This window comes from Bartonella sp. P12B (assembly GCF_055796185.1).
Map to the genome: position 1 here is coordinate 1 of NZ_JBTTDI010000003.1, position 57459 is coordinate 57459.

Sequence of the window (57459 nt, forward strand, 5' to 3'; positions counted from 1 at the left end):
AAAACGCCTCTGTTATTAAGAGGTGTTTCTGCATGACAGGGAAATAAGAGAGCATGAACAGTCAAAATATCCGCATTCGCTTAAAGGCATTTGATCACAGAATTCTTGATACATCGACACGTGAAATTGTGTCGACTGCCAAGCGTACTGGTGCAAATGTGCGTGGTCCTATTCCGCTTCCAACGCGGATTGAGAAGTTTACAGTGAATCGTGGTCCGCACATCGATAAGAAGAGTCGTGAGCAGTTTGAAATGCGTACACATAAGCGTCTTCTTGATATTGTTGATCCAACACCGCAAACAGTGGATGCGCTTATGAAGCTCGATCTTTCTGCTGGTGTGGATGTAGAAATTAAGCTCTGAGGTTTGAGGACAGAAGGAACAGACCCGATGCGTTCAGGTGTAATAGCACAGAAGCTGGGCATGACCCGTATTTATAATGAAGCTGGTGAGCATGTGCCGGTAACAGTACTTCGTTTGGAGAATTGTCAAGTTATTGCTCAGCGTACAGTTGAAAAGAATGGTTATACTGCTGTTCAATTAGGTGTAGGCTTTACCAAGGTTAAAAATACTTCACAAGCTCTTCGTGGACATTTTGCTAAGGCTTCTGTTGAGCCAAAAGCAAAAATAGCGGAGTTTCGTGTAAGCCCCGATAATCTCCTTGATGTCGGTACTGAGATTACCGTGGAGCATTTTGTTCCAGGACAGAGGGTCGATGTGACTGGTACGAGTATTGGTAAAGGTTTTGCTGGTGTTATGAAACGGCATAATTTTGGTGGACATCGTGCATCGCATGGTAATTCAATCACACATCGTGCTCATGGTTCGACAGGACAGTGTCAAGATCCTGGTAAGGTTTTTAAAGGCAAGAAAATGGCTGGCCATATGGGGCAAGTTCGTGTGACGACGCAGAATATTGAGGTTGTTTCTACAGATATTGAGCGTGGTTTAATTTTGGTACGTGGTGCTGTTTCGGGATCTAAAGGTGCTTGGATTTTGATACGGGACGCTATAAAAAAACGTCTTCCTGATAATGTACCTAAGCCCGCTGGTATTCGCTGTCTTGAGAAAGAGAAAACGGAAATGGTTACTCCAGTGATGGAAACCTCTGTAACTGAGGGAGCTGAGTAATGGATCTTGTAATTAGAACCCTTGATGGAAATGAAGTTGGTAAGTTAAAGGTTTCTGAAGGTATTTTTGGTCTTGTTCCGCGTGAGGATATTTTGCAACGTGTTGTTCGTTGGCAACTTGCTCGTCGTCAACAGGGAACGCATCAATCGCAGGGACGATCTGATGTGTCACGAACAGGAGCAAAGATGTTTAAACAGAAAGGAACTGGGCGAGCTCGGCACTCATCTGCTCGTGCGCCGCAGTTTCGAGGTGGAGGTAAGGCGCATGGTCCTGTTTTTCGGAGTCATGCATATGATCTTCCTAAAAAGGTTCGTGCGCTCGGGGTGCGTCTTGCTTTGTCGGCAAAATTAAAAGCAAATAATTTAATTGTTGTTGATGATTTAAGTGTTAAGGATGCTAAAACGAGAATCCTTGTTTCTCATTTTTCTAAACTTGGATTTGATAATGCTCTTTTAGTTGGCGGCAAGGAGATTGATGTTAGTTTTTTTCGTGCAGCATCTAATATTCCTAATGTTGATATTTTGCCAATTCAAGGAATTAATGTTTATGATATTTTGCGTCGCAGCAAACTTGTTTTATCAAAAGCAGCTGTAGAGGCTCTTGAGGAGCGTTTTAGATGACAGACCTTCGCCATTACGATATAATTGTTAGTCCAGTTATTACTGAAAAGTCGACTATGATTTCTGAATATAATCAAGTTGCTTTTAATGTTGCGCCGAAAGCGACAAAGCCTGAGATTAAAGCTGCTATTGAAGCTCTTTTTAATGTTAAAGTTAAAGCGATTAATACGATAGTTCGTAAGGGCAAAGTAAAGCGTTTCAAAGGAATCGTTGGTCGGCAGAGTGATGTCAAAAAAGCGATCGTAACGTTGGCCAGTGGTCAGTCTATCGACGTTTCGACAGGTCTTTAAAGGGGCTCGGAGATAAAAACAATGGCACTTAAGCACTTTAATCCAACTACACCTGGGCAGCGTCAACTTGTTATTGTAGATCGCTCTTGTCTTTATAAAGGTAAGCCTGTAAAAACGTTGACAGAGGGACTATCGTCAAAGGGTGGACGCAATAACCGTGGTCGCGTTACTGCTCGTTTTCAAGGTGGTGGACATAAACGCAGCTATCGCTTTGTTGATTTCAAGCGTCTTAAACGGGATGTTACTGCAAAAGTTGAGCGTTTGGAATATGATCCGAATCGGACTGCTTTCATTGCGTTAATACGTTATGAGGATGGACAGCTAAGCTATGTCCTTGCACCACAGCGTCTTGGTGTTGGTGATTCTATTATAGCTGGTTCAAATGTTGATGTTAAACCAGGTAATGCGATGCCTCTTGGTAATATGCCGGTGGGTACGATTATCCATAATGTTGAAATGAAGCCGGGAAAAGGTGGTCAAATTGCACGTTCAGCTGGCACTTATGCGCAATTGGTTGGACGAGATCAAGGGATGGCTATTCTTCGTCTTAATTCTGGAGAGCAGCGTTTGGTATCTGGGAGTTGTTTTGCAACTGTTGGTGCAGTTTCAAATCCTGATCATGGGAATATTAATGATGGTAAGGCGGGGCGGTCGCGTTGGCGTGGTAGGCGTCCACATGTTCGTGGTGTTGCTATGAATCCTGTTGATCATCCACATGGTGGTGGTGAGGGTCGTACATCGGGGGGGCGTCATCCGGTGTCTCCTTGGGGTAAGCCTACAAAAGGTAAGCGTACCCGCTCCAACAAAGCCACTGATAAATTTATTATGCGTACGCGTCATCAGCGCAAGAAATGAGAAAGGTAGTCTGAAGTGGTTCGTTCAGTTTGGAAAGGTCCGTTTGTTGACGGCTATCTTCTTGGAAAAGCAGAAAAGGTCCGTGCAAGTGGGCGCAATGAGGTTATTAAAATATGGAGCCGTCGCTCTACTATTTTGCCGCAATTTGTTGGTTTAACTTTTGGTGTTTACAACGGTAATAAGCATATTCCTGTTTCTGTTTCTGAAGAGATGGTTGGGCATAAGTTTGGTGAGTTCGCTCCCACGAGGACTTATTATGGGCATGGTGCAGATAAAAAAGCGAAGAGGAAATAGGAATGGGAAAAGCTAAAGTTCCGCGCCAGCTTAAGGATAATGAAGCAAAGGCGGTTACGCGGACAATTCGTGTTAGTCCACAAAAGCTTAATTTGGTTGCTGCAATGATTCGTGGTAAAAGAGTTAATGTTGCGCTCGCTGATTTGACATTTTCACGGAAACGTATTGCTGAAACTGTGAAAAAAACTCTTGAATCAGCGATTGCAAATGCAGAGAATAATCACGATCTTGATATTGATTCGCTCATTGTTGCCGAATCTTATGTTGGTAAGTCGATTGTGATGAAACGTTTTCATGTTCGTGGTCGTGGACGCGCTAGTCGAATTGAACGTTCATTTTCGCATCTTACTATTATTGTTCGTGAAGTTACCGAAAAAGTGGAGGCTGCATAATGGGTCAGAAGATCAATCCAATAGGACTTCGTCTTGGAGTTAATCGGACTTGGGATTCCCGTTGGTATGCTGATAGTGGTGAGTATGGGCGTCTTCTTCATGAGGATTTAGCAATTCGTTCATATGTGCTTGAAGAGTTAAAGCAAGCGGCTGTTTCTAAGGTTGTTATTGAACGTCCTCATAAGAAATGTCGTGTGACGATTCATTCGGCACGTCCAGGCTTGATTATTGGTAAAAAAGGTGCTGATATCGAAAAGCTTCGTCGTAAGCTTTCGGAAATGACAAATGCTGAGGCTTCGTTGAATATTGTAGAAATTCGTAAGCCGGAAATTGATGCTACGATTATTGCACAGTCAATTGCTCAGCAATTAGAGCGTCGTGTTGCTTTTCGGCGCGCGATGAAGCGTGCAGTTCAATCAGCTATGCGTCTTGGGGCGGAAGGGATTCGTATCAACTGTTCTGGTCGTCTTGGTGGTGCTGAAATTGCTCGTATGGAATGGTATCGCGAAGGTCGTGTTCCACTTCATACCTTACGTTCTGATGTTGATTACGGTACGGCAGAGGCTAAGACTGCTTATGGTATTTGTGGTGTTAAGGTTTGGGTCTTTAAGGGTGAGATACTTGAACATGATCCGATGGCTTCGGAGCGTCGTGCTACGGAAGCTGATCATTCTGGTTCTTTATCGAATCGTCGCCGCGAAAATGCTTAGTTTTTGTGATTGAACTAAAATTTGGAGTAAAGAGCAATGTTGCAGCCAAAGCGCACAAAGTTCCGTAAGCAGTTCAAGGGCCGTATTCACGGTGTTTCGAAGGGTGGTACGGATTTGAATTTCGGTGCTTACGGACTGAAGGCTGTTGAGCCTGAGAGGATTACTGCCCGTCAAATTGAGGCGGCGCGTCGTGCGATTACACGTTACATGAAACGTTCTGGTCGTGTGTGGATTCGTATTTTTCCAGATCTTCCAGTTACATCTAAGCCGACTGAAGTTCGTATGGGGAAGGGTAAAGGAAGTGTTGATTATTGGGCTACTCGTGTTGCGCCTGGGCGTATCATGTTTGAGCTTGATGGGGTTCCTGAAGATGTAGCGCGTGAGGCATTAAGATTGGGTGCTGCGAAGTTACCTATTAAAACGCGTTTCATCCAGCGTATTGCTGAATAAAGAGGTAAAGCGATGAGAGCCACAGAGTTACGGGCGCAAACGCTCGACCAAATGAAAGATGAATTGGTTAAGTTGAAGAAAGAGCAGTTTAATTTGCGCTTTCAGAAAGCAACGGGTCAATTAGAAAAGACTGCACGTGTTAGGCAGGTTCGTCGTGATATCGCGCGTGTTAAAACTTTTCTTCGTCAGAAGATAAACGAAAGTAAGGTTTAAGGAAATAAGAGATGCCTAAACGCGTTTTGCAAGGTGTTGTCGTAAGCGACAAGAGCGATAAAACTGTAGTTGTTAAGGTGGAACGGCGTTATTCCCATCCACTTCTTAAGAAGACTGTTAGACAGTCTAAAAAATATAAAGCGCATGATGAGAACAATCAGTTTAAGGTTGGTGATCAAGTTTCTATTCAGGAATCTAAACCAATTTCGAAAGATAAATGTTGGATTGTTCTGAAAGGCAGTGTAGCGTAGTTCATTGGGTTTATTGTTATAAAATTTAACGGTGGATTTCTTTCTATTGGTAGTTTTTGGACAATAACTTTATTGTTATTTGGCAGGCAAATCCGGGTGTGTTAGAGACATAACCGGATATAAATGTTAAGAGAAGGTGGCCAGTCATGATTCAGATGCAAACAAACCTCGACGTTGCCGATAATTCTGGTGCTCGTCGTGTCATGTGCATCAAGGTGTTAGGCGGTTCAAAGCGAAAATATGCTTCGGTCGGCGACATTATTGTTGTTTCAGTCAAGGATGCTATTCCTCGTGGCCGTGTTAAAAAAGGTGATGTGATGAAAGCTGTGGTGGTTCGTACTGCTAAGGATATTCGTCGTGCGGATGGTAGCGTTATTCGTTTTGATAGTAATGCTGCTGTTTTAGTTGATAATAAGAAAGAGCCGATCGGTACACGTATCTTTGGACCAGTTCCTCGCGAACTTCGTGGTAGGAATCATATGAAGATCATTTCCCTCGCTCCTGAAGTGTTATAAGGAGTGGTTGTTATGCAAAAGATTCGAAAAGGTGATAAGGTCGTCGTTTTATCCGGTAAGGATAAAGGGTGTAGTGGTGAAGTAATTAAGGTGAATCCAAAGGAAAATAAAGCTTTTGTTCGTGGCGTTAATATGATTAAACGTCATCAACGTCAAACGCAAAAACAAGAGGCTGGTATTATCTCGAAGGAAGCTCCAATCCATCTGTCTAATTTGGCGATTGCTGATCCTAAAGATGGTAGACCTACCCGTGTAGGTTTTCGTATGAATGCAGATGGTAATAAGATTCGTTTTGCCAAGCGTTCGGGAGAGTTGATTAATGGCTGATGAAAAACAAGCACCGCGCATGAAGACGCATTATTTTGAAGTTGTTCGTAAAACGCTTCAAGAGAGGTTTAGTTACAAGAATGCGATGCAAATTCCGCGGGTTGATAAAGTTGTGGTTAATATGGGGATTGGTGAGGCAACTGCTGATTCTAAGAAGCCCTCTATTGCTGCTGGGGATTTGGGTTTGATAACAGGTCAAAAGGCTGTTGTTACTCGTGCACGTAACTCCATTGCGACCTTTAAGGTCCGTGAAGGAATGCCACTTGGGGCTAAAGTTACATTGCGTAAAGATCGTATGTTTGAGTTTTTGGATCGTCTTGTTACGATTGCACTTCCACGGGTTCGTGACTTTCGTGGTCTGAATCCCAAAAGCTTTGATGGTCATGGTAATTTTGCTATGGGTATTAAAGAGCACATTGTGTTTCCAGAGATCAATTATGATAAAGTTGATCAAATTTGGGGCATGGATATCATCGTTTGTACGACAGCGAAAACGGATGATGAGGCGCGTGAATTGTTGCGTGCTTTTAATTTCCCTTTTCGTTCGTAACGGCAAATGTAGCGAGGTAAGGTTATGGCCAAAGTAAGTGCCGTTGAAAAAAATAAGCATCGTGAAGTGATGGTAAAACGTTATGCTGCGCGTCGTGCGCGTTTGAAAGCGATAGTTATGGATCAGAAGCTTCCTCTTGAAGAGCGTTTTAAAGCTTCTGTTCAGTTAGCTAGGTTGCCACGTAATTCTGCTAAAGTTCGTGTTCGTAATCGTTGTGAGGTTTCAGGGCGTCCACGGGCTTATTATCGTAAATTAAAAATGTCGCGGATTGCATTGCGGGAACTTGGCTCTATAGGCCATATTCCAGGCATTGTTAAGTCTAGTTGGTAAGAGGAGTTTACTCAATGTCTCTGTCAGATCCTCTTGGTGATATGTTAACGCGTATTCGTAATGCACTTGGTCGTAAAAAAAACAAAGTGATTACGCCTGCTTCTAAGCTTCGTGCGCGCGTTCTTGATGTTCTTCATTCTGAAGGTTATATTCGTGGCTATAAGCAAATCGATTTAGGTGGTGGAAAGTCTGAAATTGAAATCGAGTTGAAGTATTTTGAAGGATTAGCTGCTATTCGTGAAGTTTCGCGTGTTTCAAAGCCTGGTCGTCGTGTATATGTTTCTGCTAAGTCACTTCCTCAAGTGGCAAATGGTCTTGGTATATCAATTTTATCAACCCCTAAGGGTGTTATGGCCGATCATGAAGCGCGTGAGCAAAATGTCGGTGGAGAGCTCCTTTGTCGTGTTTTCTAAGTAATGTTAAGAAAACAGAAAAAAAGTAGGTTAGAACAATGTCTCGTATTGGAAAAAAACCCATTTCAATTCCTTCTGGGGTTACCGCAACTGTTGAAGGGCAGTTGGTTAAGGCAAAAGGTCCGAAAGGTGAACTGAGTTATGTCGTTAATGATGAAGTTTTGGTGAAATTTGAGGAAAATGTTATAACGGTTTCACCTCGGGATCAGTCAAAAGAAGCGCGTTCTAAATGGGGGATGTCGCGGTCAATGATTGAAAATATTTTTTGTGGTGTGAAAGATGGTTTTGAAAAAAAGCTGGAGATCAATGGAGTTGGTTATCGTGCTGCTTTGCAGGGTAAAGACGTTCAGCTGTCATTAGGTTTTTCGCATGATGTGATTTATAAAGTGCCATCAGGGGTTACGGTTACGGTTCCAAAGCCTACAGAAATTGTTGTTTCTGGAATTGATAAGCAGCAAGTTGGGCAAGTCGCAGCAGAGATTCGCGAATATCGTAGGCCTGAGCCTTATAAAGGTAAAGGCGTAAAACACGCAGATGAGCGTATCTTTCGTAAAGAAGGTAAAAAGAAGTAAGGATTTTGTATTATGGTTTCATCTAAGGACATTATCCAGCGTCGTGCGCGCCGTGTTCGTCGTAGAATCAAAATGGTTTCTAGTGGGCGTTTGCGGCTTAGCGTTTATCGTTCAAATCAAAATATTTATGCTCAAATTATCGATGATTCGCGTGGGCATACCCTTGTTTCCGCATCTACTCTTGAAGGTGACTTGAAAAAGTCATTAAAAAGTGGGGGTGATAAAGATGCAGCTTTTGCTGTTGGTAAGTTGATTGCTGAACGTGCAAAACAGGCCGGTGTTAAGGAAGTTGTTTTTGATCGAGGGGCATATGTTTATCATGGTAGAGTAAAAGCCTTGGCTGAAGCTGCTCGTGAGAGTGGGTTGAACTTCTAGGGTATTTTATTGAGAAACTTAAGGAAGAAAATTTTAAGGTTTTTGGTATAAGTTCTTCTAATGTTTAGATAGAATTTTATTAGAGTGCTTCCGGAAAAGAAAAAGGAATGAGGAATGGCACAGAAAGAGCGTAGTGAGCGAGATGAGCGTGATGGTGAATTTGTCGATAGGCTTGTTCATATCAATCGTGTTGCTAAAGTTGTGAAGGGTGGTCGGCGTTTTGGTTTTGCTGCTCTTGTTGTTGTTGGTGATCAAAAAGGCCGTGTAGGTTTTGGTCATGGTAAAGCGCGTGAAGTGCCAGAGGCAGTTCGTAAAGCTACGGAAGCTGCAAAGCGTGGAATGATTTACGTTCCGCTGCGATCTGGGCGTACATTACATCATGATCTTGAAGGTCGTCATGGAGCAGGTCGGGTTTTGCTACGTTCAGCTTCTGCTGGTACCGGTATTATTGCTGGGGGACCGATGCGTGCTATTTTTGAAACTCTAGGTATGCAGGATGTTGTTGCGAAATCATTAGGATCTTCTAATCCTTATAATATGGTGCGTGCGACGTTTGATGCATTAAAACATCAAATGCATCCTAGAGATATTGCAGCTCAACGTGGTATCAAATATTCAACTTTGCAGGCACGGCGTCGGCATTTGGTTGATGCAGAAGGGTAGTTTCTGAGATTGTCAGAAAAGGAATTAGGAAATGGTTCAGAAAAAATCTCAGAGTGGTAAAACTGTGACGATAGAACAAGTTGGAAGTCCAATTCGGAATTCACAGATTCAGCGCGCAACCTTGAAGGGACTCGGGTTAAATAAAATACGGCGTCGGCGTGTTTTAGAAGATACCCTTTGTGTGCGCGGGATGATTGCTAAGGTTCGGCATCTTGTTCGTGTTGTAGATGAAGGTTAAAGGTTGCGGGAGTATAAGATATGAGACTCAATGAGCTGCGTGATCGCGAAGGCGCAACGAGAAATCGTAAACGTGTTGGGCGTGGGATTGGTTCTGGTACTGGTAAAACTGGTGGTCGTGGTGTCAAAGGACAGAAATCACGTTCGGGTGTTTCACTCAATGGTTTTGAAGGTGGGCAAATGGCTATTTATCGTCGTTTGCCAAAGCGTGGATTTAGGAATTTTTTTGCCAAAACGTATAATGAGGTTTCATTGGGACGTATTCAGTTGGCAGTTGATGCGGGTAAGTTGAATATTGAGAAGCCTGTTGATATCATTGCCTTGAAAGAGGCTGGGATTGTTCGTTGTATGAAGGGTGGGGTACGTCTTCTTTCTGATGGTGAGTTGAAAGCAAAAATTATAATTCATGTTTCTGGAGCTTCTGAAACTGCTCGTATTAAGGTTGAAAAAGCTGGTGGCCAAGTTGTTTTTCCTGAGGTTCTTTCGGCAAGCTAGCTTTGATATGGATGATGCTCTAGGAAAGCTTGTTTGCTTCAGTGAGGGTATTTTTTGAGGGTTATTGTTTTGGTTTGCATTTATTTATGTAAGGCGGTACAAATTTTAAGGGTTATGCTTCCGTGATTTAGAGAACTGAAGTGTGGATGGGAGACGTTTTATGGCATCAGCGGCAGAGCAATTTGCTTCCAATGTGAACTTTGGTACTTTTTCACGTGCAACCGAATTGAAAAAACGCATTTGGTTTACCCTTGCGGCGCTTCTTGTTTATCGCTTTGGTACTTATATTTCTCTTCCTGGTATCAATATTGATTCTTTACGGCAGACATTTGAACATCATGCCTCTGGTGTTTTGGGGTTATTTAATATGTTTGCTGGAGGCGCTGTTGGTCGTATGGCAATTTTTGCATTGGGAATTATGCCTTATATATCGGCTTCGATTATTGTACAATTATTAACTTCAGTTATTCCTTCGTTAGAAACCCTTAAAAAAGAGGGTGAACTTGGTCGTAAAATTATTAATCAGTATACGCGTTATGTAACAGTAGTCTTAGCGATTTTGCAAGCATTTGGTATCGCGGTTGCGCTCGAAACTGGTATAGGGACAGGGCTTCAAATTGTTGCTGAGCCGGGTCTTATGTTCCGTGTTTCTTCTGTTATTACCCTTGTTGGTGGAACGATGTTTCTCATGTGGCTTGGTGAGCAGATTACTTCACGTGGTGTTGGTAATGGAGTCTCTCTTATTATTTTCACAGGTATTGTTGCTAATCTTCCTTCTACTTTTGCTCAACTGTTGACCGCTCATAGTCAGGCTGATTTGTCAACTTTTTTATTAATAGGAATCGTTCTTATTGCGGTTTCTGTTATTGGAGTTATTGTTTTTGTAGAACGCGCACAACGGCGAATTCTCATTCAGTATCCAAAACGTCAGGTCGGTAATCAAATTTTTCAAGGTGATATGTCACATCTGCCTTTGAAATTGAATACTGCTGGTGTTATTCCGCCGATTTTTGCTTCATCTTTGTTGTTGTTGCCTGCAACGATTAATAACTTTTCTGATAAAATGCCTCAATGGATGCAGGCTATTTCTTATTCTCTTGGTCATGGGCAACCACTTTATATGATTGTTTATGCAATTTTGATGGCGTTTTTTTGCTTTTTTTATACAGCGATTGTATTTAATCCAAGTGATACAGCAGATCAGTTGAAAAAGCATTCTGGTTTCATTCCTGGCATTCGTCCTGGTGAGCGTACAGCTGAATATATTGATTATGTTTTGACTCGTATCACTGTTGTGGGGGCGATCTATATTATTTTGGTTTGTTTGTTGCCTGAATTTATGATATCTGCATTACAGGTTCCTTTCTATCTTGGAGGAACATCTTTGTTGATTGTTGTTACTGTTACGCTTGATACAGTTACTCAAATTCAGGGACATCTTGTTGCGCACCAATATGAAGGTTTGATTAAAAAATCAAAACTTCGTGGAGGTAGAAGGAATCGATGAGAATTATTCTTTTAGGACCTCCTGGGGCTGGGAAAGGTACGCAAGCGAAAATGTTGACCGAGGAGTATAATATTCCTCAGTTGTCAACAGGTGATATGTTGCGTGAAGTTATTGCTAAAGAGACAGAGATTGGCAAAAAAGCTAAAGATACTATGAGTTCTGGTGCTTTGATCTCCGATAGCATTGTTAATCAAATTGTATCGAATCGAATTGATGAAAGTGATTGTGTAAACGGTTTTGTTTTGGATGGCTATCCGCGAACTGTAGGGCAGGCAGAAGCATTACAAAGCATTTTGCAATCAAAAAATATGCGACTTGATGCTGTTATTGAGTTGCGTGTTGATGAGCATGCACTGATTGAGCGAATGAAGAAACGGGTTGAGCAGGCAATGGCTGCTGGTGAACAGGTTCGTCCAGATGATAATTCTGTTGCATTTACGAAGCGATTAGTGGAATATCGTGAAAAAACAATTCCTCTATCAAGATTTTATTCAGAAAGGGGATTGTTGAAGGTGATTGATGGAATGATTGATATCAGTGAAGTATCGCGCATGATTAGAGAATCTCTTCAATAATAATTTTTTTTTAGAAATAAATGAAAAGTGTTGACTTTTTTTGTAAGATCTATCAAAAGGATCTTAATTTATTTCAGTGAAATATTAGGATTCGGAGTATGTTTGTGCCGGGTCACTTTTCTGTAAAGTACATCAGGTGTTTTACGGCTAATGTCAATATAAACCAAGGAGAGTAGGCGTGGCTCGTATTGCTGGCGTCAATATCCCGACAAATAAGCGTGTAATTATTGCGCTTCAGTATATTCACGGGATTGGACCAAAATTTGCTCAAGAAATTACTAAAAAGGTTGGTATTCCCGTAGGGCGTCGTGTCCATGAGCTTTCTGATGCAGAGGTGTTGCAAATTCGTGAGGCGATAGATCAGGGCTATCAAGTTGAAGGTGATCTTCGGCGTGAAGTTGCTATGAATGTTAAGCGGTTGATGGACCTTGGTTGTTATCGTGGTTTGCGTCATCGTCGTTCTTTGCCTGTGCGCGGGCAGCGTACCCATACAAATGCGCGTACCCGTAAAGGGCCGGCTAAAGCAATTGCCGGCAAGAAGAAATAATAGTCTTTTTTTAAAAAAGGTTTGTTTTTTTACATTTTGTTTCTTGTTAGTTCATTTTAATAAGAACAAAGAAGGTGGAGCTGCTGGTGTTACGGCGGTGAGGAGATCGTTGAAAGGAAGATTATGGCCAAGGAAGCCACACGTGTTCGTCGTCGAGAGCGTAAAAATATCTCATCAGGTGTTGTTCATATCAATTCAACATTTAACAATACAATGATTACTATTACAGATGCGCAGGGAAATACTATTGCGTGGTCTTCTGCTGGTGCTCAGGGGTTTAAGGGGTCACGTAAATCTACGCCCTTTGCAGCTCAAGTTGCTGCGGAAGATTGTGCTAGAAAAGCGCAAGAGCATGGTATGCGTTCTTTGGAAGTTGAAGTTTGTGGGCCTGGGGCAGGTCGTGAGTCTGCTTTGCGTGCGTTACAGTCTGTTGGTTTTATTATTACTTCTATTCGTGATGTAACACCAATTCCTCATAATGGATGTCGTCCGCGAAAAAGACGGCGTGTTTAATTGGGTGTTGTTTTTTGTTGTCAGAGACTCCTCTGATGTTCACATTGGTCGTTACGATTGAATGGTAGCGGAACTAAAGAACGGGAATAAAAATATGATCCAGAAAAACTGGCAGGAACTGATAAAACCCAATAAGGTTGATTTTTTTGCACATGATAATCCAAATGTTGTGAGCATGGTTGCAGAGCCTCTTGAACGTGGTTTTGGTTTAACATTGGGGAATGCACTCCGTCGTGTGTTGTTGTCGTCACTTCGTGGTGCCGCAATTACTGCTGTACAGATTGATGGAGTGTTACACGAATTTTCATCAATTTCAGGTGTTCGTGAAGATGTTACAGATATTATTCTTAATATCAAAGAGATTGCATTGCGCATGGAAGAAGAGGGTCCTAAACGTGTTGTTATTTGTAAAGAGGGCCCTGGTGTTGTGAGAGCTGGAGATATCAATGCTGTTGGAGATATGAAAATTCTGAATCCGGAGCATGTTATCTGCACCCTTGATGAAGATGCTGAGATTCGTATGGAGTTTATTGTCAATACAGGGAAAGGATATGTTCCGTCTGATCGTAATTGTGCTGACGATGCGCGGATAGGTCTTATTCCTGTTGATAGTCTTTATTCACCAATTCGTAAGGTCTCTTATAAAGTAGAAAATACACGTGAAGGGCAGGTTCTGGATTATGACAAATTGACGCTTACGCTTGAAACAAATGGCGCCGTGAGTGGGGAGGATGCTGTTGCTTATGCAGCACGTATTCTTCAGGATCAGTTGTCGTTGTTTGTCAATTTTGAGGATCCGCAGAAGCAAGCCGCTGAAGAGCCTGATTCAGAGCTTGCTTTCAATCCAGCGCTTCTCAAAAAAGTGGATGAATTGGAACTATCTGTTCGCTCAGCAAATTGTCTTAAGAATGACAATATTGTCTATATTGGTGATCTTATCCAAAAAACAGAAGCTGAAATGCTTCGGACACCAAATTTTGGACGAAAATCGTTAAATGAGATTAAAGAAGTTTTGGCATGTATGGGATTACATCTTGGTATGGAAATTTCGGCATGGCCACCGGAAAACATTGATGATCTTGCTAAACGCTATGAAGATCAGTATTAAAATTTAGAATTTAAGGAGAGAACTCATGCGCCATAGTAAGTCAGGTCGCAAGTTGAACCGGACTGCCAGTCACCGTAAAGCGATGTTTGCTAATATGGCCGTTTCGCTGATTGAGCATGAGCAGATTGTGACAACGTTACCAAAGGCTAAAGAAATCCGTCCTATTGTTGAAAAACTTGTTACACTTGGTAAACGTGGAGGATTGCATGCACGTCGGCAAGCTATTGCCGCACTTCGTGATGTGGATAAAGTTGCAAAATTATTTGATACGCTTGCGCCGCGTTATGCGTTGCGCAACGGTGGGTATTTGCGTATTATGAAAGCGGGATTTCGTACCGGTGATAATGCCCCTATGGCTGTTATAGAATTTGTTGATCGTGATGTTGAGGCAAAGGGCGCTATAGACCGTGTGCGTACGGAAAGTGTTGCAAATGAAAAAGAAACTTCTTCATAAAGAGAGAGTATTTTTCTTTTTGTTAAGTTTTAAAAAGCCGCCTTTTTAGGGCGGTTTTTTGTGGATGTTTTGGAGTTAACTTGACTTAAAAATATACATGGTGAGAAGATTATAGAATGTTGAATTATTTTATAATATTTATTGTTCGTATGGTTGTTTTTCTTCTTCATTATAAATATTAATAAAAATTCTTAGCTTATGGAGGATGAGAGGGTTTCTTATCTTATTAACATTAAAGAGTGGATTGGTTTTTAAGGAGTGAGTCATGAGGTATTCTCTTTTGGCGGGTCTTTTTTTCGCTATTATGGTACAGATGTCCTTTCATTGTGCGTATGCTCAAATTCCACAAACACAAAAAGAAATTACTCTTTCATTTTCTCCTCTCGTTAAAAAGACGATTCCATCTGTTGTGAATATTTATGCAGCGCGGCAAATTAGAGCGCGTTCGCCTTTTGAAGGAGATCCCTTTTTTGAGCAATTTTTTGGTCGATTCCAAAATAATCGTCCCTTGCGTAGACAATCTTCATTGGGATCAGGGGTGATTGTTGATGCACGTGGTTTGATCATTACTAATTATCACGTTATTAAGGATGCAGATGAAATTAAAGTTGCTCTTTCTGATGGACGTGAGTTTGAAAGTAAGGTTAAGTTAAGAGATGAAGAAACAGACATTGCTATTCTTGAAATTGATGCAAAGGGAGCTCAGTTTCCTATTCTTTCTTTAGGAGATTCTGATGCCGTTGAAGTTGGCGATCTTGTCTTAGCAATTGGTAATCCTTTTGGTGTTGGTCAAACAGTTACAAGTGGTATTGTTTCAGCCCAAGCACGGACACGTGTTGGCATTTCTGATTTTGACTTTTTTATTCAAACAGATGCTGCCATTAATCCAGGAAATTCTGGTGGAGCTTTGATTGATATGAAAGGACAATTAATAGGGATTAATACGGCTATTTATTCGCGTTCAGGTGGTTCTGTAGGGATTGGTTTTGCTATTCCATCAAATCTTGTAAAAGTAATGCTTGATACTGTGAAACGTGGTGGGAAATATTTTGTGCCACCTTATATTGGTGCATCTTTTCAAAATGTTACACCTGATATTGCTGGGGGCTTAGGTTTAGAACGTCCCTATGGTGCTCTTGTTATTGAAGTTATCGAAAACGGTCCAGCGGCCAAAGCTGGTTTGAAAGTAGGCGATGTTGTTTTGAGTGTGCAAGGGATGCGCGTTGATAGTCCAGACGGTCTTGGATATCGTTTGATGACAGCTGGTGTTGGGCACAGCCTTGTTTTAGAATATTTACGAAATGGAAAATTTTTAAAAACACAAATAACCATTTCATCGATACCGGAATCTGCATTTTTAAAATCTGAAAAAATTATTGATGAGGGGCCTCTTTCTGGTGCTGAAGTCTTAGATTTAACACCGCAAAATAGTCGACGTTTTCATCTTCCAATTTCTGCAAGAGGTGTTGTCATTACCAATATTGATGAAATGAGTAATGCTGCTGGAATTTTTCGGCCCAGAGATATTTTGCGTGTTATTAATGGTCATAAAATTCAAACAGTTAGTCAGTTAAAAAAGATTCTTATGCAAGGTCGTCCGCGTGTTTGGCAATTGGAGTATGAACGTGATGGTATGTATATTCGCCAATTTATTCGCTGAGGTTTTTTTTGAATAAAGATTTTTTTACTTCGTCTTTTGATTTTCAAGTTAATAAAAATCGGCCACTTGCGGAAAAATTGCGTCCACATTCTCTCAGTGAAGTCATGGGACAAAATCACTTGATTGGAGAAAACGGGGTGCTTTCACGTATGCTAGCAGTCGGTTCGATACATTCGATGATTTTTTGGGGACCTCCAGGCACAGGGAAAACAACGGTTGCGCGCTTGTTAGCGACTGAAACAAATTTTGTTTTTGAGCAAGTTTCTGCTATTTTCACTGGTGTTTCTGAGCTCAAAAAAATTTTTGAAGTTGCTCAGACTCGTTTTATGTCTGGATGCCAAACACTTTTGTTTGTCGATGAAATTCATCGATTTAATCGTGCGCAGCAGGATAGTTTTCTTCCTGTTATGGAGGACGGGACGATTATTCTTATAGGGGCAACGACGGAAAATCCTTCCTTTGAACTTAATGCGGCCCTTCTTTCTCGTGCACGTATTTTGACATTTCTTCCACATAATAATGAAAGCTTGCACATGCTTTTGAAGCGTGCTGAAGAAGTGCAGGGGAAATCTCTTCCTTTGGATGATGATGCTAGAGATGTTTTAATTGGGATGTCTGATGGTGATGCGCGGGCAGTATTAACATTGGCAGAGGAAGTTTGGTGTCTTGCACAACCGGGAGAGATCTTTGATGCTGTCTCTTTGCAAAAAATAATTCAGCGTCGTGCTCCCATTTATGATAAAGGAAGAGAGGGGCATTATAATCTTATTTCAGCGTTGCATAAGTCAGTTCGAGGATCTGATCCTGATGCCGCCCTTTATTATTTAACACGAATGTTTGATGCCGGAGAGGATCCTCTTTATATTGGGCGAAGATTGGTTCGTATGGCTGTTGAGGATGTTGGTTTGGCAGATCCGCAAGCCCTTGTCATTTGTAATGCGGCAAAGGATGCTTATGATTATTTAGGATCACCTGAAGGAGAATTGGCTTTGGCGCAGGCATGTCTTTATGTTGCGACCGCACCAAAATCAAATGCAACATATCTCGCTTATAAAGCAGCTATGCATTGTGCGCGCAAAAATGGTTCTTTGCCTCCCCCTCAGCATATCCTTAATGCCCCTACAAAATTTATGAAGGAAGAAGGATATGGGCACGGTTATCGCTATGATCATGATGAACCAGATGCTTTTTCAGGACAAGAGTATTTTCCTGAAAAACTTGGGCGCCAGATCTATTATCAACCACGAGAACGTGGTTTCGAGCGCGAGATTGCGAAGCGCCTTGAGTGGTGGAAGCAATTGCGCAAAAAACGAGCCAATCAAAAGTGAAATTTTAGTTGAAAAATTTTTTATCGGTTTTGGGCTTACTTTACAAAAGTTATCTCATTACAATCTCCTGTTGATGGTCTCAATCATGTCTTAAGCGCTTGTTATTTTTGTAGAATAAAAAATTGTATCAAGATTTCTATACACTTAAAATTCAAATTTAAAAAATGTTTGTCTCGTTTTAATTCTCTGATTGTTTTGTATTTATGATTTCAGTTGTATGCGATGTCGTGTAATTTTGATTGATGATGGTTTTTTTATCAAGAGCGCGAAAGTGGTTAAATGCTAGGGATTTTTTTAGTGTGTATAAAGAAGGATGAGAGAGGCTTTGTATAAAGTTTATGTTGAAATTTACATTGTTTCTTTTCTCGAGGAAGGCTATAACTGTATCGAGTTTTCTCCTTTATATAGGGGGAGTAGGGGAAGTCTATTGCGTGCTCTAAGTTTAAAGAATTTAAGTTCTTTATCTTAGATGGGGTTTGTCTTGTAGATGCGGTATGGAAATGGAAATAGTCTGTGAAAATCTAAACTCTAGACTTTAGTTAACCAAAAATAACAGTGTACATTGAATATTGGATTATTATGAATTGATCAAGGATATTATCGTGGATAAAGCAAAAGCTCTCGATGCAGCTCTCTCTCAAATTGAACGTGCTTTCGGTAAAGGCTCTATTATGCGTCTTGGGCAAAAAGAACAGGTCGTTGAAATTGAGACGATTCCAACAGGTTCATTGTCCTTGGATATTGCATTGGGTGTTGGTGGATTACCGAAGGGACGTATTATTGAGATTTATGGTCCAGAAAGTTCTGGAAAAACAACATTAGCTCTTCATGCTATTGCTGAGGCTCAGAAAATTGGTGGAATTTGTGCTTTTATTGATGCGGAGCATGCTCTTGATCCTATTTATGCACGTAAGCTTGGTGTTGATTTAGAAAATTTGTTTATTTCTCAGCCAGATACTGGTGAACAGGCATTGGAAATTACAGAAACATTGGTTCGTTCTGGTGCTGTTGATGTGCTTGTTGTTGATTCCGTAGCAGCTTTAACACCACGTGCAGAAATTGATGGTGAGATGGGGGATGCTTTACCTGGGTTACAGGCACGGTTGATGAGTAAAGCATTGCGAAAATTAACAGCAGCAATTTTTCGCTCTAATTGCATGGTTGTTTTTATTAATCAAATTCGCATGAAGATTGGTGTTATGTTTGGTTCTCCAGAAACAACAACAGGTGGGAACGCCTTAAAGTTTTATGCTTCTGTTCGTTTAGATATTCGCCGTATTGGATCTATTAAAGATCGGGATGCGATTGTTGGTAATCAGACACGTGTTAAAGTGGTGAAGAATAAACTTGCACCTCCATTTAAACAGGTTGAGTTTGACATTATTTACGGTGAGGGTATTTCCAAAGTAGGTGAGTTGATTGATTTAGGTGTCAAGGTTGGTATTGTAGAGAAATCTGGCGCGTGGTTTTCTTATAATTCTCAACGATTAGGACAGGGGCGAGAAAATGCCAAGCAGTTTTTACGTGAACACGCAGAAATAGCTGCAGAAATCGAGACGGCTTTGCGTCAAAATGCTGGTTTGATTGCAATTGAATTGTTAGAAAATGTAGGATCAGAAAATATAGAAAACGATGAAACAATTTGAATGCACGTTTGTTAAATTTTTTAAGTATAAGATCGTTTATTCTTTGTTTTTTAACATTCCACTTTTTGATTAAATGGACTCTAAGGATTACGAAGAGTTTATTTAATGAGAGTGGGAGGTTTTTATAATTTTGTACTGTCCACTGCAGGTATCCATATGAATAGCGTTAATAGCATACGGTCAACTTTTCTAGATTATTTTCATCTTAATGAGCATGAAGTTCTGACCTCTAGCCCACTTGTTCCACGTAATGATCCTACACTCATGTTTACAAATGCAGGAATGGTGCAGTTTAAAAATGTTTTTACGGGACTTGAACAGCGTTCTTATAAAAAAGCCGCAACAGCACAAAAATGTGTCCGTGCCGGTGGAAAGCATAATGATCTTGACAATGTTGGTTATACGGCACGCCATCATACATTTTTTGAAATGCTGGGTAATTTTTCTTTCGGTGATTATTTCAAGGAAGAAGCTATTTTTTTATCATGGAAGCTTTTAACAAAAGAATTTTGTCTTCCAAAAGATAAGTTGTTAGTGACGGTTTATCATAGTGATGATGTGGCTGCTGAATTGTGGCGTAAAATTTCAGGACTTCCAGATGAAAAGATCGTCCGTATTGCGACGGCTGATAATTTTTGGGCAATGGGGGATCTAGGTCCTTGCGGTCCTTGTTCGGAGATTTTTTATGATCATGGTGATAAAATTTGGGGAGGGCCACCTGGAAGTGCTGACGAAGATGGTGATCGCTTTGTTGAGATTTGGAATCTTGTCTTTATGCAGTACGAGCAAGTGAGCAAGGAAGAGCGTATTGAGTTGCCTCAGCCTTCTATTGATACAGGTATGGGATTAGAGCGCATTGCTGCTGTTTTACAAGGTGTTCATGATAATTATGACATTGATCTTTTTCGTACATTAATGAGTGCTTCACAAGAGATAACAGGAGTTAAAGCAACGGGTGATTTTGTTGCCAGCCATCGTGTGATTGCGGATCATCTTCGCGCATCTGCCTTTTTGATTGCAGATGGTGTTCTTCCTTCCAATGAAGGAAGGGGGTATGTTTTACGTCGTATTATGCGTCGTGCTATGCGTCATGGGCATCTTCTTGGTGCTAAAGAGCCGTTAATGTGGCGACTTTTGCCCACGTTAATTCGTGAAATGGGGCAAGCTTATCCTGAATTGGTGCGTGCTGAATCTTTGATTTCAGAAACTTTAAGGTTAGAAGAAACGCGGTTTCGTAAAACTCTTGAACGGGGACTTGGTTTGTTGAATGAAGCAAGTACTCATCTCAAAGAAGGGGATCATTTTAATGGTGAAGTTGCCTTCAAGCTTTATGATACCTACGGTTTTCCGCTTGATTTAACACAGGATGTTTTGCGGCGGCGTGGAATAATTGTTGATATTGATGCCTTTGATAAAGCGATGGCATGTCAGAAAGCAGAAGCGCGTGCTCATTGGTCTGGTTCTGGGGAGGTTGTAACAGAAAAGATCTGGTTTTCCATTCGTGATCAGGTGGGAGCTACAGAGTTTTTGGGTTATGAAACAGAAAAAGCTGAAGGCGTTCTTACCGCTCTTGTGTGTGATGGTAAAATTGTTGATCATATTTCTTCGGGGCAGAAAGCCATTCTTGTTGCGAATCAAACACCTTTTTATGGTGAATCTGGGGGACAGATTGGTGATAGTGGTATTATTTCTGGTGAAAATTTTGTTTTTGAGGTGCATGATACTCAAAAAAAAGGTGATGGTGTTTTTATTCATATTGGAGAGATTAAATCTGGTCAGGCAAGGATCTCTGATTGTGTGGAATTAGCTGTTGATGTTGTTCGTCGTAGAAAAATTCGCGCAAATCATTCCGCTACTCATTTATTACATGAAGCTTTGCGTCAAACATTGGGATCTCATGTTACACAAAAAGGTTCTCTTGTCTTACCCGATCGGTTGCGTTTTGATTTTTCCCATCCAAAATCCGTTTCTTTAGAAGAATTGAAGGAAATAGAAGATTTAGCAAATGATGTTGTTTTGCAAAATAGTGAGGTAAAAACACGCCTTATGCTCGCGGATGATGCAATTTCTGAGGGTGCAATGGCATTATTTGGTGAAAAATATGGTGATGAAGTTCGCGTTGTTTCTATGGGTACTCAGCTTGAACAGGAAGAATCAAAAAGTCACTGGTCAATTGAGCTTTGTGGAGGGACGCATGTAGAGAGAACAGGGGATATTGGTTTGATTCATATTGTTTCTGAAAGTTCTGTAGCAGCAGGAGTGCGTCGTATTGAGGCTTTAACAGGCACAGCAGCACGCCTCCATCTTAAGCGCCAAGATGAGCGTATGCATGAGATTGCAGGCCTTTTAAAAACTTCCCCTACTGATGTGGAAGAACGGATTCAGGTTTTGCTTGATGATCGTCGTAAACTTGAAAAAGAGTTGAATGATGTACATAAGAAAATGCTGCTGAGTGGGGAGATGATACAAGGTGGTCAAGAAGATGTTAGCATCATCAATGGCATATCTTTTATGGGACATGTTATGAATAATGTTTTACCGCGGGATCTTAAGGCATTGGTGGATTCTGGAAAAAAACAGATTGGGTCTGGAGTCATTGCTTTTATTACTGTTTCAGAGGATGGTAAGGGGAGTGCTGTTGTTGGTGTTACAGATGATTTAACGGATAAGTTGAATGCTGTTAATTTAGTACGTATTGTTTCCGGTGTTCTTGGTGGTCAAGGTGGTGGTGGTCGCCCTGATATGGCGCAGGCTGGCGGTCCTGAAGGGAATAAGGCTGATGAGGCACTCGCGGCACTAAAAACCGCTCTTGAAGGATAATTTCTGATTGGTTATATTGTTTCTTAGATTCGAGATCTCTTAAAGAGAGGAGGGGGACTTACAGATTCTATGAAGCTATGGCTTTATGCAAGGGGATTACATTTTCATCGTTTTCTATTGTTGATTGATTGAATGTTAAACCGCTGGTTTCTAAGAGTTTATAGAAGCGGCCACCTTTATCGATCAATTCTTGAAAGTTTCCTTTTTCAATTAGGTGACCATTTTCTAAAAATAGCACAATATCAGCATCGCGTATTGTTGAAAGGCGATGCGCTATAATAAAAGTAGTACGATTACGGCTTATGCAATCAAGAGCCTTTTTTACATATGCTTCTGTTTCGATATCAAGAGCACTTGTTGCTTCATCTAAAATAAGAATGGGCGCATTTTTTAAAACAGCGCGTGCGATTGCTAATCTTTGCCTTTCTCCTCCTGACAATTGAGACCCTCGTTCACCAACTATTGTGTTGTAACGATCGGTTTTTTTCAGAATAAAATCATGAGCAGAAGCTATTTTTGCTGCTGCATAAAGTTCCTCATCTGTTGCTGTTGTTTTCCCTATTGAAATATTGTCATGAATACTTCGGTTAAAAAGGCAGGCATCTTGAAACACGGTTGCTAAAGATTTGCGTAAGGATTCACGATTAACAGAGCGTATATTTATTCCATCAATGGTGATATATCCAAATGTAGGGTCATATACACGTTGTAATAAATTGATTAATGTTGTTTTCCCAGCACCTGTTGGTCCTACAATTGCAACAGTTTGTCCTGTTTTAACTTCAAAGGAAATGTCGAAGATTCCCTGAGAAGAATTAGGAAATTTGTAACTAACATGATGAAATTGTATAGAGCCTTTAACATTTTGGAGAGAAGGTAAATTTTCAGGTTCGCTGATATGAAAAGTTGAGTCCTCCATTGAAAAGAATTCTTGTAGTTTTGCTTGTGAAGATACAGTTAAATTAATAAAATTACTCATTTGATCTAAACGGCTAATCATTAATTGTGCAAATCCGACAAAGGCAACAACTTCACCTACACGTAATTGGCTTTTTGCTACAAAAAAAGCTCCAAGGAGAAGAACACAAACTATTGAAATGGTTGAAGCCATTCGGTTTAAGCCACTGGCAAGAGCCCACCAATTGAGAACAGGGTTTTGTGCTTGTAGAAGATCGTTTGTATGCTGGTGCAATGCTAAGGTTTCTTCCTTTATTCGATTATAGCTTTGTACAATGGAAACGTTAGAAATTGAATCACTGATATGCTTAAAAACATTATGATGATAGCATTCTACAGCAGCTTGTCCGTTTTTTGTTTTGCGCATCACTAAACGTGCAATCAAGACATAGATAATGGCAAGTATTACCAAGACTGTTGAAAGACGCCAATTCATGTTAAAAGCTATAGGAATAAGAACGCATAATGCGACAAGAGTTGAAAGATGTTGACGCATAAAGTCAAGCCATAGGGTTGACAGAGAGTCTACAGCGCGCAAAAGTATATGAAGAGCATTAGAAGTTCCACGTTGTTGATGCCAAGTTAAAGGCATGGTGATGATACGCTCAAAAGATTCAGTTAAAACAGCTAAGCGGCGTCTATGGACTAAGCGATCAGCGCTGCGAGCAACAAGGACATAGGCGATAATATGAGAAATACCAAAACACACCCAAATTGTAAGGGTCGAGATAATAGCTGTTTTTTCTGTGATAGAGTCAATGACGCGTCCAAATAAAATAGGTTCTGCAATAGTAATAATAGCTAGCATAATATTAGCGGTACAGATTAAAATAGATGCCTTTTTTTCTTTGTTTAGATAGTTAAGAACACGAGCATATGTTTTGAATAAGGACACAGATGATTATCTCCACGAGCTATTGCAAGGTTATCGATTTTTGTACGCTAGGCTTTGAGCTAATAAAATTTGAACAGTAAGAAAATGCAATTTTGAATACTAACTGTAATATGGTGTGATAAAGCCAATCCTATGGGATATAGATTTTTGTCTTTTTAAAGAGGAGAGAAAGAGTTGATAGATAAAATTATATTGGCGAGGAAGTTTTCATGGCAGGCGTAAAAATAAAAAAAGTTGAGATAGATGAAAACGGAATGCGTGTAGATCGTTGGTTTAAAGTACATTATCCAGGTCTTGGATTTGGATATTTACAAAAATTGCTGCGTTCTGGTCAAGTACGGGTTGATGGTGGACGTGTGAAAGCCGATACGCGTCTTCTTATGGGGCAGTCTGTTCGTGTCCCGCCTTTACCTATTGGTGACAAGGAGAGTTCCCCTGTAACGGAAAAAATACTTCGTGGACAGGATGATGAAACCCTTTTGAAAAAAATGCTACTTTATGAGGATTCAAAAGTTTTTGTTTTCAACAAACCAGCTGGGTTAGCTGTACAAGGTGGCTCTGGCTTGACGCGCCATGTTGACAGTATGCTTGAGGTATGGCGCAATAAAAAAGGTGAAAAACCACGTTTGGTTCATCGGCTTGATCGTGAAACATCAGGTGTTCTGGTTGTGGCTCGATCAAGAGGGGTTGCACAGGCTTTAACAGCTGCTTTTAGAACACGAGAAACAAAAAAAACTTATTGGGCATTGGTTCGGGGAGTGCCTAAAAAAAATCAGGATAAAATTTCAACATGGATGGTTAAGGAAATTACTGCACAAGGTGATAAAATGCGTGTTTGTGAACATGGAGAACCTGATTCTAACCATGCTGTTTCCTACTATCGCGTTTTAGATACTAGGGGGCGGGCTCTTTCGTGGCTTGAAATGGAACCCTATACGGGGAGAACACATCAACTACGTGTGCATGCTGCTTATATAGATCACCCGATTATTGGCGATTCAAAATATTTTTTTTCTGATAGTAATTGGACGTTACCAGGGGGGATGCAAAACCGCCTTCACCTTCATGCACGTCGACTTCGTGTTCCTCATCCTTCAGGAGGAGTATTGGATGTTGTTGCGCCTTTACCTCCTCATATGGTACAAAGCTTTAATCTTTTGGCTTTTAATGAAATTGATGGGGATACAGAAACAGAATAAGAGAAAAATTTTTACAGTTTGTTCTTTTTGGTTTGTGTAAATTTTTTATGATTTAATAAGGTGTAATGAATTTATTATGAAGAGCTTTTTTTGATAAGATTCTTATCACTAAAGAGTTCTGTTTTTTAGTAATAAATTGCGGATATCACTTCTAAGATCTTTTTCTACAGTTTCTTTATTTTATTATAACGTCAAATATCTTTTTTTAATAGTGATATAAGTCATGTAAAATTTCAAACATCGGAGGGACAGTAGATATCATATTGTAAAAGTGCAATTAAATTAATACATTACGTGCTTTTATTTTGTTCACTTCTCCAGCAGAATCCACACTTTTATGAATAATTACCATGTATAAACAGAGCATAAAGATCAAAACATGTAGCAAATAGTATAACGCATATGAGCATTCAAATTAAAGACTTCAAAGTTGATCTATTGTTAATTCTAAGCGTATGAGTTTTTTTATAAGAAAATGCTTTCAATAGAAAGTGATCATTGGGGTGATGATCAATACCAGCTTTTCATCCTTATAAATATATATTCTTTAGAACGCAATTTTTAACCTATAATGTTATTGCTTTCTTGATGGCTTTAAACGCTTAAACATTCCTTTAAAGAGTCTATCATAAACTTATTTCTTTCCTTACTAAAGGTAACTTCTTTTAAATAAGCCGGTTCAATTTTGAGTTGGCAAAATTAACCACTCTAAATTTTGATGCGTGCTCTTTGTATAATTCTCTTTAAACATTGATGTTTAATGATATGATTTTCTTAACTTTTCTCTGCTTATTTTAAAGAGAGAGTTCTCATTTTTGAGATGTCTAAAATATGCAATAATTGTGCACTTTCACGGTCTGTAAGAAGAACATCATTTTCAGTCATAACTGATCCTTTCAATCTAAACAAATATTAACAAAACATAAGTATTTATTAACCATATTTTATTGAGATTGCAAAGTAAGTTTATTTATAAAAAACAGTAAGTTATGATGTATTTTCTCATTTGATAATTTATGAGTCTTATTGAGCAAAAATGAGAGAACGAAGAAAGAAAGTTATCCACAGATAATGAAGAAATGATGGGGTACAAAACCCCATCTTTTAAGATTGACCTGTAACGTAAGCCGCTCATTTATTCATATAAACACGGCGCTGTTCTAAATAATCAGTACGACGACAGGCACGTTCTACTTTACCCCCGACTGTATAACCTAGAATGGTTTCTGCTACCTCAAAAGGAGCATCGGTTGTTTCTGCTAACCAGTCGCGTAAACTAGAACGAAAATCATGCGGACAGGCATCAAGTCCAGTTTTTCTCATATATTGTGACATAGAATTCTCAGCAAGGGGACCACGACCGGATGCAGAGAAAAAGAAATCATTGCGAGATAGCGAACGCGCTTGTTTCAAAATTTCTAATGCTTCATTTGATAGAGGCACGCGAAACTCTGTTGTAGCATCACGCCTTCCTTTCATATTTTCAGCAGGGATGGTCCATATATCACCATCAACTTGATCTTTATGGATATGACGCAAAGGATATGTACGAACACCTGTCAGAATAAGCAAACGCAAAGCCAGTTGTGTTAGGGTTGTTTTTTCGCAAAGTGTTTTATAAAAAGCTGGTATATCTTTCCAATCCATTGCTGGTACGTTTTGCGTTTTATGGCGTTGTTTTCCTAAGAGAGCCTTTGCTTTTTCTGTTGCTTGTAAATCAACATCCAATCCCAAGGCAGCAGCATGTTTGAAACAAAGATTAAGACGCATCAATGCCGTTCGAGCTGTTCCAGCTTTTGTATGCCAAATGGGAGCAAGTGTATTGCGTATATCAGTTTGTGTAATCTCTGAAATAGGGAGACAGCCTAACTTAGGGAGAATATGAAGTTTTAAAGGTAAAAACCAATCTCCATCTTTACCATCATTTTTTAATTCAGTTTTACGGCTTTCAAAAGTATCTAAAGCAATATCTTTTAAATAATGCAGATTACGCATTGCCTCACGCTTTTGTTTATCACGTTCTTTAATGGGGTCACGACCCTCATTCAAAACAGAACGCCATTGGGTTGCTAATTCACGGGCTTTTTTTTTAAGAAATATTTCTTAAAGCACCCAAGCCCATTTCACGACGGTGTCCGTGAATGGTATATCGGTAAATCCATTGAGCACCCCCATCTTTACCCTTATGAAGTAACAAGCCAGCACCATCATTATATTTACCAGCCCCCAATGTTGTGACAGCTCTTGCATTAAGACGATTCATAAGAGGCATTTTTGCTCCTTTCTAAATGTTTTCTATCCACACGATAATCCCACTTGTTACGTGCAAGGGGATGATTTTGATTGATTCAACATAAGCAGGTTTGAAATGAGAGAATCTTAGGATATTCGGGGCTCTCATTCAACATGCAAAACAGTGAATTATTATTATAAATCAATATCTTATCTATGCAATCCAAATTTAATTTTATCACTTTTGTAAACTCTAAATTTCAAAACAGCTTTTGATATCTAACTGCGTTAGAGCATTAAAAGGCTTTCTATTTGATACGACATAACATGATGGTTTCCATTCCTTGTTGGGATGATCTGTATTGATAGATAGCTATTGAGTATTTTCTAAATTAAAAAAATTATATCAATTGATATTTTTTCAAGATCCTTTTATGCAGTCTTTATAGGCAGTTTTAAACTATGGTTTTTTAAAAGGCGGTACGGTATTATGAGGATGTTTTGATAACACCTTTAGATTTAGCTTTCCCTCTTTTTGGAGACTGTAATCTCTTTATGCGATATCAATTTAATCTTCAAAAGAAGGCATGATCTTTAAGCCAGTGTAATTTTTGTTATGATAAGTTCAAACGACAACGTTTTAACAATGCGATTTGTTGTGATAAAGGCGTATTATAAAATTTATGAACTGTTATGATGATAGCGGTTTTCTAATGCTCATATGCGGTATTATATTCGTCACATGATTTTCTTGTTGTGCTCTGTTTATACATGGCAATTGGTTATAAAAAATGGACAATTGAAACATGCGTGAAAGTGTGGATTGTGATGGGAGGAATAAACAAAATAAATATACATAAGATATTGAATTTATTGTTTTTTGTATATAGTGTAATTCTGACACGTGAAAAGATTTAAAATCAAAAAAATAATACTGTTCTTGCAACAGAGAGAGCCGTTACCTTTACGATACAGAGATTATTCATTGAAGAGGAGATTGGTGCGGTTTTGGAATATCTATTGAATGTAGTGAGCTAGATTGATTTTTAATTTGTAAAATGAGTGGTCAATATTACGATTTGAACATACACAGGAACGTGTGTGGATTTGTTTAATGGGTTTTGGTTGTTTTTAGAAAGCATCTCGGCGTTTAAAGGGGTCGTAATAAATTTCTGTCACGCGAAATTTTCCTTCAAGGCGTTTGCATTGAATGATGACATCAATCATAGAAATTAATAAACCACGGATATCATCACGTGCTAAACTAGAACCACCATCACTTTCTTTTACAAGGAGAGTCATTTGTTCAAAGGCAGAAAGTGCGGTTGATGCGTGAACAGTTGTGATTGAACCGGGGTGACCGGAATTAACATTGCGGATATAGTAAAAAGCTGTACCATCCCGAAGCTCTTGTAAAAGGATTCTATCGGGGCGCATACGTAATCCAGATTCAAGGAGTTCTTTTGCTCCTGCTTTTGCCAGCCCTTGATTGTCTTTTGAATAAAAGAGTTGCACTTTGTTTGAATGCGGAACGACCAGTTCTGGAGTGTCTTCAATGGTGAGAATTCGTTCATATTCGGGAATTTTTGCAATTAAAGCTTTGGAGAGTGTTGTTTTACCCGAACCGGTTTTTCCAGATATCAAAATATTTTGTTGGGTAATAACGGCTCTCTCTAAGAAATTACAAAAATCTTTGGCAACAAACAAATCTGTTAACTCTTTCTCCGTATCAGAAAGTTCGTTTACACGTTTAATCATTTGGTTGATGGGTGTAAAACTGACCTTCCCTGTGACGGAGAACAGATTATTTTCGTGTAAACTTTCAAGAGAAAAGGTTCGTGATGAAGGTTTACGAATTGTCATGCTGATCGTATTGGCTGCAACGGCAGGAGGCATGACAATTTGTATGCGTTCATTATTGGGAAGTGTGGCGGAGAGGACGGGATTTTCTACACTGATTTTTTGTGTGGTATAAGCCGCAACAACTTTTGCAATTCCTTCTAGTTCGCCGTAGGTTAGTTCTTTTAGGATATGGGTTTGCCAACCATTGGAGCTTTCCACGATAACTTCGCCAGGACGATTGATAACAATTTCAAATAAATTTTCATCATTCAGATATTTCTCTAATATTTTTAATTTCGTTAAAACGATTGATGCGCGTTCTGAATTTTTTGTTGTTGCCATAATTTATTTTTGCCGAATTTGAGAATGGAGGAAGAAATTTCTTGGAATAGAGCGAGGAAAAATTTTATTCCTCCTCTCTGTTATAGCTAGTTTATAAACTGATGAAAAATCCAAATCTCTTGCTACAAAGATGTTGACGACTTCTCCTTGAAATTTTTCTAGGGTAGGCGGGATGTTGATTTGATTTTCAAGAGCAACACTTGCTGTATCTTTTCCAAGATTATTTGCTCCTCCAAGATTTCCGCCGCCGAAACCTCCGCCTCCAGAGTTGTTGGTACCTGCTGCGTTGGAATTGTTTGTCAATCTGTTTGTTAAGGTTGCTGAAGCGCTGTCAATAACGGTGAGTAGGAGGGCTGAACCAAAGCGTTCCCACCAATGGGTGTTGATGTTGCCATCAAAACCGGCTCTGCCTAAACTGTCGGTTGCTGGTGAGGCAAGGGGAATGATGACACCATTTGGTGTTTTTGCTCTTGTCCAAAGGACAAAGAGGCGGGATTGCCCTTGTTTTATTCCTCCTCGGTATTCGCCTACCACTTGCGTTCCTTTATCAAGTAGAACAACGCGACCATTATCAGAGAGGATATCACGGTTAATGATACAACTTGCAAATCCTGGTTGATCACTGTTTAAGGCTGTTTCTAATATACAGGGGATTGATGTTCCCATGGCGATGATAAAGTTTCTATTGCCGATGAGACTTGCCTTTGTCTCTTCTGTTTTTGTGGGTTTTAAAAGAGCCGTAAAACTTTGTGTGTCTTTAAGACTTTCTAGGGCATTTAGTTTTTCAAGCGGGTTAAACTTTTCGAGGGTGCTAGCAAAATTATTTTTTACGAAATCCTTTAATTTAGATTGGGAATCATTGCCAAAAGCTAAAACTGGAGCGCGTCTTGCTGCATCAAGGAGGGGATCATCTTTTTTCGGTTCTGGTGTGAGTGGTTGTGGTGGTGGTAAAACAATTTGCCCTATTTTTGCTTGGGGATTTGGGGGTGCTAATTCTAAAGGGGCGAGTGAATTATGAAAGTTTTGTGTCGCTTTCTTATGCGGTTTTGCTGTGTCTTTTGTTGATGTTGGGGTCGAGAAGATATTCCAGAGGACATAGGCACAAAATCCTAAGAAGACTATAATAACAACGATTTTTGTTCCTAGGCTTTTTGAGGTATTATTTCTATTATCCCCAATCGCACCACGATCTTCAATGTGTGTCTCACCGTTATCACTCATAATGTATTCCCCTCAATTCCCGCTGTTTTAAAGATCTGATGCGATTTTGCGTTCAACAGATGGTGAAGTTGTTCCTGTTCCTGGATTTGAACCTTGTCGTTGGTAAGCTTCATTGAAAATGCATAAAACATTTTTTCCATATCTTAGCGTGAATCTGGAGCTAATTGCATGGACAATGACCATATTGCCCTTGGTGGTTTTGGGAACGAGGGATTCTGTACCGTCACTGTTTATAATATAAATAGCAGGGATTTCTTGATTGTTTGGAAATGTAAAAGTTGTTGTTTTTCCATTGTCATAAACGGATGATGGTTCAAGAGTGATGGACCCTTGAGCGGTATAAGCCCAATTGCGTGGTCCATATTGTTCATAAGTATCAAAGAGACCATCAATACGTTGTGCTTGTCTCTTTTCTTGTCGCAAGAGTGCTTCTATTCTTCTTTGTTCCGCTTCATCTTGTGGGTAGCGGAATTTGACAAGGAAATAGGTTTCATTACCAGATGCGATTTCTCCATCTTTCACCGTGAGTTCGAATTGGTAAGAACGTTTTGAGCCATCACGGCGTGTGGTGACAACTTGCAGATTGGTAATAGGTTGCACTTCACGGGCTTTGAGAAAAAGAATGTTGCCAGCTGGAGCAACTTCCCATGCTACGCTGTTGCCAATAGCGACGTGGGCTATTTCTTCATTGGCAGAAAATTCTATTTGTACGGATGAGCGTATCGAGCCAATAATTTTTGTGACATTGTAGGCGTCATAGTTGATAAAACGAATGCGATTGTCGTTTGGAGCGCGGGTGGGAAAAACACTTGCATTGCCCAAATAAGTGGGAGAAAAGGCAATAGTGCTGAGAAAAAGAAAAAGGAATTTTTTTTTCATGGATCAGTTGACCACTTCTGGATCTGTTCTATATTCACTAACAATAAAGCCAAGAGGATTTATGAGGCGATTTTGTACGGAGATGGGGGCGTTGGTGTATTCAAAGGTGAGTGTTGCAACCCAATGGGTGATGGATTCTCTATTATCATTATCACGAACGGTTTTGTAATAACGTACCTGTGCGACATCTTGATTGATGAAGGAGATTGATTTTATCGTTATTGTAGCGATGGCGTTTTTATAGAGAATTTGGGGGCTTTGTGGGTTTCGTGCTCCATACCAGGTGGCAAATCTGGTCTGTTCTTTAGAGGAAGAGAGTAGGGAGACTGTCTGGAAGTTGTTTTGTATCTCTTCGGCTTCAAAGCCTTCGCGAGAACGGACATACTTTGCGGCAAAGTAGCGCGTGATTGCTTCGTCGACATTTGTCGGTCCTTCTTTTAAGGCTTCGACAACTTCGACAATTCCTGTTGAATTGTCGACGCGGATGACGAAAGGCTCAACGGTTTTGAGGGGTGTGAGTGTTATGACCGCTAGGGAGGAGATGATGGCGACTGTCACGGCTATAGCAGCGATGGTGAGTGACGCGCGGGTGATGCGGCGTGAGGCTATCATCCGGTCTTGATCAAACAAGCGCGCTTCAGCAATATATTGCTCTAGGTCTTTTTCTTTCATGCTTTTTGCCCGCAATCTTTATAGGATTCGATTTCTTGATCGGTTAATTTTTGTGCCACAAGGGCTTTGTAAACACCCTCTTGAGGGGGTGGTTTGATGTCTGTATTGTTACTAATGATGACAGGAGTGGGGGAGGGTTTTTTCCCTTCCCAATTCCACATTGATTTGTTTAATGGTCGCTTAGAATAGCCATCGCATTTTGGTAATGACTTCAGGGTGTGTGATGAAGACATACAACCACTTAAGAGGACAAGCGATAAAATTGCCCCAATTTTTTTAAATTCCCGCATTTTTGAACTTAGACCCCTCGTAATGTTAATGTGAGTTTTTAATACTCTTCTATTTCCTTTTATTTTATTAGAGCTAATAGTGCTAGCATTTTCTGTTCCATCTTTTCCCTACGCTCTTCTGCACGCTGTTTTGCCCTTTGATATGCTCTGTAAGGAGCTGTTACTGTATCTAAACCTGCTTTTGTTAATCCTGTAAGGGAGGCGCCACCAGCCGATAAACCCGATGCAATTTCAGGTAATTTGTAAAAAATAACTAGGCCACAAATGCTAATACCAAAAAATTGAACTAAAGCCATTATCATATCTTGAGCACTTTTTGAAATGAGCCCCACTGCAACATCGACATACAAACCACCAAGTATAACGATCAATATCTGCAAAATGATAAAGTTTGCTGTTTGAGTTAACCATGCTTCTGTATATTTTCTTGTTGCTGAAAACAGATAAAGACTTATAAAAAGGGGCCCCACTGATATGACAAGAAATAAACCAATTTTAGCAAATATTGAGACGAAAAAACCAACGGCACAAAAGATAGCAGTAATTATTAAACAGGTAAGACCAGCAAGCCAGTAAACAACAAATGTAAACCCATTTTCTTTGTTTGCCGATTCAAAAACGTGTTTAGCAGCAGTTTGTATCATATTATCCCAGATATTTTTATCTGAGTGTGTTGCCCCTTGTATGATATGTGCAATGGCATTTGGCAGATTATCGAAAAAGATATCTTTGACCCACGTATTGTAGGTAGCAGCCTTTGTGGCGAGTGCAACAACGATGCCAAGTTTGAAAGTTGTTGCTATAAAGTCCCATAAGGGCGTGGAAGAACGTCCATAGATGACATTGTAACCCATAAATACAATGTATAGTATACAAGATAGTTTAACCGGACCCGCTAAAGACGATGAGAGATGTGAAATGGTGTTGTTCATTACCCTTGTAAGGGGCTCCATTAATCCATTATCTATGAAGGTAAATATGTCATAGTTTGCCATTGTCTTTCCTCACCCCTTTGCAATCTATAGGGTCCGTATTCCATACGAAATTGATTTTTTATGATTTAATTATTGTTCTGTTGTTTTTCCGATTGTTCTTTTGCTTTTTGCTTATCGTCATTGTCAGGATATTTTTCACGATATTTATTTATAAGCTCTTGTATACTCTCTTTTCTAAGTTCACTATTTGCTTCTTCTAAGTTTTCACAATTTTGGGGGGATTTTGTTTGAGAAGGTTTTCTCCACATACATTCAGGTATCCACTTTTCGCGTAAACTTTCATCTTTTTTAAATTCTTCTACGCTATGGATTTTTTCGCAACCAGCAGCGATAAGCCCAGTGCATACTAGCAATGTGGTAATGATTGTTTTTTTCATGATTAATTCCCCTTCTTTCAGTTTTACAAAGTTTGAATATAATTTTAAAGTTTAGCTACACTATCACTTTTTGTAGCAAATGATGATACATCTAGGGCAAAGACATCTTTTTGCCATAAATGTTTTTATAATTTAATTATTGTTCTATTTCTTTTCGGATTGTTCTTTCGCTTTTCGTTCTCTCTCTTGTTGTTCAGCTTCCCATTTTTCTTGATCAGCTTTTTGTCTAGCTTTAATTCTTTCAAATGCTTTATCAAGGTTCTCTTGAGCTTTACGAGCTCTCTCTTCAGCTTTTGCTTCATATTCTTTTTGAAGTTCTAAAGCAGCTAATCTTACGTTTTCACAATTTTTTGAAGTTCCTGCAAATCCACATTTAGCATCCCATTCTGACCTTAATTGTGGGTCTTTTTTAAATTCTTCTACGCTGTAGATCTTTTCACAACCAGCAGTAATAAGCCCAGTGCATAGGAGCAATGTGGTGATGATCTTCTTTTTCATGATTTACTTATTGTCCTGTTGTTTTTCAGATTCTTGTTTATCGCTGTTTGTAGAGCCAACGCCCCCCCATTCCCATTTTTTACGGGTTTCCACTTCAGCCTGTTCTGCGTTTTTACAATTCTGCGTACTGATATCCCCTGATATCAAACATTTCATTAATACCTCTTCCATCAGTTTTTTATCTTTTTTTAATTCCGCTACGCTGTAGGTTTTTTCACAACCAGCAGCGATCATTCCAGTGCATAGTAGCAATGCTGTTATAATGACTTTGTTCATGATTAATTGCTTCCCTGTTGTTTTTCGGCTTCTTTTTTCGCTTTTCGTTCAGCTTCTTTTTTAGCGTCATCTTCAGCGGATTTACGAAGGTATTCATCTATTTCTTTCTGCTTATCCTCAAGATAATGTTGCGATTTAGCATCTTGTTCAGCTTTCCACTTTTCAAGTTCAATTTTTCTTCTCTCTTCTTGCTCCGCTAGCTGTTTTTCTTCTTCAATTCGCCGCTTTTCTTGTTCAGCTTTCCGTCTTTCAAGTTCAGCTTTCCATTTTTCTTGTTCAATTTTTCTTTTTGCTTCTTCTTCTTTTCGCTGCTTTTCTCGTTCTTCTCTCTCCTTACGGTATTCCTCTTCTCTTTGTTTCTGGCGTTCTTCAGCAAGTTGGTGAGCGGCAAATCTTGCATTTTCACAATTTTTTGAGTTGCCTGTCCATCCACATTTTATTGCCCACTCTTCCATCAATTTTGGATCTTTTTTAAATTCTTCTACGCTGTAGGTCTTTTCACAACCAGCAGCAATCATTCCAGTACCTAACAGTAGTGCGGTGATGATTGTTTTTTTCATGATTTTTCCCTCTTTTTTCGTTTACTGACCACGCAGTTGTTTTGCAAAATCTTTATATCGTGCTCTAAATTCTTCGTAACCACGTTCCTCTCTGGCTTTGTCTTCTGCTTGTTGAATCATGGCGTTGGCTTGCATTTGTAAGACTTGGGTTTGAAGTTTTGCTTGTATTGCGGCTAATTGGGCTTGAATGCCTTGAATTTTACCGGCGTCTTCAGTACTGCCAAGTTCATCCAGAAGTTTTGTAATGTTTTTTTGTGTTTCACTTGCTTCTTCATAAACGGCTTGCCCTGTTGAGGCTTGTCCTATCATGCTTTGTTGTGCTTTTTTAACTTCTTGTTCATAAAAAGCATCAACGGCGGCTTTTGAACCCGCACCGCCTGATGGCTCTTTGTATAAGAGCTTTTCTTTCCATTTTTCAGCGTTTTTGCTGCCGCCACCACTGCCACCGCCGCTACCATTGATCGAATTTTCAAAATGATTGAAATCAGAAGGGAGGGCGCCATTGCTCCCTTGTTTGTTGAACATTTCTTGCAATGCCGATGTGTCAGGTTTTACATTTAAAGAACTATATAATTGTTTCATTTGATTGAGTTGGCTCTTTAATTGGTCTAGCTGTTCTTTGCCTTGTTGAATTTGTTGTTGCAATTTGTTGAGCTGTTGTGTGCCTTGTTGAAATTGCTTCATCATGTTGCTTGCAGCGGTGGGATCGAATACAATGAAGGCAAATGCATTTGTTTTTAAGCTAAGAGATATTGCGCAAAGGGCTGTTGCCAATAAAAGTTTCTTCATTGTTTTGACCTTTCTTGAAAAAGAGGAAGCCATTTTTCTGGAGATTCACCAACTTCATCCATAATGGTTTCTAGGAGTTCAATATTCTTTGTTGTGCCGCTTAAAATGGCTATTTCATCATCAAAACCCCGTAAATTCAGTTCTGCTACAACAGAACTTTGTCCTTGTTTGATGAGAAAACGCCGAGACTCTCGGCTTAATTCTGTTTGTACGAGGTTAAATTCTCTGTCTGATAATTTAAAACCTTCAACATAATCAGCGTGGTTCCCCTTTTGGTTGGGAAAATAAATCTGCGTTGGGCATTGTTCTATAATGGTGTGGGCAATGGTCGAATTGATAGCGTCTTTCGGAGATTGGGTGGCAAAAAGCATCAAACCATTCTGTTTACGGATTGTTTTTAACCTATCTTGCGCAAAGGCCTTAAAGGAATCATCTTCTAAGGCTTTCCAGAATTCATCAATGACAATGATAATGCGGCGTCCATCAATCAGAGAGAGAATTCTATGAAAAAGATACATCATTAATGGAGGACGAATTTCGTCATTGTCCAAAAAATCCGTCATGTCATAGCCAATGAATTTTGCATCAATGCCAATATCATCATCAGGATTGTCAAAAACCCATCCCAATGCATTGCCGCGACACCATCTCTCTAAACGACCTGCTATGCCTTCTCTATGGGTGGTATCAAAAAACATTTGCAGGGCGGAAATCGTGCGTTGTTCCTTAGGCAACAGGGCTAATTGGTCAACCGCTGCAGAAATATCTTGCCTTTCTGATTCACTAATCGTTTGACCTTCTGCTGAAACCAGTTTGGTAATCCATTGCCGTAAAAATACTCTGTCTGATGGATTGCTATAATCTAACCCCTTCAGCGGTGCTATCCCCGTTGGTTGACCATTCTTCAACGGCATATAAGTGCCACCACCGGCTCTCACAAAAAGTTCCGCTCCACGATCTTTATCAAAAAAGATCATATTGGGATCATGCTTTTGAAGTTGCGCTAACAGAAAATTGACAATAACAGTCTTACCAGAACCAGAGGGGCCACAAACAAATGTGTTGCCTAAATCGCCAAAATGAAAATTAAAATAAAAGGGTGAACCGGCACTGGTTTTCATCAATGCTACAGCTGGTCCCCATGCATTGCCATCTATTTTCCCAACTGGAAAAGAATGAAAAGGAGAAAGTGCCGCATAGTTGCGGCTTGTAATCGCTCCAGAGCGCGTGCGATAGGCATAATTCCCCGGCAATTGTGCCCACCAAGCAGCGGCAAGTCCAAGATCTTCTCGTGCAACAACCGCACCGCCATCTGTGAGACGAGATCGGGCTTTGGCAAGATTATCTGCTAACTCTTGCGGCGTATCAGAAAAAACGGCCAATGATAAGTGATGTTCACCCAATACAAAGCGGTTGGATTCAAGATCATCTAACGCATCATCCAATTCTAAAATTTGTGATCCGGCGCGGTCGCCAGCATTCACCATTTGATTTTGTTTGCGCCCCATAATCTGCTTGGCAATATTTTTGCTTTTAAAAATAAAAGATTGGGTAAAAATAAACTCAAAGGGAAGAGTGAGCAAACCATCTGTCATGCCTGTTTTGGTTTTTGCTGGATATTCTTTCCAACCAAACATGCCGGCAAAACGCCGTCCTGATTCATGGCGTATCTCTATGATTTCTTTCCCAAAAATAAGGCGGTCTGAATAAACAGTGGATGCTATTGTCCCCCAGGTTAGAGGCACACGTTCACGACGCCCGCCAACAAGTTGGTGAATAAATTCACTTTGTTGCGAAAAAACATTGCCTTCATATTCATAAAGGCTAAGTTTTTTAGCTCCATAGCGCTGTAAATTTTGAATAATATCCGTGGTGACGTCTTCAAGTTTGCGAACAGACTCTTGATCCACTTCCGTTTTTGTTTCTTTCGCTTTTCCTAAACGCTTGAAAAAATCAACCAATTTGTCTGCTTTGTCAACGTGCGGATTCCACAAAATAGAAAGGTAGAGATCATTACGATATAGTTCTTGAGAAACCATCCGTTCACGGTATTTATCATCTAACTGCTTGGCAAATTGTGATCTGAAAGTACCATCTGGATAGATCGTTTCACGCTTTCTGATGATATGACTGTAAATTGCTATCCGTTCATCAGCTATGTTCTTAAACAAGTTATTGAGCTGTTCGTGAAGCACATTTAAATCAGCAATATCAGCCGTTTCAAAATTAATGCCTTCAAGCTTCACAACCGTCATAAGGGCTCGAGATTCCAATGCGATGACATGTTTGTTGACATGGCGCACATAAGGAATGATGGCTTCCGGCTGCTTTTCACGCTTGCGCTCTATGCTGTTCATTTCAAGTCCTCATAAATGCGAACTAATCGCAGTGGAGAAAGACTTGCACCGCCCCACAGATGAGCGTTTCTGGCAAAAACACGTGTTTTTTGCCACGTCAAAAGAATACGAAATTTATTATGGTCGTGCTTAAGAATTTCTTTGAAGATGAAATGCCCAGTAATACCAAAGGTTACAAGAAAAATATTGCCTGTTATAATAAACAATATCAGTGTCCCCATAGCGTTTAACCCCATAGCCTCAACTGTCACGCCTGCAATCATTGCAGGGCGTGTACAGGCAAGAAACAACGTATCTTCCGTTAGCTTATCGCGTTCTTTCATGATTTTAAAATGCTTGAGTGAAAATTACTTATTGGAAAGCATTGCTACAATTTGCGGTGCACCAAAAATAATGCCAATGCCAACGCAGACAAAGAAAGCTTTACGCATTTCAATATAACCAGCAATCCACGCAAGACCAACACCAGCAACAGCAATTGTGGCAATCGATTTTGCAATGGGACCTGTTAAGGCATTCACTAATTTATCAAGAGCGCTTTGAATTGATCCGAAATCTTGCGCAAATGCTGGTTCACTGAGTGCTATAAATGCAATAAACAACATAAATAGTGTGGTTAACCATTTGTTTTGTGAATTCGAGAAGGTTGATTTTTGTAAAGAACGAGCGTCCGTAAACGGATTATTTATTTTTAGCATGGAAATGTCCCCGCGTATTAATTAAAAAAAAAGATTTCCCAATCTATTCATTAATAAATGAATCAAATATAAAATTTTTATAATTTAAAAAAACAACGAGCGCTACTGTTTTAATTTATAGTATTTTATCTTTTTTATTAAAATAAACACAAATATTTATAATATTCAAAATGATACTTTTTAAAAAATCTCTTCGTGCATCGTTTAAATATTTGATTTTCATTTATATTATTGTTTTTGGTGCTTTTTATTTTATTCAAAATTCTGAAAACTTGAACCAAAATTCTTTTGTGCAAAGCATCAAAATGATAGTGGAAAAACCATTTCAAGAACCGAATTTAAAGCCGGATTTAAAATTGACAGATCAATCTCATAGACAAGGAACGCTTTTGCATTCAGAATCATTATCAACACAATTTTATGATGAGAATGTTCCTGTCTATTCAGGTGCTATACAGGTAACAAGTGGTGTTACTTTTAAAATGATTACGCCTATAGATGAGGGCTGGAGAAAAAAGATTGTTCGAAATATCCATTTGTATAGTGTTGAATCCTGTGAAACACGGCAATTTGCTTCACGTAATGGAATTAAGTGGCCATGTGGTGCTTTTGTTACGGCATGGCTTGTGTCAAAAACAATTGATAAAGAGATCACTTGTCGGCAAGCGCGTGTTATAAAACAGGTTTATTATGCGCAGTGTTTTGTGGATGGCGTTGACCTTGCTCGCTTGGGACTTTCAGAAGGGATGATGGTTTTGACAAAAGATCAGAATCATTTTCCTTCTCCAGCGGACTATAAAAACTTACAATTTGCAGCACAAAAAGCACAAGTGGGATTGTGGTCTAGCCAGTTTGATCCACCAGAAGAGTGGAGAAGAGATAACGGCACGTATAATCCCATTGATCCTAATTAGTATGCTCAATGATCCTTTTTATCTGTCTTTTTACTGACTGAACAATAGTCCACAATTAGCCTTGTCCGGTAAAGTTGATTACATCTACTTTGTGGATTGATGGATAATTTTCGTTATGGAAAATTGTTGTTTTTATTAAGCTTACATATTTACTTAATCACTACAGCACTCTACGACAGCGTGTTGCCATTTTTATACGTCGCGTTGCTATGCTTTTTATATGGAGAGACTATTCGCTTTTCAAACTCTTTGTTCGTTCACCAAAATCATACGATCAGTCTCGCGTTTATTGAAAAAACGAACAACCCTTCGATTTTAAGGGTAAAGACACTTCTTACAGGGCATCTAAATGCGTTATTGCCTATAACTCTATAACGGATTTTTTTGTTATTCTTGCGTGAATTTGCAATCCTGATAGAAGAGGAAAGTTTCTTTTTGTACCTAAAAGAAATGCTATAGTATATTAAATAAAAAAATAACAAAAAAAGACGAAGATTCAAAGCCTAGCAGAAATTCTCCTATTTTGTGAAATGTTCAAGATCAACTTGATATTCTTTCATGAAAGCAACTTTCTCTCCTTTAAAGAATTAACCAATGATCCAATATTGATTAGGGAATCTTGGTTTCAACATTTCTCTGTTTAGGCGTTCTTTTAAGTCACTATAAATATTTTCTCCGTCATAGTGAGTTTTTGCTCATGAACTCTTTCATTATGCAAAATAAGAGTGATGCTTTCGTCATGCTTTACCTTTGATTGGTGTGATCGGTTTGTAAAGCGAATACAACAGCTAAATAGCTCGTGCGAGAGAGATCACAAAGACTTGAATTTTGGCAGAAAATATTTTTATGAAATTTTTTCTTTTTCAATAACGTGTGTTGTTGTTATATGGATCACTTCATCGGTCTTGTAATCTATCAATTTGTGCTCCATAATATATGGTTGAATAATCCGATGACTAGTACAAATTCTAGGTTTATTGAGGAACATATTTTAATATGAAGAATACAGCCCTTGTCGTAATTTAATTTCTTTCATTTGAATTTTCACATATATGATAAAAGTTCTTTTTGTGGAAAATAAATTTGATAGTTACTGAATCATTATTATTCTATCTTCACCTATTTTTATATATAGCAATACAAAAAAATATTCAATAAACAATAAAGCACACTGTTGCCACAATAACGGTGCTTTCATTCGTAATCTTATGGTTTCATTAGAGATTCAGAAGAATAGATCATGAGTGTTTTTTCTTTAGGGGGAAGAGGAGTCAATTAAATCTTATTGTGGGACATAAAATTTAGAAAAATCAGTAAATCTATTAAAAATAACGGAAGTAAAACAATATGCGTGAAATTTTGAATCATTTTGATATACCTTTGAATAAAAATCATTCTGTTGAGAAGTTTCAAAAACTTTCATGCCAACCACTATCCAAACGATTTTATAGGCAAGTGAAGATTTTGTCTGAAGAAGGAGGTTTTTCTATCTGGTTGGATGAATATCCAGTGAAAACACCAGCAAAACGTCCTTTTTTTGTACCAACAGAAGAGTTCGCTACATTAGTGGCAGAGGAATTTGAAAGCCAAAAGCAAGTTATTAATCCAGCAAAAATGCCAATGACGCGTCTTGTTAACACTGTTATTGATGGTATAGCTGATGATATGCAGGTTGTTTTTGAAGGCTTATTGCGTTTTGTTGCCTGCGATATGATCTTTTATCGTGCTCAAACACCAAAAGAGTTGGTACAGCGGCAATGTGAACAGTGGGATCCTTTATTGGATTGGGTAGAAGAAAAACTTGGTGCACGATTTCATTTGACCGAAGGGCTTATGCATATTGAACAACCACGGGAAGCTATTCAAGCGGTTAGCAATTATCTCCGTAAATTCGTTTCTCCTTATATGCTTGCCGCACTTCATATGATGACAACTTTAACAGGGTCAGCTCTTATTGCTTTTGCTGTTGTGGAGAGAAAAATTGATGCAGATCATGCTTGGAATATTGCTCATTTAGATGAAGATTGGATGATAGAACAATGGGGCGTTGATGAAGAAGCAATGGCGCGTCGTGTTGATAAGAAAGTCGAATTTAATGCTGCTGTCACAGTCATGACAACTTGTTTGTAAGAAAAAGTTTTCTTTTATTTATACGCACCATTTTTCTTAATCAGAGTATTTTGTAATTTTCTGGGGATTGACTTTTATTTTTTCCAGTCCTGGGAATGCTTCATTGGTAATGTTTAAGATTGCTTCATCATTACCACGAATAAAATACCAATGGTTGTTGTCAAGAAGTGCAATAACCTCAGTTTGAATAGCGCACTTTTTTCCAGAATTTGTTGTGGTGACAAATTCTACAGGTATAACAAAATAAGGGATACCATTATCAAGTTCTCCTTCACGTTTTTGTTTTTGGTCGATGTGAATACTCTCAATTTTATAATTTTCTGCCAACCGTTCTATTTGGCTTCTCATGATTTGTTGGAATTGTGATTTACTGAAATTTTTCTTGGCAGTTAAGCTATTGATGATTTGGGGAGGAATTGCGTTTAAGATAGCATTCGCATCAGCATTTTGAATTGCTTTGCTGTAAGCAAAAGCTGCTTTTTCAAGGTCTATAAGTCTTTGATTTGTAATTTTAGAAGCTTGAGTTGTAGAGATCATAAAGGCAATGCATAAAAAAATGGGAAAGAGGAGATAAATTCGTCGCATTAGAAACCTTATTAATTGATTTGAATGAATTCAAGTTAGACTTATAAAGGAAAAGTACAGAAGCAAAAAGCCAGTTGTGTTTTCTGATGAGGAGAATATCCACAAAAATGAAGGATGAATCCTTCATTTTTAGTCAAAAGAATAACTGATTATTCTTTAAACAGAATAATACATATCGAATTCGACAGGATGAGGCGTTGTTTCATAACGCAAAACTTCTTGCATTTTTATTTGAATGAAAGAATTAATTTGATCATCGTCAAAAACATCGCCAGCTTTCAAAAAGCTACGATCTTTATCAAGTGCTTCAAGTGCTTCGCGTAGACTTCCTGAAACTGTAGGAACTTCTTTGAGCTCTTTTAAGGGAAGATCATAAAGATCTTTATCCATAGCCTGTCCAGGATGAATTTTATTTTTGATTCCATCAAGACCAGCCATTAAGAGTGCTGCAAATGCTAAATAAGGATTTGCTGTTGGATCTGGAAAACGCACTTCTACACGTTTTGAATTTGGCGAATGACTCATTGGAATTCGGCAAGATGCAGAACGATTGCGTGCAGAATAAGCAAGAAGAACAGGCGCTTCATAACCAGGCACTAAACGCTTATAGGAGTTTGTTGATGGATTGGTAAAAGCGTTAATTGCTTTTGCGTGCTTAATGACACCACCTATAAAAAATAAGCAGGTTTCTGATAGTCCAGCATATTCATTCCCTGCAAAAATTGGTTTACCATCTTTCCAAATAGACATGTGAACATGCATGCCTGAGCCATTATCACCAAAAACTGGTTTTGGCATGAAAGTTGCTGTTTTTCCATAGCTGTTTGCTGTTTGATGAACAACATATTTAAAAATTTGCATCTTGTCGGCTTCACGAACAAGCGTATCAAAGCGAATACCTAATTCATGCTGTCCTGCTGCCACTTCGTGATGATGCTTCTCAACACGAACGCCCATATCTTTGAGTGCCGTGAGCATTTCAGAGCGCATGTCTTGGCAAGAATCGAGTGGGGGAACAGGAAGATAACCACCCTTCATTCGTGGACGATGGCCAAGATTTCCCATCTCATATTCCGTATCATCATTGGAGGGAAATTCACTTGAATCCAGTTTAAATCCAGTATTATAGGGATCCGTTTTATAGCGTACATCATCAAAGATAAAAAATTCCGCTTCTGGACCTATATTGATTGTATCGCCAATTCCTAAAGATTTCATATATACTTCAGCTCTTTTGGCGATAGAACGAGGGTCTCTACGATAAAATTCTCCAGAAACAGGATCAAGCACATCACAAAAGAGGACTAAAGTGGATTGTGCAAAAAAAGGATCAATATGTGCTGTTTCTGGATCTGGCATTAAGACCATGTCCGATTCATTAATTGTTTTCCATCCGGAAATTGAAGAACCATCAAACATAACACCATCGCTAAATGTATCTTCACTGATTTCTGCGATATCCATTGTGACGTGATGCAACTTTCCACGCGGATCGGTAAAACGTAAATCGACAAAACGAATTTCGTTATCTGTAATTTGTTTGATAATGTCTGATGCGGTTGTCATATCCAATTTCCTTATGTGGGATTGAGGTGAATAAAAAAGGTAAAATTTGTTATCATTTATTAAAGGGCATCGATTCCGGATTCGTCAGTACCTATACGAATGGCATCATCAATGGAAAAAACAAATATTTTCCCATCGCCGATATGTTTTGTTTGAGCTGCTTTACGTATTGCGTCAACGGTTTGCTCCAACTTTTCATCGGCAACAACAATTTCAATTTTTACTTTAGGTAGAAAATCAACAACATATTGGGCACCACGATAAAGTTCTGTATGTTCTTTTTGACGACCAAAACCTTTAGCTTCTGTAACTGTAATACCATGTAATCCAATTTTTTGAAGCGCTTCTTTCACTTCATCAAGTTTGAAGGGTTTTATAATGGCTTCAATTTTTTTCATGCTGAAATTATCTCCAACGTTATTTGGTCTTTTTAGACTGCATCACATTATATTGACAACTATAAGATGTCCAACAGATACTTTGTGCACAGAAAGTCAAAAATTATTTCATTTTATGTCTTGTTTGGAAAAGTTTCATTTGTGGTATAAAATGGAAGGTTGTCGTTCTTTGAAAAAAGTCTATAAAGCTTGTTAGAGAGTAAAAATAATACAATAATATAAGAGATATTTGGTTCTTTATTATGCCACATATTTTTTATAAGAGGAGCAGTGTTAGAAGGAGTCCTATAAAGGTTGGCGCAGTAAAATTTCTTTCAGAAATTTTCCCGTATAAGAAGCTTGAATCTGAATAATATCTTCAGGACGTCCAACTGCAACGATTTCACCACCACGGTCTCCACCCTCTGGTCCTAAATCAATAATCCAGTCGGCTGTTTTTATAACTTCAAGATTATGTTCAATCACGACAACTGTATTGCCTTGTTCGACGAGTTCATGCAGAACTTCGAGGAGTTTAGAAATATCATGAAAATGTAAACCCGTTGTTGGTTCATCCAAAATATACAATGTACGCCCTGTTGTTTTGCGTGAAAGTTCTTTAGCAAGTTTTACACGTTGAGCTTCACCACCAGAAAGTGTTGTAGCTTGTTGTCCTAATTTGATATAGCCAAGACCAACTTTACTGAGGGTTTTTATTTTGTTGTGAATGGTAGGAACAGCTTGAAAAAATTCTTCAGCCCTTTCGATCGTCATATCCAAAATATCAGCGATAGACTGCTCTTTGAATTTTACTTCAAGTGTTTCTCTATTATAACGTTTTCCTTGGCAGACATCGCAAGTAACGTAAACATCAGGGAGAAAGTGCATTTCAATTTTGATGACTCCATCCCCTTGACATGCTTCACACCGTCCTCCTTTGACATTAAATGAAAAACGTCCTGCTTGATAACCACGGGCTTTTGATTCTGGAAGTTCGGCAAACCATTCGCGGATTGGCGTAAATGCGCCTGTATAGGTTGCTGGATTAGAGCGTGGGGTGCGTCCAATAGGCGCTTGGTTGATATCAATGACCTTGTCAAGAAACTCTAATCCCTCAATTTTGTCATAGCTTGCGGGGCTATGATAACTTCCCATGATATGGTGTGATGCAGCTTTAAAAAGAGTTTCAATAAGGAATGTTGATTTTCCTCCGCCTGAGACACCAGTTATGCATGTGAAGGTTCCAAGAGGGATATCAGCACTAATATTTTTGAGGTTATTCCCTCGAGCTCCGATGATTTTAAGTTTTTTCGACTTTGCTATTTTACGTCGTTGAGCAGGTAGTGGAATAGCCATTTTCCCTGAAAGATATTGTCCTGTGAGAGAAGATACATTTTCTATAATTTCCTGTGGTGTACCTTGCGCTATAATTTCTCCTCCATGAACGCCTGCGGCAGGGCCCATATCAACGACATGATCTGCAGTAAGAATGGCATCTTCATCATGTTCAACAACAATAACTGTATTACCAAGATTACGCAGATGGTGCAGCATTTTCAGAAGACGTTCATTATCGCGTTGGTGTAAACCAATAGAGGGTTCATCTAAAATATAAAGGACGCCTGTAAGTCCAGATCCAATTTGGGATGCTAATCGAATACGTTGACTTTCACCCCCTGAAAGAGTGCCTGAATTTCGAGATAAGGTAAGATATTCCAGTCCTACATGATTTAAAAAAGCTAAGCGTTCACGAATTTCTTTTAAAATACGCACTGCGATGTTACGTTGTTTTTCGGTCAGATGTTGATGAATATGAGCAAACCAATCATCTGCTTTTGAAATGGAAAGTTCTGATATTTGCCCAATATGCATTCCGTGGATTTTTACAGCTAACGCTTCTGGTTTTAGACGATAGCCATGACAAGCTGGACAAGCTGAAGAAGACATATAACGTTCGATTTCTTCACGGGACCATGGAGAATCGGTTTCTTTCCATCGTCGCTCCATATTGGGGATAATCCCTTCAAAGTGTTGAATCCTTTTATATGATCCTGAATCATTTTTATAAATAAAGGAGATTTCTTTGTTTTTTGTACCATAGAGAATAGCGTGTTGTGCCTCATTTGAGAGTACACACCATTGATCCGTAAGTTTAAATCCGTAAACTTTGCCTAATGCTTCTAAGGTTTGGCTATAGTATAATGAAGATAATTTAGACCAAGGAGCAATTGCACCATCTTTTAAGGCAAGATTTTTATTTGGTATGATTTTTATCGGATCTACAGCTTTTTTGATACCAAGTCCGTCGCAAAGAGGACAAGCACCAAAAGGATTGTTGAATGAAAATAAACGTGGTTCAATTTCGGGGATAGAAAATCCAGAGATGGGACAGGAAAACTTTTCTGAAAAGATAAGCCGTTTGTGTGTTTCATTTTTCGATTTATGAGCAGATTCTTTTGAGGTTTCGTTTTGTGCTAAGGGCTGGTCAGCCATTTCAGCAACTGCAATTCCATCTGCTAGTCGTAAACAGGTTTCTATACTGTCAGCTAGGCGAGAGGTAATATCATCACGCACGACAATGCGATCTACTACGACATCTATATCATGTTTATATTTTTTATCGAGAGGAGGAATATCAGGAATTTCATAAAATTTTCCATCAACTTTAGCACGTTGAAATCCTTTTTTTAAAAGTTCTGTCAGTTCTTTTTTATATTCTCCCTTTCGTCCTCGGACGAGAGGTGCCATAATGAAAATTCGTGTACCTTCTGGTAAGGACATAATTTGATCAACCATTTGGCTTACCGTTTGGCTTTCAATAGGAAGTCCTGTAGCAGGAGAATGAGGAACGCCAATACGTGCGAAGAGAAGGCGCATGTAATCGTGGATTTCAGTGACGGTTCCTACCGTTGAGCGAGGGTTGCGACTGGTTGTTTTTTGTTCAATAGATATCGCTGGAGAAAGACCATCTATGCGGTCGACGTCTGGTTTTTGCATAACTTCCAGAAATTGACGCGCGTAGGCAGAGAGACTTTCAACATAACGCCGTTGACCTTCAGCATAAATTGTATCAAAAGCTAAAGATGATTTTCCTGACCCAGAAAGCCCAGTGATAACAATCAGTTTGTCCCGCGGAAGATCAAGATCAATATTCTTAAGATTATGCTCACGCGCGCCGCGAATGGATATGTATTTTTGATGAGTCATGTTTTATCCTTAGCATATACAAAAATTGAGCATCTAAAATAGAATAAAACTGTTTTCTGGAATTACAATGCATTTCATTGCTTAACAAAGATAAAGCAGACTTGTCTTGTGGAAAGAAAAATATAAAGAACAATTTTTTATTCTCTGAATGATGGAATAAACTATGCGTGATTGTTATCTTTTGTTATAATCATAAAATGTAACCTTTTAAGAAGGATAGCAAAGTCTACATTGAAGGTCAATTGCAGATATGCAAATGAAAAGGTGGTAATGACTGCTATACAACAAAGATTGTTTTGCAAATTAAGATTTTGGAGTTCATGCAATGGCTGGTAGCCTTAATAAAGTTATTTTGATTGGTAATCTTGGTGCAGATCCTGAAATTCGCCGTTTGAATTCTGGTGATCAAGTGGCGAATTTGCGTATTGCTACTTCAGAAAGTTGGCGTGATCGTAATACAAATGAGCGTAAGGAACGCACAGAGTGGCATAGTATCGTTATTTTTAACGAAAACCTTATCAGAATTGTGGAGCAATATTTAAAAAAAGGGAGCAAAATCTATATTGAAGGTCAGTTGCAAACACGCAAATGGCAAGATCAAAATGGCAATGATCGCTATACAACAGAGGTTGTTTTGCAAAAATATCGTGGTGAATTGCAAATGCTTGATGGGCGTGGTGCTGGTGGAGAGCAAATGCAAGGAGCAAATCAGTCGAGCGGAAATTATGGTAGTGGTAGTTTTGGTGACAGTAGCTCGGGTCAGAGGGACAATTTTGGTCAAAACAATAATCAAGCAAGAGAAGACTTTTCGCACAAATTAGATGATGATGTTCCTTTTTGAGGGCTCTCCAACAGTGTTGTTTTTTCTTCGTTTGTTTCTTTTCAGTTATTTGTTTTAGTTTTTTAAAGTTTAAAGAAGCGAGATCTTGTATCTTTTATCCGTAATTTTTAATACAAATAAATAACATGTTGAAAATTATTGTTAAATTTCTACCTTTGTTGCGGGAGAGGAATTAGCATTTTGGCGCTTTTTTCGCTATAAAAGGGTAAAGTGATTCTTTATTTGAAAGTCTTGAAGCTGTGACCGATCTTACTCCACTACAAGAACGTGATGTGCTAACCGGCATAGAGCCCATCAGCATTATTGATGAAATGCAACGCTCTTATCTCGATTATGCGATGAGCGTGATTGTTTCCCGTGCACTTCCTGATGTCCGTGATGGACTGAAGCCCGTTCATCGGCGGATTCTTCATGCTATGAATGAGATGGGGCTTTCTTTCAACAAGTCTTATCGCAAATCTGCCGGTGTTGTTGGTGAGGTTATGGGGAAATTCCATCCTCATGGTGATGCTTCGATTTATGATGCATTGGTGCGTATGGCACAGGACTTTTCTTTGCGAAATCCATTGATTGATGGGCAAGGAAATTTTGGTTCTGTTGATGGTGATCCGCCTGCAGCAATGCGTTATACAGAATGTCGTTTAGAAAAAGTTTCCGAAGAACTTTTAGCTGATATTGATAAAGATACCGTTGATTTTCAGGATAATTATGATGGGCGTGAGCGTGAACCCGTCGTTTTACCGGCGCGTTTTCCTAATCTTTTGGTTAACGGATCAGGTGGTATTGCCGTGGGAATGGCAACCAATATTCCGCCCCATAATCTTGGAGAAGTTGTTGATGGTTGTATCGCCTTGATTGATAATCCAGACATAACACTTGATGAGATCATCCAAATTATCCCTGGTCCTGATTTTCCTACCGGTGGTATTATTCTTGGCCATTCCGGTATTCGTTCAGCTTATGAAACAGGTCGCGGTTCGGTTATTATGCGTGCTAAGGTTGATATTGAAGAAATTCGCAATGGTCGGCAAGCAATTATTGTAAGTGAAATACCTTATCAGGTTAATAAAGCAACCATGATTGAAAAAATGGCTGAATTGGTGCGTGATAAACGTATCGAAGGAATTTCCGATTTGCGTGATGAGTCTGATCGTGATGGCTATCGCGTTGTTATCGAGCTTAAGAAGGATGTTGTAGCAGAGATCGTTTTGAATCAATTATATCGTTATACGCCCCTGCAAACTTCCTTTGGTTGTAATATGGTTGCGTTGAATGGAGGAAAACCTGAACAAATGACGTTGCTTGATATGCTTCGTGCATTTGTTTCTTTCCGAGAAGACGTTGTAAGTCGGCGAACAAAATATCTTTTGCGTAAAGCGCGTGAGCGTGCCCATGTTTTGGTTGGTCTTGCGCTTGCTGTTGCCAATATTGATGAAATTATAGCGCTCATTCGTAAAGCTCCTGATCCACAGACAGCGCGTACACAATTAATGGAGCGGCGCTGGCCAGCTTTTGATGTGGCACCTTTAATTAAACTTATTGATGATCCTCGTCATATTATTCATGATGATGGTACTTATAATTTATCTGAAGAACAGGCGCGTGCTATTTTAGAATTGCGTTTGCAAAGATTAACGGCACTTGGACGTGATGAAATTGCAGATGAATTGAATAAAATTGGTGTGGATATTACCGATTATCTCGATATTTTGGCATCTCGTTCACGTATCATGGGGATTGTTAAGGAGGAATTAAGAGCTCTTCGTGAGGAGTTTGCAACACCACGACGGACTATCTTTGGCTTTGGGAGCGCTGAGATGGATAGTGAAGATCTGATTGCTCCAGAAGATATGGTGGTAACAGTTAGTCATGGTGGCTATATTAAGCGTGTGCCTCTCAATACATATCGTGCGCAGCGCCGCGGTGGTAAAGGACGTTCTGGTATGTCTACCAAGGATGAGGATTTTGTAACGCGATTATTTGTTGTTAATACCCATACACCAGTTCTTTTCTTTTCATCGCGTGGAATTGTTTACAAGGAAAAAGTTTGGCGTTTACCCCTTGGTACGCCGCAATCGCGTGGGCGTGCGCTTATTAATCTGCTTCCTTTACAGCAGGGTGAGCGCATAACAACGATTATGCCTTTGCCAGAAGATGAAGCGCATTGGAGTACATTAGACATTATGTTTGCAACGACGCGTGGAACTGTCCGTCGTAATAAATTATCAGATTTTGTTCAGGTTAATCGGAATGGCAAAATTGCTATGAAGCTTGATGAAGAAGGAGATGAGATTCTTTCTGTCGAGACTTGTACAGAACATGATGATGTTGTTTTAACAACGGCTAATGGACAATGTATTCGTTTTCCAGTTGTTGATGTTCGTGTTTTTGTAGGACGTAATTCGGTGGGGGTTCGTGGTATTAATTTGGCTGATGGTGATAAGGTTATTTCGATGACGATCTTAGAGCATGTTGAGGCGACCTCGTTCGAACGTTCTGCTTACATTAAACGGGTGGTGAGTGAACGGCGTGCTGCTGGTGCCGATGCTGAAGATATTGTAACTCTTGATGAAGAAGATGAGGGAAATGAAACGGAGTTAACAGACGAGCGCTATGCAGAACTTAATGCGCGCGAACAAATGCTTTTAACAGTGAGTGAGTTTGGTTATGGAAAACGATCTTCCTCATATGAATTTCGAGTTTCTGGACGCGGTGGAAAAGGGATTCGTGCAACAGATCCTTCTAAAACAGCTGGAATTGGTAAATTAATAGCGGCTTTTCCGGTGAAAGCGCAAGATCAAATTATGTTGGTCTCAGACGGTGGGCAGCTCATTCGTGTTCCTGTGGAGGGGATTCGTATAGCTGGCCGTTCGACGAAAGGGGTCACAATCTTCAATACAGCTGAGGGTGAAAAAGTCGTATCGGTTGAACGTATTTCTGAATCTGAAGATGATGATAACCAATTAGATGGTGCAGCTGAGAAATCTCCTGATACAGTTGGTGTGAGCACAGAAAAATAGTTCTTAAGGGGGCGAAGTGAAACGATGAAAATTGCTCTTTATGCTGGTTCCTTTGATCCTCTTACAAATGGTCATCTTGATGTTTTGCGGGGCAGTTTCATTTTGGCTGATAAGGTGATTGTAGCTATAGGTGTGCAGGCTAAAAAAAAACCACTTTTTAGTTTTGAAGAGCGGGTTGATTTAATTACTGAGGTAGGGAAAGATTTGTTAAATGTAGGTCCTGATCGGTTGCAGGTTCTCTCATTTGATGCTCTTTTAATTGATAAGGCTCGAGAAATTGGTGCTTCATTTCTTATTCGCGGATTACGTGATGGTACTGACCTTGATTATGAAATGCAAATGGCGGGGATGAATGCTTTCATGGCTCCTGAATTGCAAACAGTTTTTTTGCCGGCAAGCGTTTCTGGACGCGTCATTACTTCTACATTGGTGCGTCAAGTTGCTTCTATGGGAGGCGATGTGGCGTCCTTCGTGCCTGCAAATATTGCAAAAGCTTTGCGCTTAAAATTTCAATCTTCAAAGGAATATGATTATGTATCTTAGAGTTTTTGCTCTTTTGACATGTCTTTTTTGTTTTTTTTCGTTGAGTGCTGTCGCGAGAGATTCTAACATAACCGATGATGCAAATGTTCTTATTTTATCTCTTAAAAATGGTGATGTGATTATTCGTCTGCGTCCTGATCTTGCACCTAAACACGTTTTACAAATCAAAAGGTTAACAAAGGAAGGTGCATACAATAATGTTGTCTTTCACCGTGTTATTCCAGGTTTTATGGCACAAACTGGTGATGTTCAATTTGGAAAAAAGGGGAGTGCAGACTTTGATGCTAAACGCGTTGGGAGAGGCGCCTCAAATTATCCCAATGTACCAGCAGAATTTTCAAGTCAGCCATTTAAGCGTGGGACCGTTGGAATGGCGCGTGCACAAGATCAAAATTCCGCGAATTCTCAATTCTTTATTTGTTTTGATGATGCTCCTTTTTTGAACGGTCAGTATACTGTTGTTGGAGAGGTTATAAAAGGTATGGACGTTGTTGATCAAATTAAAAAAGGCACCAGAAGTAATAATGGATCGGTAAAAAATCCTGATGTTATTAATGCTGCTACTTTACAAGCTGATAGATAAGACAAAGGAGTTTAGCCATATGTCCGAAATGAGAGATTTAGAAAATACCTTAATTCTTGAAACAACAAAGGGGAAAGTTTTTATTGGGCTTTTTGCTGATTTAGCACCTGGGCACGTTGCACGTATTAAAGAACTTGTCCGTGAAGGTGCTTATGATAATGTTATTTTTCATCGCGTTATTGATGGTTTTATGGCTCAAACGGGGGATGTACAATTTGGAAAAAAGGATGGGACAGAATTTAATTTATCACGTGCGGGTATGGGAAGTTCAGCGAAACCTAATTTGACAGCAGAGTTTTCAAATCTTTCTCATAAGCGTGGTACAGTTTCTATGGCACGTAGCCAGAATCCAAATTCTGCTAATTCACAGTTTTTTATTTGCTTTGCTGATGCTCCTTGGCTTGATCGCCAATATTCTATATGGGGACAAGTGATTGAAGGTATGGAAAATGTCGATAAAATTAAGCGTGGTGAGCCTGTTATAGAGCCTGATATAATTCTTAAAGCTACAATTGCTGCCGATACGAAATAATATAATTATATCGATTTCAATTTTAAGAGCCTTAAGTGAAGATATTCCAGTCTGATTGTTGTCTCAAATATGATAAAGATCAACTGTTACAGCTTAAATCCATAAGGGGATTCTAAGCCTATGCGTTCTCTTCGCATTAAGTTTCGTTATCTGTAAGTTTTATCGGTTTTGCTGGAGGGCTTTTTTGCTGTTGTTGGTGATAGGAGTACGTTCAAGGTTGGATAATTAATGGTCGTACTGCTGGCTTACAAGCAGAGCATGAATGACTGATTTCATTATTTTAATTATACAGAGTTCATTACTTTTTGCAGTTGTTCTATGGTTTATCTTTGTGTTTTGAATTTTATATTTTTATGTAAGTGGATTTAGGAAGGCAATGCTCTAGAATAATGCTTTGTATTGAAAATCGTTTAAAAGAAGATGAGAAGGTTTCTGTGTTGATTTCTTCTGAGTTTGTTTAATGAAGGAAGACTTAAAGTTTAAGTGTTACGATGGTGAGTTGTGATGAGTGATGAGATATTTTGTTGTTATTTGCTGCTCTTATAATGCTTAATGCTCATTTTTTACTGAATTATATCGGCATGAAAATAAGGCCGTTATTTTTTGAACAACGGCTCTAGAACTGTGGTGGGTAGAAATATAACGCGTATATTGTTGGTGTATCGAATATTATTGGGAAATGAGACTATCATTTTACCTATGATAATTGTTTGATAACAAAATTTCATTTACTCTGTTAAATTCTTTTATGCTGATTACAATATTAAGAGAATCGAAGATTAATCCATTAAGCCTATGATGATGTCCTAAGAAAAGCCATAGCTTTTCTTAGGACAATATAAGTTTGTAGAATCAAAAAGACAAGAGTGATGATAAAGACATTTCATTATAAAAAAATTGCTCAAGATGGGTGTGCACGTCGTGGTGAAATTATAACGGGTCGTGGGAATGTTCGTACACCCGCATTTATGCCCGTTGGAACGGCAGGCACTGTTAAAGCTATGTATATGGATCAGATACGTGCTCTTGGTGCAGATATCATTTTGGGCAATACTTATCATTTAATGTTGCGTCCTGGAGCAGAGCGTGTTGCTCGTTTAGGAGGCTTACATGAATTTTCACGTTGGTCTGGACCTATTCTAACCGATTCTGGCGGATTTCAAGTTATGTCGTTGGCGGGAATTCGTAAAATTACAGAACAGAAAGTTATTTTTCGTTCTTACATTAATGGCGCATACTATGAGATGAGTCCAGAGCGTTCTATCGAAATTCAAGGGCTTCTTAATTCTGATATTCAGATGCAGTTGGATCAATGTATTGCACTGCCGGCAAGTGAAAAAGAAATAGAAGCTGCTATGGAACTTTCATTGCGGTGGGCCGAGCGTTGTAAAACAGTTTTTGGTGATCAGCCAGACAAAGCACTGTTCGGTATTGTTCAGGGTGGTGATAATATGAAACTGCGTGAACGTTCTGCACAAGCGTTAAAAGAGATGGATTTGAAAGGCTATGCTATTGGGGGACTTGCTGTTGGCGAACCACAGAGTGTTATGACAGCCGTTTTGGATGTGACTTGTCCAATTTTACCAGAGGATAAACCACGTTATCTTATGGGGGTGGGAACGCCTGATGATATTTTACAAAGTGTTGCTCGTGGTATTGATATGTTTGATTGTGTTATGCCAACCCGTGCAGGACGTCATGGTTTAGCTTTTACACGTTTTGGTAGAATTAATTTGCGTAATGCGCGTTATGCAGAGGATCCACATCCTCTTGATCCACAGTCTCTTTGTCCTGCTGCATATGATTATAGCTGTGCTTATTTGCATCATTTGATTAAATCCGGTGAGTCTCTTGGTGGTATGTTATTGACTTGGAATAATCTCTTTTATTATCAGCAGCTTATGCAAGGAATTCGTGAGGCTATTGAAGAAGGATGTTATAGTGATTTTTGTGCTGAAACACGTGCTTTATGGATGCAAGGACGCTAAAGCGTTGATTGCAATGAACGCATCTGTCTTTTTTCATGTTGCTTAATCTGTTTTGTATTAAAGGCTTTTGCTAAAAATGAAGCTAAAAGTGCTTTTTAGAAATATAAAGTTGTATTGATCTAAAATAAACGTGCAGTTTATTGGTATATATTTTCTTTGTAACTGTAAAAGTAAACCGAAACTTTTACTCCGGTACGCACTACCTGATCCGGAGAAAAACAGTTTGTTTCTGTTTCTGATGACTGTTTAGATCAACAATGTTAATGAGGAGTTAGCGAACCTTTAAGGAAGTATGAAAATTGCGTTTTTATAGGGTTATTTGTATTTTTTATCCTTAAACAGTGAAGTCATAAAAACGGCCGTCTTATTAAGCAGGAAATATAAAGGTGTTTTTGTCTGAATTGAAGATTTGAAAAACACAAAAGATTAACACTTTAAAGTGTTGGCTTATTTTATTCTAATAATGATATTTTCATAACTAAAGTTTTATTTACGTTACAGAATGTTGCAGATAGTATCCAGCTAAAAAAACAAATTCTATTTATTAAAGAGATATTTTATGTCACACCAAAAGAAAAATAAAAGCATTTTTGTTTTTGTTGTGGAAGGTGTTTGAATTGTGTCATTGGAAATTTTTAAGCATAAATATAAGAAGGTCCTAAGTTCATTTATACGCTATATTACAAATTTCATGATTAAAGTATCACTCTATAGAAATGAAGAAGATGAGGAATTCTCATAGAGAAAGCATTTTTGCGTTAAGAATTGATTTGAGAACACGGTGTTTAGCAATTTTAGCTCTTGCGGTGGGGAGTTTTGCTATTGGTACTGCAGAATTTGTAGCTATGGGTTTGCAACCGGAAATGGCACGAAGCTCATCTGTTGATATTCCTACAGCGGGTCAATATATTTCTGCTTATGCATTGGGTGTTGTGATTGGGGCGCCTCTTTTAGCTGTTGCGACAGCTCAGTTATCACGCAAAGCTGTATTGATAGGATTAATGTTTTTTTATGCACTGGCAAATATTACAAGTGCTTTTTTTTCTGATTTTAGCACATTAGTAGCGTTGCGGTTTATCAGTGGTCTTCCACATGGCATCTATTTCGGTCTTGCAACTTTCGTTGCAGCTTCAATGGTGGAAATGAATGAACGGTCCAAAGCTGTCGGGTATGTTATGCTTGGTTTAACGATTGCGACTGTTTTTGGAGCACCTAGTGCAACGTGGATTGGTCAACTTGTTGGTTGGCAGAGTGCTTTTGTTCTTGTAGGTGCGATTGCTTTATTATGTTGTTTGCTTGTTTGGAAATTTTTACCTTCTGGTTTGGATCGTTCAAAAACAAGTCCTCTACGTGAACTTGGTGCATTACGGCAAAAGCAGGTTTGGTTTCTTTTGATGATGGTTTCTGTTGGAGCATCAGGATTATTTTCTGTTTTTACTTATATTAAGTCAACATTAATGCATATTGCTGGTGTTTCGCTTGATTTTGTGCCATTTATTATGCCGTTAGTTGGATTAGGTATGGTAATAGGGAATCTTTTTGGACCTAAATTTGCAGTAAAAATAGGTCTTTCACCATTGATATTTTTTTCGATGTTTTGGAGCACGTTTGTTTTTTTTCTTTTTTTCTTCTTATCACATACTCCGTTAACAGCAGCATTAGGATGTTTTTTTGTTGGTACTTCTTTTGCCGCTATGCCTTCTATACAAACAAAGATTATGGATGTCTCTCTTCATGGACAAATTTTGGCAGGAGCATTAATGCAGTCTGCTTTTAATATTGCTAATGCTCTTGGAGCAGAATCTGGAGCATGGGTTTTGAGATTGGGCTATAGTTATGAATATACCGCTATTGTTGGGGGTATTTTAACTTTATGCGGATTACTGATTTTTTGCTTCTCATGGTATATGGAAAAACATGATTAACATTTTTTCTTTTGTTTAGCTTTTTGATTGTCCTATAGGGTTTTTTAATATGCGATAAGAAACGTATAGAGCAAATGGAATACCAAGACAAAATAAAATGATGATCAGTGCTGCAAGAAGGGTTCTGGCGGCTGAAATCATCCCTACTATTCCTCCTGGATTAAAGAGACCAGCACAATTTGTAATTATTCCTGCAAGTGTTGCACTTAATGCAGCTGAAAAGAGTTGTACAGAGGTAAGGGACTCACTAGCACGTAGAGCATTCTCATTGTTTGCACATTGTAAGATTCGTGTTAACAAATGCGGCCATGCTATACCTGCACTAATCC

The 57459-nt window shown here is 39.1% G+C and carries 61 protein-coding genes and 1 pseudogene (1 of these 62 only partly in view); 41 read left to right on the forward strand and 21 right to left on the reverse strand.

All coding sequences use genetic code 11. From position 1 onward, the window contains the following. Positions 1-53 precede the first annotated feature (53 nt). From rpsJ to alaS, 31 genes are all read left to right on the forward strand, one after another. Positions 54-362 (forward strand): 30S ribosomal protein S10, encoded by a 309-nt coding sequence (rpsJ, locus tag AC0QT1_RS02655; RefSeq protein ID WP_005773267.1) that lies wholly within the window; start codon positions 54-56, stop codon positions 360-362. 27 nt (positions 363-389) lie between these two features. After that, entirely contained in the window at positions 390-1130 is a 741-nt protein-coding gene (gene rplC / locus AC0QT1_RS02660; protein WP_473201587.1) for a 50S ribosomal protein L3, read from the forward strand. Further along, positions 1130-1750, forward strand: a complete 621-nt coding sequence (rplD, locus tag AC0QT1_RS02665; protein WP_473201013.1) for a 50S ribosomal protein L4 — start codon at positions 1130-1132, stop codon at positions 1748-1750. The genes rplC and rplD overlap by 1 nt, the downstream gene beginning before the upstream one ends. After that, a complete protein-coding gene (locus tag AC0QT1_RS02670) occupies positions 1747-2040 on the forward strand; it encodes a 50S ribosomal protein L23 (protein ID WP_473201012.1) in 294 nt (97 codons plus the stop codon). The genes rplD and AC0QT1_RS02670 overlap by 4 nt, the downstream gene beginning before the upstream one ends. A gap of 21 nt (positions 2041-2061) precedes the next feature. Then, positions 2062-2895: a 50S ribosomal protein L2 gene (gene rplB / locus AC0QT1_RS02675; RefSeq protein WP_473201588.1), complete on the forward strand. Its 834-nt coding sequence runs from the start codon at positions 2062-2064 to the stop codon at positions 2893-2895. 15 nt (positions 2896-2910) lie between these two features. Continuing rightward, positions 2911-3189 carry a 30S ribosomal protein S19 gene (rpsS, locus tag AC0QT1_RS02680; RefSeq protein ID WP_004855734.1) on the forward strand — a complete coding sequence of 93 codons (279 nt, stop codon included), beginning with the start codon at positions 2911-2913 and terminating at the stop codon, positions 3187-3189. Positions 3190-3191: 2 nt separating this feature from the next. Beyond that, the gene (gene rplV, locus AC0QT1_RS02685; protein WP_473201010.1) at positions 3192-3581 is read left to right on the forward strand and encodes a 50S ribosomal protein L22; all 390 of its coding nucleotides are present in this window, start codon (positions 3192-3194) and stop codon (positions 3579-3581) included. After that, positions 3581-4291, forward strand: coding sequence for a 30S ribosomal protein S3 (gene rpsC / locus AC0QT1_RS02690; protein ID WP_473201009.1), 711 nt, complete (start codon positions 3581-3583; stop codon positions 4289-4291). The genes rplV and rpsC overlap by 1 nt, the downstream gene beginning before the upstream one ends. 36 nt (positions 4292-4327) lie before the next feature. After that, positions 4328-4741, forward strand: coding sequence for a 50S ribosomal protein L16 (rplP, locus tag AC0QT1_RS02695; RefSeq protein ID WP_004859191.1), 414 nt, complete (start codon positions 4328-4330; stop codon positions 4739-4741). Positions 4742-4753: 12 nt separating this feature from the next. After that, a complete protein-coding gene (gene rpmC, locus AC0QT1_RS02700) occupies positions 4754-4954 on the forward strand; it encodes a 50S ribosomal protein L29 (RefSeq protein ID WP_241438650.1) in 201 nt (66 codons plus the stop codon). A gap of 11 nt (positions 4955-4965) precedes the next feature. Next, positions 4966-5205, forward strand: coding sequence for a 30S ribosomal protein S17 (gene rpsQ, locus AC0QT1_RS02705; protein WP_473201008.1), 240 nt, complete (start codon positions 4966-4968; stop codon positions 5203-5205). A gap of 146 nt (positions 5206-5351) precedes the next feature. Continuing rightward, a complete protein-coding gene (gene rplN / locus AC0QT1_RS02710; protein WP_004855715.1) occupies positions 5352-5720 on the forward strand; it encodes a 50S ribosomal protein L14 in 369 nt (122 codons plus the stop codon). A 12-nt stretch (positions 5721-5732) separates the two neighbouring features. Then, entirely contained in the window at positions 5733-6047 is a 315-nt protein-coding gene (rplX, locus tag AC0QT1_RS02715) for a 50S ribosomal protein L24 (protein WP_473201007.1), read from the forward strand. Beyond that, a complete protein-coding gene (rplE, locus tag AC0QT1_RS02720; RefSeq protein WP_473201006.1) occupies positions 6040-6597 on the forward strand; it encodes a 50S ribosomal protein L5 in 558 nt (185 codons plus the stop codon). Before rplX ends, rplE begins: the two co-directional genes overlap by 8 nt. A 24-nt stretch (positions 6598-6621) precedes the next feature. Beyond that, positions 6622-6927, forward strand: coding sequence for a 30S ribosomal protein S14 (gene rpsN / locus AC0QT1_RS02725; protein WP_473201005.1), 306 nt, complete (start codon positions 6622-6624; stop codon positions 6925-6927). Between the two features lie 14 nt (positions 6928-6941). Beyond that, positions 6942-7340: a 30S ribosomal protein S8 gene (gene rpsH, locus AC0QT1_RS02730; protein WP_473201004.1), complete on the forward strand. Its 399-nt coding sequence runs from the start codon at positions 6942-6944 to the stop codon at positions 7338-7340. Between the two features lie 38 nt (positions 7341-7378). Next, on the forward strand, positions 7379-7912 hold the full coding sequence (rplF, locus tag AC0QT1_RS02735) for a 50S ribosomal protein L6 (protein ID WP_473201003.1): 534 nt from the start codon (positions 7379-7381) through the stop codon (positions 7910-7912). Positions 7913-7924: 12 nt separating this feature from the next. Further along, entirely contained in the window at positions 7925-8287 is a 363-nt protein-coding gene (rplR, locus tag AC0QT1_RS02740; protein ID WP_473201002.1) for a 50S ribosomal protein L18, read from the forward strand. Positions 8288-8401: 114 nt separating this feature from the next. Continuing rightward, a complete protein-coding gene (gene rpsE, locus AC0QT1_RS02745) occupies positions 8402-8950 on the forward strand; it encodes a 30S ribosomal protein S5 (protein WP_473201001.1) in 549 nt (182 codons plus the stop codon). Positions 8951-8981: 31 nt separating this feature from the next. Then, a complete protein-coding gene (gene rpmD, locus AC0QT1_RS02750; RefSeq protein WP_473201000.1) occupies positions 8982-9188 on the forward strand; it encodes a 50S ribosomal protein L30 in 207 nt (68 codons plus the stop codon). Between the two features lie 20 nt (positions 9189-9208). After that, positions 9209-9682 (forward strand): 50S ribosomal protein L15, encoded by a 474-nt coding sequence (gene rplO, locus AC0QT1_RS02755; RefSeq protein WP_473201589.1) that lies wholly within the window; start codon positions 9209-9211, stop codon positions 9680-9682. Between the two features lie 160 nt (positions 9683-9842). Beyond that, positions 9843-11189, forward strand: coding sequence for a preprotein translocase subunit SecY (gene secY, locus AC0QT1_RS02760; RefSeq protein ID WP_473200998.1), 1347 nt, complete (start codon positions 9843-9845; stop codon positions 11187-11189). Then, on the forward strand, positions 11186-11764 hold the full coding sequence (locus AC0QT1_RS02765; protein WP_473200997.1) for an adenylate kinase: 579 nt from the start codon (positions 11186-11188) through the stop codon (positions 11762-11764). Before secY ends, AC0QT1_RS02765 begins: the two co-directional genes overlap by 4 nt. A 178-nt stretch (positions 11765-11942) precedes the next feature. Continuing rightward, positions 11943-12311 (forward strand): 30S ribosomal protein S13, encoded by a 369-nt coding sequence (gene rpsM, locus AC0QT1_RS02770; protein ID WP_273760554.1) that lies wholly within the window; start codon positions 11943-11945, stop codon positions 12309-12311. A 123-nt stretch (positions 12312-12434) separates the two neighbouring features. Continuing rightward, on the forward strand, positions 12435-12824 hold the full coding sequence (gene rpsK, locus AC0QT1_RS02775) for a 30S ribosomal protein S11 (protein WP_241438667.1): 390 nt from the start codon (positions 12435-12437) through the stop codon (positions 12822-12824). Between the two features lie 94 nt (positions 12825-12918). Further along, on the forward strand, positions 12919-13932 hold the full coding sequence (locus AC0QT1_RS02780; protein WP_473200996.1) for a DNA-directed RNA polymerase subunit alpha: 1014 nt from the start codon (positions 12919-12921) through the stop codon (positions 13930-13932). Between the two features lie 25 nt (positions 13933-13957). Continuing rightward, a complete protein-coding gene (gene rplQ, locus AC0QT1_RS02785; protein WP_473200995.1) occupies positions 13958-14386 on the forward strand; it encodes a 50S ribosomal protein L17 in 429 nt (142 codons plus the stop codon). A gap of 265 nt (positions 14387-14651) precedes the next feature. Next, positions 14652-16046 carry a DegQ family serine endoprotease gene (locus tag AC0QT1_RS02790; protein ID WP_473200994.1) on the forward strand — a complete coding sequence of 465 codons (1395 nt, stop codon included), beginning with the start codon at positions 14652-14654 and terminating at the stop codon, positions 16044-16046. An 8-nt stretch (positions 16047-16054) separates the two neighbouring features. Continuing rightward, the gene (locus tag AC0QT1_RS02795; RefSeq protein WP_473200993.1) at positions 16055-17374 is read left to right on the forward strand and encodes a replication-associated recombination protein A; all 1320 of its coding nucleotides are present in this window, start codon (positions 16055-16057) and stop codon (positions 17372-17374) included. A gap of 602 nt (positions 17375-17976) precedes the next feature. Continuing rightward, a complete protein-coding gene (gene recA / locus AC0QT1_RS02800) occupies positions 17977-19020 on the forward strand; it encodes a recombinase RecA (protein WP_473200992.1) in 1044 nt (347 codons plus the stop codon). Positions 19021-19176: 156 nt separating this feature from the next. Beyond that, on the forward strand, positions 19177-21840 hold the full coding sequence (alaS, locus tag AC0QT1_RS02805; protein ID WP_473201590.1) for an alanine--tRNA ligase: 2664 nt from the start codon (positions 19177-19179) through the stop codon (positions 21838-21840). 67 nt (positions 21841-21907) lie between these two features. Here alaS and AC0QT1_RS02810 read toward each other — a convergent pair whose 3' ends face one another. Further along, entirely contained in the window at positions 21908-23692 is a 1785-nt protein-coding gene (locus AC0QT1_RS02810) for a glucan ABC transporter ATP-binding protein/ permease (protein WP_473200990.1), read from the reverse strand. A gap of 209 nt (positions 23693-23901) precedes the next feature. On the opposite strand from AC0QT1_RS02810, the gene AC0QT1_RS02815 reads away from it, so the two are divergent. Further along, positions 23902-24891, forward strand: a complete 990-nt coding sequence (locus AC0QT1_RS02815) for an RluA family pseudouridine synthase (RefSeq protein ID WP_473200989.1) — start codon at positions 23902-23904, stop codon at positions 24889-24891. Positions 24892-26022: 1131 nt separating this feature from the next. On the opposite strand, the pseudogene AC0QT1_RS02820 reads toward AC0QT1_RS02815, so the two are convergent. The 15 genes and pseudogenes from AC0QT1_RS02820 to AC0QT1_RS02890 form a co-directional block, all read right to left on the reverse strand. Then, a pseudogene (locus tag AC0QT1_RS02820) lies at positions 26023-27163 on the reverse strand (tyrosine-type recombinase/integrase). Positions 27164-28254: 1091 nt separating this feature from the next. Beyond that, positions 28255-29307, reverse strand: a complete 1053-nt coding sequence (gene virB11, locus AC0QT1_RS02825) for a P-type DNA transfer ATPase VirB11 (RefSeq protein ID WP_473201591.1) — start codon at positions 29305-29307, stop codon at positions 28255-28257. A gap of 3 nt (positions 29308-29310) precedes the next feature. Further along, on the reverse strand, positions 29311-30528 hold the full coding sequence (gene virB10, locus AC0QT1_RS02830; protein ID WP_473201592.1) for a type IV secretion system protein VirB10: 1218 nt from the start codon (positions 30526-30528) through the stop codon (positions 29311-29313). A 27-nt stretch (positions 30529-30555) separates the two neighbouring features. Then, on the reverse strand, positions 30556-31407 hold the full coding sequence (virB9, locus tag AC0QT1_RS02835) for a P-type conjugative transfer protein VirB9 (protein ID WP_473201593.1): 852 nt from the start codon (positions 31405-31407) through the stop codon (positions 30556-30558). Between the two features lie 3 nt (positions 31408-31410). Next, the gene (locus AC0QT1_RS02840) at positions 31411-32079 is read right to left on the reverse strand and encodes a VirB8 family type IV secretion system protein (RefSeq protein WP_473201594.1); all 669 of its coding nucleotides are present in this window, start codon (positions 32077-32079) and stop codon (positions 31411-31413) included. Continuing rightward, positions 32076-32369, reverse strand: a complete 294-nt coding sequence (locus tag AC0QT1_RS02845; protein ID WP_473201595.1) for a type IV secretion protein VblB7 — start codon at positions 32367-32369, stop codon at positions 32076-32078. The genes AC0QT1_RS02840 and AC0QT1_RS02845 overlap by 4 nt, the downstream gene beginning before the upstream one ends. 59 nt (positions 32370-32428) lie before the next feature. Then, a complete protein-coding gene (locus tag AC0QT1_RS02850) occupies positions 32429-33364 on the reverse strand; it encodes a TrbL/VirB6 family protein (RefSeq protein ID WP_473201596.1) in 936 nt (311 codons plus the stop codon). A 65-nt stretch (positions 33365-33429) separates the two neighbouring features. Then, entirely contained in the window at positions 33430-33741 is a 312-nt protein-coding gene (locus AC0QT1_RS02855; RefSeq protein WP_473201597.1) for an EexN family lipoprotein, read from the reverse strand. Positions 33742-33885: 144 nt separating this feature from the next. Then, entirely contained in the window at positions 33886-34239 is a 354-nt protein-coding gene (locus AC0QT1_RS02860) for an EexN family lipoprotein (RefSeq protein ID WP_473201598.1), read from the reverse strand. Between the two features lie 3 nt (positions 34240-34242). Then, positions 34243-34515 (reverse strand): EexN family lipoprotein, encoded by a 273-nt coding sequence (locus tag AC0QT1_RS02865; protein ID WP_473201599.1) that lies wholly within the window; start codon positions 34513-34515, stop codon positions 34243-34245. A 2-nt stretch (positions 34516-34517) separates the two neighbouring features. Further along, positions 34518-35075, reverse strand: coding sequence for an EexN family lipoprotein (locus AC0QT1_RS02870; RefSeq protein WP_473201600.1), 558 nt, complete (start codon positions 35073-35075; stop codon positions 34518-34520). 21 nt (positions 35076-35096) lie between these two features. After that, entirely contained in the window at positions 35097-35864 is a 768-nt protein-coding gene (locus tag AC0QT1_RS02875; RefSeq protein ID WP_473201601.1) for a TrbJ/VirB5 family protein, read from the reverse strand. Then, entirely contained in the window at positions 35861-38221 is a 2361-nt protein-coding gene (locus AC0QT1_RS02880; RefSeq protein WP_473201602.1) for a VirB4 family type IV secretion/conjugal transfer ATPase, read from the reverse strand. Before AC0QT1_RS02880 ends, AC0QT1_RS02875 begins: the two co-directional genes overlap by 4 nt. Then, positions 38218-38544, reverse strand: a complete 327-nt coding sequence (locus AC0QT1_RS02885) for a VirB3 family type IV secretion system protein (RefSeq protein ID WP_473201603.1) — start codon at positions 38542-38544, stop codon at positions 38218-38220. The genes AC0QT1_RS02880 and AC0QT1_RS02885 overlap by 4 nt, the downstream gene beginning before the upstream one ends. A gap of 24 nt (positions 38545-38568) precedes the next feature. Next, positions 38569-38919, reverse strand: coding sequence for a TrbC/VirB2 family protein (locus AC0QT1_RS02890; RefSeq protein WP_473200976.1), 351 nt, complete (start codon positions 38917-38919; stop codon positions 38569-38571). A gap of 170 nt (positions 38920-39089) precedes the next feature. Between AC0QT1_RS02890 and AC0QT1_RS02895 the strand changes: the two genes are divergently transcribed. Both AC0QT1_RS02895 and AC0QT1_RS02900 read left to right on the forward strand, forming a co-directional pair. Next, positions 39090-39833, forward strand: a complete 744-nt coding sequence (locus tag AC0QT1_RS02895) for a nuclease (protein WP_473200975.1) — start codon at positions 39090-39092, stop codon at positions 39831-39833. A gap of 1347 nt (positions 39834-41180) precedes the next feature. Continuing rightward, positions 41181-41963 carry an ATP12 family chaperone protein gene (locus tag AC0QT1_RS02900; RefSeq protein WP_473200974.1) on the forward strand — a complete coding sequence of 261 codons (783 nt, stop codon included), beginning with the start codon at positions 41181-41183 and terminating at the stop codon, positions 41961-41963. Positions 41964-41999: 36 nt separating this feature from the next. On the opposite strand, the gene AC0QT1_RS02905 is transcribed toward AC0QT1_RS02900, so the two are convergent. The 4 genes from AC0QT1_RS02905 to uvrA all read right to left on the reverse strand — a co-directional run bounded on the left by AC0QT1_RS02905 (position 42000) and on the right by uvrA (position 47698). Next, positions 42000-42548, reverse strand: a complete 549-nt coding sequence (locus AC0QT1_RS02905) for a hypothetical protein (protein WP_473200973.1) — start codon at positions 42546-42548, stop codon at positions 42000-42002. 156 nt (positions 42549-42704) lie between these two features. Next, positions 42705-44114: a type I glutamate--ammonia ligase gene (gene glnA, locus AC0QT1_RS02910; protein ID WP_473200972.1), complete on the reverse strand. Its 1410-nt coding sequence runs from the start codon at positions 44112-44114 to the stop codon at positions 42705-42707. Between the two features lie 59 nt (positions 44115-44173). Further along, positions 44174-44512 carry a P-II family nitrogen regulator gene (locus AC0QT1_RS02915; protein WP_473200971.1) on the reverse strand — a complete coding sequence of 113 codons (339 nt, stop codon included), beginning with the start codon at positions 44510-44512 and terminating at the stop codon, positions 44174-44176. A gap of 285 nt (positions 44513-44797) precedes the next feature. Further along, complete coding sequence (gene uvrA, locus AC0QT1_RS02920; protein WP_473201604.1) at positions 44798-47698, reverse strand: excinuclease ABC subunit UvrA; 2901 nt, start codon at positions 47696-47698, stop codon at positions 44798-44800. A gap of 325 nt (positions 47699-48023) precedes the next feature. Here uvrA and ssb point away from each other — a divergent pair, with 325 nt between their 5' ends. The 7 genes from ssb (at position 48024) to AC0QT1_RS02955 (ending at position 57130) form a co-directional block, all read left to right on the forward strand. Next, positions 48024-48539 (forward strand): single-stranded DNA-binding protein, encoded by a 516-nt coding sequence (gene ssb, locus AC0QT1_RS02925; protein WP_473200969.1) that lies wholly within the window; start codon positions 48024-48026, stop codon positions 48537-48539. Between the two features lie 239 nt (positions 48540-48778). Beyond that, positions 48779-51559 (forward strand): DNA gyrase subunit A, encoded by a 2781-nt coding sequence (gyrA, locus tag AC0QT1_RS02930; RefSeq protein ID WP_473201605.1) that lies wholly within the window; start codon positions 48779-48781, stop codon positions 51557-51559. A 24-nt stretch (positions 51560-51583) separates the two neighbouring features. Then, on the forward strand, positions 51584-52102 hold the full coding sequence (gene coaD, locus AC0QT1_RS02935) for a pantetheine-phosphate adenylyltransferase (RefSeq protein WP_473200967.1): 519 nt from the start codon (positions 51584-51586) through the stop codon (positions 52100-52102). Next, positions 52092-52685 (forward strand): peptidylprolyl isomerase, encoded by a 594-nt coding sequence (locus tag AC0QT1_RS02940; protein ID WP_473200966.1) that lies wholly within the window; start codon positions 52092-52094, stop codon positions 52683-52685. Before coaD ends, AC0QT1_RS02940 begins: the two co-directional genes overlap by 11 nt. Before the next feature lie 19 nt (positions 52686-52704). Continuing rightward, positions 52705-53217 (forward strand): peptidylprolyl isomerase, encoded by a 513-nt coding sequence (locus tag AC0QT1_RS02945; protein ID WP_473200965.1) that lies wholly within the window; start codon positions 52705-52707, stop codon positions 53215-53217. An 869-nt stretch (positions 53218-54086) separates the two neighbouring features. Further along, positions 54087-55205, forward strand: a complete 1119-nt coding sequence (gene tgt, locus AC0QT1_RS02950; protein ID WP_473201606.1) for a tRNA guanosine(34) transglycosylase Tgt — start codon at positions 54087-54089, stop codon at positions 55203-55205. Between the two features lie 716 nt (positions 55206-55921). Further along, on the forward strand, positions 55922-57130 hold the full coding sequence (locus AC0QT1_RS02955) for an MFS transporter (protein WP_473201607.1): 1209 nt from the start codon (positions 55922-55924) through the stop codon (positions 57128-57130). Between the two features lie 15 nt (positions 57131-57145). Here AC0QT1_RS02955 and AC0QT1_RS02960 read toward each other — a convergent pair whose 3' ends face one another. Next, positions 57146-57459, reverse strand: the 3' portion of a protein-coding gene (locus AC0QT1_RS02960) for an MFS transporter (protein ID WP_473200556.1). The gene runs 1114 nt beyond the window's last position; only the last 314 of its 1428 coding nucleotides appear in the window; its start codon lies beyond the right edge, outside the window; its stop codon occupies positions 57146-57148.

Bases quoted from the DNA above. Each gene is read 5' to 3' on its own strand.
- rpsH (WP_473201004.1), top strand. From the start codon at position 6,942: ATGTCTCTGTCAGATCCTCTTGGTGATATGTTAACGCGTATTCGTAAT.
- rpsK (WP_241438667.1), top strand. From the start codon at position 12,435: ATGGCCAAGGAAGCCACACGTGTTCGTCGTCGAGAGCGTAAAAATATC.
- AC0QT1_RS02765 (WP_473200997.1), top strand. From the start codon at position 11,186: ATGAGAATTATTCTTTTAGGACCTCCTGGGGCTGGGAAAGGTACGCAA.
- AC0QT1_RS02890 (WP_473200976.1), bottom strand. From the start codon at position 38,919: ATGCTAAAAATAAATAATCCGTTTACGGACGCTCGTTCTTTACAAAAA.
- AC0QT1_RS02885 (WP_473201603.1), bottom strand. From the start codon at position 38,544: ATGAAAGAACGCGATAAGCTAACGGAAGATACGTTGTTTCTTGCCTGT.
- rpsJ (WP_005773267.1), top strand. From the start codon at position 54: ATGAACAGTCAAAATATCCGCATTCGCTTAAAGGCATTTGATCACAGA.
- AC0QT1_RS02790 (WP_473200994.1), top strand. From the start codon at position 14,652: ATGAGGTATTCTCTTTTGGCGGGTCTTTTTTTCGCTATTATGGTACAG.
- AC0QT1_RS02670 (WP_473201012.1), top strand. From the start codon at position 1,747: ATGACAGACCTTCGCCATTACGATATAATTGTTAGTCCAGTTATTACT.
- secY (WP_473200998.1), top strand. From the start codon at position 9,843: ATGGCATCAGCGGCAGAGCAATTTGCTTCCAATGTGAACTTTGGTACT.
- rplB (WP_473201588.1), top strand. From the start codon at position 2,062: ATGGCACTTAAGCACTTTAATCCAACTACACCTGGGCAGCGTCAACTT.
- rplD (WP_473201013.1), top strand. From the start codon at position 1,130: ATGGATCTTGTAATTAGAACCCTTGATGGAAATGAAGTTGGTAAGTTA.
- rplF (WP_473201003.1), top strand. From the start codon at position 7,379: ATGTCTCGTATTGGAAAAAAACCCATTTCAATTCCTTCTGGGGTTACC.
- AC0QT1_RS02880 (WP_473201602.1), bottom strand. From the start codon at position 38,221: ATGAACAGCATAGAGCGCAAGCGTGAAAAGCAGCCGGAAGCCATCATT.
- virB11 (WP_473201591.1), bottom strand. From the start codon at position 29,307: ATGGCAACAACAAAAAATTCAGAACGCGCATCAATCGTTTTAACGAAA.
- coaD (WP_473200967.1), top strand. From the start codon at position 51,584: ATGAAAATTGCTCTTTATGCTGGTTCCTTTGATCCTCTTACAAATGGT.
- rpsN (WP_473201005.1), top strand. From the start codon at position 6,622: ATGGCCAAAGTAAGTGCCGTTGAAAAAAATAAGCATCGTGAAGTGATG.
- ssb (WP_473200969.1), top strand. From the start codon at position 48,024: ATGGCTGGTAGCCTTAATAAAGTTATTTTGATTGGTAATCTTGGTGCA.
- AC0QT1_RS02865 (WP_473201599.1), bottom strand. From the start codon at position 34,515: ATGAACAAAGTCATTATAACAGCATTGCTACTATGCACTGGAATGATC.
- rplR (WP_473201002.1), top strand. From the start codon at position 7,925: ATGGTTTCATCTAAGGACATTATCCAGCGTCGTGCGCGCCGTGTTCGT.
- AC0QT1_RS02870 (WP_473201600.1), bottom strand. From the start codon at position 35,075: ATGAAAAAAACAATCATCACCGCACTACTGTTAGGTACTGGAATGATT.
- AC0QT1_RS02895 (WP_473200975.1), top strand. From the start codon at position 39,090: ATGATACTTTTTAAAAAATCTCTTCGTGCATCGTTTAAATATTTGATT.
- rpmC (WP_241438650.1), top strand. From the start codon at position 4,754: ATGAGAGCCACAGAGTTACGGGCGCAAACGCTCGACCAAATGAAAGAT.
- AC0QT1_RS02900 (WP_473200974.1), top strand. From the start codon at position 41,181: ATGCGTGAAATTTTGAATCATTTTGATATACCTTTGAATAAAAATCAT.
- rplX (WP_473201007.1), top strand. From the start codon at position 5,733: ATGCAAAAGATTCGAAAAGGTGATAAGGTCGTCGTTTTATCCGGTAAG.
- AC0QT1_RS02945 (WP_473200965.1), top strand. From the start codon at position 52,705: ATGTCCGAAATGAGAGATTTAGAAAATACCTTAATTCTTGAAACAACA.
- AC0QT1_RS02860 (WP_473201598.1), bottom strand. From the start codon at position 34,239: ATGAAAAAGAAGATCATCACCACATTGCTCCTATGCACTGGGCTTATT.
- rplV (WP_473201010.1), top strand. From the start codon at position 3,192: ATGGGAAAAGCTAAAGTTCCGCGCCAGCTTAAGGATAATGAAGCAAAG.
- rpsC (WP_473201009.1), top strand. From the start codon at position 3,581: ATGGGTCAGAAGATCAATCCAATAGGACTTCGTCTTGGAGTTAATCGG.
- AC0QT1_RS02875 (WP_473201601.1), bottom strand. From the start codon at position 35,864: ATGAAGAAACTTTTATTGGCAACAGCCCTTTGCGCAATATCTCTTAGC.
- AC0QT1_RS02915 (WP_473200971.1), bottom strand. From the start codon at position 44,512: ATGAAAAAAATTGAAGCCATTATAAAACCCTTCAAACTTGATGAAGTG.
- virB9 (WP_473201593.1), bottom strand. From the start codon at position 31,407: ATGAAAAAAAAATTCCTTTTTCTTTTTCTCAGCACTATTGCCTTTTCT.
- AC0QT1_RS02855 (WP_473201597.1), bottom strand. From the start codon at position 33,741: ATGAAAAAAACAATCATTACCACATTGCTAGTATGCACTGGGCTTATC.
- rplO (WP_473201589.1), top strand. From the start codon at position 9,209: ATGAGACTCAATGAGCTGCGTGATCGCGAAGGCGCAACGAGAAATCGT.
- glnA (WP_473200972.1), bottom strand. From the start codon at position 44,114: ATGACAACCGCATCAGACATTATCAAACAAATTACAGATAACGAAATT.
- AC0QT1_RS02850 (WP_473201596.1), bottom strand. From the start codon at position 33,364: ATGGCAAACTATGACATATTTACCTTCATAGATAATGGATTAATGGAG.
- AC0QT1_RS02940 (WP_473200966.1), top strand. From the start codon at position 52,092: ATGTATCTTAGAGTTTTTGCTCTTTTGACATGTCTTTTTTGTTTTTTT.
- tgt (WP_473201606.1), top strand. From the start codon at position 54,087: ATGATAAAGACATTTCATTATAAAAAAATTGCTCAAGATGGGTGTGCA.
- rpsQ (WP_473201008.1), top strand. From the start codon at position 4,966: ATGCCTAAACGCGTTTTGCAAGGTGTTGTCGTAAGCGACAAGAGCGAT.
- rpmD (WP_473201000.1), top strand. From the start codon at position 8,982: ATGGTTCAGAAAAAATCTCAGAGTGGTAAAACTGTGACGATAGAACAA.
- AC0QT1_RS02905 (WP_473200973.1), bottom strand. From the start codon at position 42,548: ATGCGACGAATTTATCTCCTCTTTCCCATTTTTTTATGCATTGCCTTT.
- uvrA (WP_473201604.1), bottom strand. From the start codon at position 47,698: ATGACTCATCAAAAATACATATCCATTCGCGGCGCGCGTGAGCATAAT.
- rplN (WP_004855715.1), top strand. From the start codon at position 5,352: ATGATTCAGATGCAAACAAACCTCGACGTTGCCGATAATTCTGGTGCT.
- AC0QT1_RS02845 (WP_473201595.1), bottom strand. From the start codon at position 32,369: ATGCGGGAATTTAAAAAAATTGGGGCAATTTTATCGCTTGTCCTCTTA.
- rplE (WP_473201006.1), top strand. From the start codon at position 6,040: ATGGCTGATGAAAAACAAGCACCGCGCATGAAGACGCATTATTTTGAA.
- rpsE (WP_473201001.1), top strand. From the start codon at position 8,402: ATGGCACAGAAAGAGCGTAGTGAGCGAGATGAGCGTGATGGTGAATTT.
- AC0QT1_RS02955 (WP_473201607.1), top strand. From the start codon at position 55,922: ATGAAGAAGATGAGGAATTCTCATAGAGAAAGCATTTTTGCGTTAAGA.
- AC0QT1_RS02815 (WP_473200989.1), top strand. From the start codon at position 23,902: ATGGCAGGCGTAAAAATAAAAAAAGTTGAGATAGATGAAAACGGAATG.
- rplP (WP_004859191.1), top strand. From the start codon at position 4,328: ATGTTGCAGCCAAAGCGCACAAAGTTCCGTAAGCAGTTCAAGGGCCGT.
- rplC (WP_473201587.1), top strand. From the start codon at position 390: ATGCGTTCAGGTGTAATAGCACAGAAGCTGGGCATGACCCGTATTTAT.
- alaS (WP_473201590.1), top strand. From the start codon at position 19,177: ATGAATAGCGTTAATAGCATACGGTCAACTTTTCTAGATTATTTTCAT.
- virB10 (WP_473201592.1), bottom strand. From the start codon at position 30,528: ATGAGTGATAACGGTGAGACACACATTGAAGATCGTGGTGCGATTGGG.
- AC0QT1_RS02780 (WP_473200996.1), top strand. From the start codon at position 12,919: ATGATCCAGAAAAACTGGCAGGAACTGATAAAACCCAATAAGGTTGAT.
- AC0QT1_RS02840 (WP_473201594.1), bottom strand. From the start codon at position 32,079: ATGAAAGAAAAAGACCTAGAGCAATATATTGCTGAAGCGCGCTTGTTT.
- rplQ (WP_473200995.1), top strand. From the start codon at position 13,958: ATGCGCCATAGTAAGTCAGGTCGCAAGTTGAACCGGACTGCCAGTCAC.